Raw genomic sequence first — 48148 nt, 5'->3', positions numbered from 1 at the left:
CCGTACCAGGACTACCAGGCGCCCATCTACGCGATTCCGGGCAACCACGACTGGTACGAGGATCTCGGCGCGTTCATGCGTGTCTTCTGCGACGACGCCCCGCCCCTCGCGCCCGAGCCCGCGCCGCGTCCGCTGAGCAGGGCGTGGCTGCGGTCGCTGCTGTGGCACCGCCCGCGCAAGGACGACGGCCAACACCTCGCCGAGGACCGCAAGTCGAGGTCGGCCGCTGTCCAACAGGCGGTCCAGCCGGGGCCGTACTGGGCGATCGACGCCGGGCCGATCCGGCTCATAGGCCTCGACACGGGACTGCTCGGGACCATCGACGCCGAACAGGGCGCATGGCTGCGCGAGGTGTCGAAGGATCCCCGGCCGAAGATCCTCATCACCGGCCAGCCCCTGTACGTGGACGGTGAGCACCACCCCTGCGCGATCGAGGGCGGCGGCACCGTCGACGAGATCGTCCGCGACCCGGCCCACCGCTATGTAGCCGCGATCGGCGGCGACATCCACAACTACCAGCGCTACCCCGTCCAGGTGGACGGCCGCACCATCCAGTACGTGGTCTCGGGCGGCGGGGGCGCGTTCATGCACGCCACGCACACCATCCCGCGGGTCGACGTCGCCGATGTCACCGAGAAGGAGTTCCGCTGCTATCCCCTGCGCGGCGACTCCCTGGCCTTCTACAGCAGGCTCTACGGGCGCCGGCTGCGCATGCGCCGCTTCTTCACCCTCACCGAGGCCGAGGCCGCGGCCGTCATCGCCGAGCGGCTGGACATCCGGCCGGGTCGCGCACCGGCCTCGGACGCGCGCGTCACCTGGCGCATGCGCCTGGTCGCCGGCCTGCTGGGCACGGGACGCCGACCCGACCGCGCCAAGCGGTTCCGCCTCCCCGTGCGCAAGATCTACACGCAGTTGTTCTCGCCGAGTTCGGAGACATACAGTCCGCCGTTCTTCAAGTCCTTCCTGCGCCTGGACGTCACCCCGGAGACCGTCCGCCTGCGCTGCTACGCCGCGACCGGCAACCGCGCCCAGGAGGCCGACCCGCCGGTGGAGGACGAGGTCCTCATCTCCCTGGCCTGACCTGGGAGTACGGGAACATCGTCGGCCGGGAGCACCGCACAGATCCAGCTCTCCCACATACGCACTATGTGCGGATCCTCACCGACCTCGCGACCCGGCTGGGTCCGGCCCTGGGTCGGCGTCCGCAGGTTTGAGGGGCATTCCGTCGCCCTCGGCGATGACGCGGTCGAGCAGGTGCAGCGGCGCGGGCCGGACCCCGGCGGCCTCGGCCGCCTCCCAGTGGGCGAGGGCGCGGGGCAGGTCGACGAGGCCGTGGATCAGGGGCAGCTCGCTCGGGGTCCGGCCGGGCTCCCCGAGATGGGCGTGGAGCAGTGACTCCAGTCGGCAGGAGGCCAACGTGCCCGGAATCCCGGGCCGCAGCGCGAAGCCCGCGCTCGCCACGGCCGGCAGCGCCTCGCTCAGCTGTGTCCGCGTGAAGTCGAGGGCCAGCAGACCGCCTCCGACGACCAGCACGTCCTGGTCCCGGCTCATCCGGTCCAGTGCGCTCGCGGTGTCGAAGCAGTGCGGGAAGGAGTCGTCGACGACGATCGTGCCGGGGCGCAGCCGGCCGACGTCGAGGAGGGCCGTGGCGCCGCTGACGGCGGTCAGGATCAGGTCCGCCTGGTAGACGGCCGCGGGCAGCACCGGCCCCGACTCGACGACCTGCACCGGCATCGCCGGGCACTCGGACGACAGCTCTGCCGCGAGGCGTTCGAGTCGCGCGATGCTGCCGGGCAGGTCGCACAGCAGCAGCCGGGCCGGTGGGCCGGGTGCCGTCGCCAGCAGCAGGCGCAGGGACGAGATGCCGATCGAGCCGCATCCGACCACGGCGAGGGACGACTCGGCGAGACGGCGGCCGGTCGCCGTGAGGGCGCGGTGGACGGTCCTGGTCACCGCGCCGGTCGTCGCGGCGTGCCCGGTGGTGATCGCCGCGCTCGTCGTGGTCTCCCGCAGGACGTCGAAGCCGTAGCCGGTGAGGGACGGGACCATGCCCGCGAGCGAGACGCAGCGGGCGCCGAGTGAGGCGGCGTGCTCGACGGCTCGGGCGGTGCGGGCCGCCAGATCGCCGGCCGGGGCCAGCTCGTCGGCGAAGAGGGGGAGGGCCACGAAGCCGGAGTTCCCCAGCGGGGTGCCGGTCTCCTCCAGCAGCCGGGCCCGGCCGTCGGGGAAGAGGAGCGCCCGGATCTCCTCGCGGCCGAGGCCGGGGCTGTCGTACAGCAGTCCGGCGAGGGCGGCGAGGTGGTGCGGGGCGGGCAGGTAGCCGACGAGCGCGGCATCCAGACGCGGGCGCCCTCGGCGACCGCTGCGGGAGGCGGCGGGCACGGCGTCGCTCAGCGCGTCCTGGAGCTGGGTCCGTATCTCCTCGGCGAACCCGGCGGCTTCATGCGCCGTGAGTGCCGCGGCCGACGCCCGTACGGTGACGCGCAGGCCCTCGCTCTCCGCCACCGGCCGCACGGCCAGGAACATGTCGGTGCCGAGCGGCGGCGGGGCCAGGGCGGTGTCGGACTCGTCCGCGTGCAGCGTCAGGCCGCCTGCGGCCTCGGGGCCCAGGGAGGTGAAGTCGAGGAAGGTGAAGAAGAACTGGGCGTGGCAGGGCAGTCCCGCCGCCGTGCGCACATCGCTGGGGCCGTCGGCCCTGGCCAGGTCCGTCTCGGCGGCCAGGCGGCGCAGGTCGTCCTCGAACGCGGGCAGCCGGTCCTCGCCGGGCCGGCCGGCACGGGCCGGGCGCAGCGCCACCGCTTCCGCGAACGGTCCGAACACCCGGTGTGCGTCGGCCGTGGACTCCTCGCGTCCGGTGACGGCGAGCCCGAGCACCAGGTCACGCTGCCCCGTGAGATCCGCGAGGGCCCGGTAGTAGGCGGTGAGCAGGGGGGCGTACAGGGTGCGGTGCGTGGTCCGGGCGGCGAGTCGGCGCAGCGCGCGGGTCGTGGCGGCGTCCAGGGTGAACCCCGTGGTGTGGAACGCCGGTCGGCCCTCGCTGGGCTCGGGGGCCGGGCGGCGCAGCAGGGGTGGCGTGTACGGCGCGCGGAGGCGCGCTCGGTACTTCGCCGACTCGGGGCCGGGCGGGCGCGGGCGTACGGCGGACCGGGCCACGTGGTCGCGGAAGGTGCTGTCGAGCGGCGGCAGGCCGTGCGGCAGACCGCGGTCGAGGCGGTCGTAGGCGGTGAGCAGTTCCCTGGCGAGCAGGGCGGCGCTGTAGCCGTCGCCGATGAGGTGGTGCGCGTGGACGAGGAGTACGTGCTCCCCGGGTGCCACGGTGAACAGCCGCAGCCGCAGCAACGGCCAGGCCCAGGGCTCCAGTCGGCGCTGGGCCTCCTCGGCGGTCCGCTGCTCCAGCAGGCCGGGGTGCGGGAGGGTCTCCGTCTGCACGGGAAGGCGCATGGTGTCCGGCAGTTCCTGCTGCACGGGCGGGCGGGCACCTGCCGGGAAGACGGTGCGCAGCATCGGATGACGGGCCACCAGCACGTCGACGGCGCGCTCGAAGACGTCATGGCGCAGGGGCCCGGTCAGCCGGAACCGGGCGAGCCAGCCCGAGTTCGCGGCGGGGTCGATGGTCTCGGCGAGCAGGAATCCCCGTTGGGAGGGTGTGAGGGGGTAGGGGTCCGTGGGCCGGGCGGTGCCGGGGTCCGGGGTCGGATCGGGCGGGGGGCCGGCGGCGGCGGTGGTGTCGAGGACCGTCGCGAGCGCGCTCAGCGTGCGGTGGGTGTAGACGGTGGTGGGCCGTGGGACGGCGGGCAGTTCCGCGCGCAGGCGGGCGAAGAGTTCCAGCACCATGATGGAGTCGCCGCCGAGTTCGAAGAAGTCGTCGTCGCCCGTGACGTCCGGTACGTCCAGCAGGGCCGACCAGATGCGCGCCAGGGTGCGTTCGGTCGGCGTGGCGGGTGGGGCTCCGGACTCGGTCCGCGCCGCCTCGGGGACGTGGCCGTCGAGCCCGCCGGAAGCGTTCGCGCCGCCTGTTTCCTCGACCGCGCGCCCCAGCCGACCGCGGTCGATCTTTCCGGTGCCGGTCAACGGCAGCGCGGGGAGCGTGCGGATGCGTCCGGGCAGCATGTACGGCGGCAGCGCCCGGGACAGGAAGGCGCGCACCTCGCGTGGATCGGGCCGAGCCGAGCCGGACCGGGGTTCGACGTACGCCGACAGACGCCCGTCGACGAGCAGCACGGCGGCACGGGCGATGTCCGGGTGGGTGAGCAGCGCGGCCTCGACCTCGCCGAGTTCGACTCGGTGGCCGCGGACCTTGACCTGGTCGTCGAGGCGGCCGAGGAACTCCAGCACGCCGTCCTCGGTCCGGCGGACCCGGTCACCGCTGCGGTACCAGCGGCGCCCGTCGCGCTCGACGAAGGCCTCCGCCGTGAGCTGCGGGTCGCCCAGGTAGCCGGGGGTCAACCCCATTCCGGCGATGAGGAGTTCACCGGGCTCACCGGGCGCGCACGGCCGTCCGTCCTCGGCGATGACGGCCAGTTCGGTCCCGCCCACCGGGCGGCCGATGGGCAACTGCCGTACGTCGTCGGCCGGCCGGGTGTCGATGATGTGGCAGGTGGCGTTGATCGTGGCCTCGGTGGGCCCGTACAGGTTGGAGATCCTGTGCCGCGGTCCTCCGCATGCGTCGAGCAGGTCGAACCACCGGCGTACGTGGGCGGCCGGCAGTGCCTCGCCGCCCACGTGGACCCAGCGCAGTGCCGACAGGTCCGGAGGCGTCCCGTCCTGCCGTGCCCGGGTCTCGGCGGCGGTCAGCAGCCGCTCCCACAGCGTCGGCACCGAACTCCACACGGTGATCCGGCCGTCGACGACGCGGTCCAGCAGCGCGTCGGGGTCGCGGAGGAGGTCCCGGGTGAGGGTGTGGACGGTGGCGCCGGCCAGCAGCGGTGCGAGCAACTGGCGTACGGAGGCGTCGAAGCAGACGGACGCCGTCTGCACGAGGCGGTCGCCGGGACCGTAACCGAAGGTGGTCACCGACCAGTCGAGGTAGGTGAGCATGGACCGGTGGGTGATGGGGACGGCCTTGGGGCGGCCCGTGGAGCCCGAAGTGAAGATCACGTAGGCGATGGCGTCCGGGTCGGCGCGCGGCGGCTCGTTCCGGGGCGGCTCGTTCGGGGGCGGGGTGGCCGGGGACGGGGTGGCCGGGGGCCGGTCATCGGCGGTGACCGGTGTGATGCCGTCCATCGCGGCCGCGGCTTCGCGTGTCGCGGCGTGGCAGACCACCGCGCCGACCCCTGTGCGGTGCACCTGGTCCCGTAGCCGGGCCACGGGATGGGTCGCGTCCAAGGGCACCCAGCCGGCGCCCGCGCGAAGGATCCCGACCACGCCGACGACGGTGTCCGCGCCCGGTTCGGTGAGCAGGCCGACCAGATCGCCGGGGCGTACCCTATCCGCTCGCAGCCGGGCCGCGAGAGCACCGGAGGCGGCGTCGAGTTCGGCGTAGGTGAGGGTGGTACGGCCGGTGTCCACCGCGACGGCTCGTGGTGTCGCCCGAAACCGGGCACACAGGCGCGCGACAATCCCACCGCCGCTGCCGTGCCTCGCGCGGAGGGGGGACCGTTGCTCGGGGAGGGCGGGCTGTTGCCCGGAGAAGGTGGGCTGCTGCCCGGCAGCGGCGTGCAGTTCCTCGACGTACTCCTGCGCGAGGCGTTCGACCGTGTCCGGCCGGAAGAGGTGTGCGGGGTGGTTCCAGGAGAAGTGCAGGGTCGCGTCCGACTCCCAGCACAGCAGTCCGAGCCTGGTCGCCGCGGAGGCGGTGGCCGCCGCGGTCGGGGTGACGCTGACCGGCCAGTCGCGGCCGTGGTTCACGGGGAAGCGGGCGAAGCTGAACCCGGCCGGGGCGACCGTGCGCGGGGCGGGGCCGGTGGCGGGCAGCAGCGCGGCGATGTCGGGACTGGAGAGCGTCGCGTGGGACTCCGCCTCGTGCCAGATCCGCCGCAGCCGCCGGGCCAGCACGGTCACGGGCTCGTCGCGGTCGACGGCGGCGAACACCGGAAGGGTGTCGGCGAGCGGCCCCACGAGGCGGTCGATGCCGGGCAGGGGCGCCTCGCGGCGGGCACGCGCCACGTTCACGGCGATGGCCCGCTGTCCGCTCCAGCGGGCCAGGCAGCGGCCGTACACGGCGAGGAGCAGGTGGAACAGGGTCACGTCGTGCCGGGCGGCCACCTCCCGCAGCGCCGCCGTGAGGGACGGGTCGACGGCCGTTTGGTGGTGGGCGAGCGGCGGCGCCGGAGGTGCCTCCGGGTCGCCGTCGTAGGGCAGTGCCCGAGCCGTGGCCGCCGCGGTGTGCTCGGCGACGCGGTCACGCCAGTACTGCTGGTCCCGGACGAAGGCCGGTGACCGGCGCTCGGCGCTGACGAGGGCCGCGTAATCGGTGAACTCGGCCTGCAGGGCCGGGGGGCGGAGAGGGTGGCCGAGGGCGAGTGCGGTGTAGAGCGACCAGAGCTCCTCGCACAGGATCTTGAGGCTGAAGCCGTCCGCGGCACTGTGGTGGACGACCAGCAGCAGGTGGGCGAGGTGCGCGTCCCGGCGGTCGCGGACGAGGACGGCGCGTGCCGGGTCCTCGGTGGTGAGGTCGAAGGGGCGGTTGTACAGCCGTTGTTCGAGGTCGTGCAGCGATGGCGGGGCGTCGTCCGGCTCGTGCACCTCGTACCAGCGGGGAGCGCGGTCGGTGGGCTCGGCGGGCGCGGTGTACCGGCGTGGCGGTGTGCCGTTGCCGGTGATCCGCAGGCGCAGCAGGGGGTGGCGTGCGGCGAGGTGGGCCAGTGCCCGGCCGAGGAGGCCGGGGTCGAGGGGGCCGCGGATGGTCTGGCGCAGGTAGCCGTAGGCGGTGACGCCCTCGTACAGCGCCTCGGTGGTGAGGAAGGCGAGTTGGACAGGGGTGAGGGGGGGCTCCTCCTGGCCGCGGTCCGAGGCGGCGGGCGCTTCGGGGGCCGGCGGCCTGGGTGCGCTGAGGTGGGTGCTCAGTTCGCCGACCGTCCGGTACTCGAAGAGCAGCGTGGCGGGCAGGGGGGAGCCGAGTTCCGTCTCCAGGCGGCGTGCGAGGTCGACGGCGGTCAGCGAGTCCAGGCCGAGGCCGAGGAACTGCTCGTCGTCGCCGATGTCCTCGGGGGCCCGGTGCAGGGCCTCGGCCAGCAGGCGGCGTATCAGGCCGGAGATGCGGACCGGGTCGGTCACGGCGCTGCCCTCGCCCGCCGGGGTGCGGGGCGCCGGTGACGGGCTGTCCTGCGCGCCGCCCGGGCGGTCCGGAGCGAGGGAGGGCTTGGCGGGCGCGGGCCTGTGCGCGGACGCGGGCGTCACCAGCACGTGTGCGGCACCGGTGGCGACGGCCGTCCGCAGCGCCGTGACGGCGGCCCGCGCGGTCATGGGACTCAGCCCGCGGGCGCGCAGCCGGGCCTCGGCCGGTGACCCGGCGGCCAGTCCCGCGTCGGCGACGGGTCCGAAGCCGATCGCCAGCCACGGTCGGCCCGCCGCGCGCTCGGCAGCGGCGAAGGCGTCCAGAAAGGCGTTGGCCGCCGCGTAGTCGCCGAGCGCGCCCGCAAGACCGGGCAGCACGGAGGAGACGGAGGAGAAGGCGACGCACACGGCCGGTGTCCGGTCGTACCGCCGCAGCGCCTCGGCGAGCAGCACCGTCCCCCGCACCTTCGCGGCGAGCACCTGCCCGATCTCCTGGTCGGTCTTGGCGCGCAGGGTGCCGGGCCGGACCGTACCGGCCGCGTGGAACACCCCGTCCAGCGCGGGCAGTACGGCGAACAGCGCGTCGACGGCGGCCTCGTCGGACACGTCGGCCGCGTGGTACCGGGCGCGGGCGCCACGGGCACAAAGATCGGCGAGGAGTTCGTCCGGCGAGGTCTTGGAGCGTCCCGTGAGGATCAGTTCGCAGGCGCCGCGGGCCGCCAGATCACGTGCGAGCGCCGAACCGAGCCCCCCGGCTCCCCCGGTGATCAGGTACGTGCCGTCCGGCGGCAGGTCACCGAGCGCCTCCGCACCGCCCGTCACGTCAACCGGGGTACGGCTGAACCTGCGGCCGGAACGCCAGGCGACCGCGCCCGCACCGGCCGGCTCGTGGGCCGAGTACAGCTCCCGTTCCAGGGCGTCGGCCCGGGTGTCGAGCGGGTCGTGGGAGGACAGGTCCACGCCGTGGGCGGCGAGCCCCGGGTGCTCCTCCGGGAGAGCCAGCGCGAAGCCGTGCAGGAGCGCCCGCACCGGGCTCGCCTCTTCCGTCGAGGTGCCGGTGACGTACACGTCCTCGGTCACCACCAGCAGGCGGGAGCTGTCGGCGGAGAGCAGGCCGAGTACGTGGCGCAGCGAGGAGACGGCGGCGCTCAGGGCCGCGTCCAGGGCCTGCCGGCCGCCCTCTCCCGCTCCCAGCCACACCACGGTGTCCGCCTGCGCCGCGCCCGGCCGGTCAGCGTCGTTCTCCCCAAGGACCGTCACTCCACGGCCGGTGAGACGTGCGGCGAGGGCCCGCCCGAGCGGCTGTCCGGCACCGATCAGGCGTACCACCCGAGGGCCCGAGGCAGGCGTGAGCGGCGCGTCCCGCCAGTCGAGGCGCCGCACCACGGGCACGGCGTCGGACCGGAGCGGCCAGTGGCGCTTGCGCCGGAACGGATACGTGGGCACCGGCACCCTCGGTCGCTCGACCGCCCCGGCCGCCCCGGCCGCCCCGGCCGTACGAGCCGTAAGAGCCGCCCGAGCCGTCCTATCCGTCCTATCCGTCCGAGCCACGGCTGCCCGGTCCAGGGCCGCACCGCGCGACCACAGCCGGCCCGCCGTCTCCAGCAGCGCCCGCGCCCCGGAGGAGTCCGCGTCACCGCCGGGGGACGCGGAGGACCCCGTCGTCAACACCGCGACGTCCGTGGCGCCCTGGGCGGCGGCGACCGCCCGGACCGCCCCGCCCAGGGTGTCCCCGGGGCCGAGCTCCACGAAAGTGTCGTAGCCCTCGTCCAGCAGCCTCGCCACAGCCGCACCGAACCGCACCGGCCGCACGGCATGCCGCTGCCAGTACGCGGGCGTGAGGCCGGGCCGCCACCGGCCGGTGACCGTGCTCAGCATCGGTACGGCCGCCGGTTTGACCGTCAGCGCCTTCGCCGCGTCCCGCAAGGGCTCCAGGGCCGGCTCCAGCAGCGGCGAGTGGAACGCGTGGGACACCCGGAGCCTGCGGGTGGCCACGCCACGCCTCGTCAGCTCCGCGAGGGCACGGTCGACGGCCTCCTCGGCGCCCGAGATCACCACCTGCGCGGGCCCGTTGACCGCGGCCACGCACAACGAGCCGCCAGACGCGGAGACAAGCTCGGCGACGGTGTCCTCGTCGCCCCTGACGGCGGCCATGGCTCCGGGAAGGGCACGCTCACCCACCAGGCGCCCGCGTTCCGCGGCGAACCCGACCGCCTCGGCCAGGGTCAGCGAACCGGCGACACACGCCGCCGCGATCTCGCCCACGCTGTGCCCGGCGACCGCGTCGGCGGACACTCCCCACTCCGCCAGCTGCCGGGCCAGGCCCACCCCGAACGCGACGAGCAGCGGCTGGGCCACCTCCGTCCTGGCCAACTCCCCTGCGTCGGTACGGGGATCGAGGCACCACTCGGCGAGCGAGCGCCCGAGTACGGGCCCGGTGAGCGAGGAGGCCTCGTCCAGGACCTCCCGGAACACCGGAGCCGACCGGTACAGGGCACGCCCCTGGCCGGGGATCTGTGCCCCCTGGCCCGGCAGCAGGAACACCGTCCGCGGCCGTGACCGGGCGACCGTGAAGTCCGCCGTCCGGGCGGCGTCGAGGCGGTCCACGAGGTCACCGTCGGCGACGACGGCGAGCCGGTGGGGGCCGTCGTCGCGGCCGGTGTTGACGGCGACGCAGACGTCCGCCTCGTCGAGGTCCCGACGCGCCCTCAGGTAGGTGGCCAGCTCGGCGGCGGCCTCCCGCAGGGCGTCGGCGTCGCGGGCCGACAACGTCAGCAGACGAGGACCGTCGGCGGCGGGATCCGCCGGGGCCGTCCGGGCGGGCGCCTCCTCCAGGACGGCGTGCGCGTTGGTGCCGCCGAAGCCGAAGGCGTTGACGCCCGCGATCAGGGGCCCGGGGGCAGCCCATTCCCGCCGCTCGGCGACGAGCCGGAAGCCGGGAGCGACACGTTCCAGGTAGGGCGCCGCCGGGGTGGTGTGCGGGGAGGGCGGGAGCTGGCGGTGCTGGAGCGCCAGGACCACCTTGACCAGGCCCGGCATGCCGGCGGCGTTGAGCAGGTGTCCGACGTTCGCCTTGACCGAGCCGAGCAGGCGCGGGAACCCGTCCGTGCGGGGCGGGAAGGCGTGCCCGAGTGACTGCGCCTCTACGGGGTCGCCGACCGGAGTGCCGGTTCCGTGCGCCTCGACGTACGACACCGCTTCGGGGTCGATGCCGCACTCGCCGTACGCCTGGCCGATGACCTGGCGCTGGGTGCGCGGGTTGGGGGCGAGCAGGCTCAGCGAACGGCCGTCGTTGTTGACGGCGGTGCCGCGGACGAGGGCGAGGACCGGATCGCCGTCGCGCACCGCGTCGTCCAGGCGGGCGAGGACGAGGGCCGCTCCGCCCTCGCCGGGCACGATGCCGTCGGCGGCTTCACCGAAGGGGCGGCTGCGGCCCGTCGGGGACAGCGCGCCCGCGCGTGCGAGCAGCCGGTGGCCGGTCGGGGTGAGAGCGAGCTGGACGCCGCCGACCACGGCGACATCGCACTCGCCGCTCTGGAGGCTGCGCCGGGCGAGGTGGAGCGCGACGAGCGCCGACGAGCAGGCGGTGTCCACCGCGAGGGCGGGGCCGTCGAGGTCGAGTGCCTGGGAGAGGCGGGCGGCGATCAGGTTGGGCAGGTTGCCGGTGAGGGCGCCGGGGTGGGCGGCCAGGTCGCCGTCCGTGGCCGCGGCCAGGATCTCGCGGTATCCGCTGTCCCCGACGGCGGCGAACACGCCGATCCTGCGGCCGGTCCGCCGCACCCCCGCATAGCCGGCGCGCTCCAGGGCCTCGTGGGCCAGCTCCAGGAAGATCCGGGCCTGCGGGTCGGTCGCGCGGGCCTCCTCGTCGTCCATGCCGAAGAAGGCGGCGTCGAAGAGCGCGGGATCGGGGAGGAAGGACCCGACGAGGCCGGAAGCACCCGGCGCGTGCTGCCAACCCTCCCAGCCCTTCCAGCCCTCCCAGCCCGCCCAGTCCTCCCCGCGGCCCTCCGGCACAGCTGTCACCGTGTCACGCCCGGAGACGAGAAGCTCCCAGAACGCCTCGGGCGTCTCCGCCCCCGGGAACCGGCAGGCCATGCCCAGGACCGCCACAGGCGGCTTCTCCGCGGCCTCACCGGATGACACCGGCACGGGCGGCCCGGCTGCCGTGCTCGACCGGGGACCCGACGCGCCGTCAGCCACCGTGGCGGCACCGGCGAGTTGGCTCATCACCTGCCCGGCCAGCGCGGTCACTGTGTCATGGTCACGCAGCACGCGCGGCTCGACCGTGACGGAGAAGGCGTCCTCGATCCCCGCGAGCACGGCCATCGCCTTCAGCGAGGAGCCCCCGAGAGCGAAGAACCGGTCGTCGGGGCCGATGTCCGCGGGCGCGAGGTCCAGGGTCCGCGCCCAGATCCCGCGGACCAGTTCCTCGACGTCACGCCGCGCACGCGGCACCGGCCACTGGGGACCGTGCTCCTGGGGACCGTGCTCCTTGGGACCGTGCTCCCTTGGGCCGTGCGCCTTGGGACCATGCTCCTTGGGCCCAGCCCGCCCGGCCTCGGTCCGCGCCGCCGCCAGCCGCGCCTCGACCGCCGCGTAACCGCCCACCTCGAACCGGACGCGCATCTCACCGCGCCGCAGCTTGCCGCTCGTCGTGCGGGGAAACGCCCCCGGCGGCAGGGGCAACACCCGTACGTCGTCGTGGCCCAGCGCCTCCCTGACCCGGGCCGCCGCGGCGTCGAGCACCGGAAGAGCCGTGGCCAGGGCGGGCCGCGCCCACTGCACGAAGACCACGACCCGGTCGCCCCCCGTGTCCGGATCGGTGGAGCCGATCGCCGCCACCGTCCCCGCGGGCAGTCCCGGCGTGCCGGCCACGGTCTCTTCCAGGTCGGGTGCGTGGAAGGTGTGGCCGCCGACGAAGACGACGTCCTTGTGCCGGCCGGTGACGCACAGCCGGCCCTCATTGAGGAAGCCGAGGTCGCCGGTGCGCAGTCGGCCCTCGCGGAACGCGGTCGCGCTCGCGTCGGGGCTGCGGTGGTAGCCGCGTGCCGTCTGAGGGCCGCGTACCTCGATGTGACCGACACACCGGTCGCCGAGCGGCTCGCCGGCCTCGTCGGTGATCCGGATCTCGCAGTCCGGGACGGGACGGCCCACGTCCATCAGTTCGACGGCGTCCGGGCCGGGTTCCGCCGGGACGGCCCGGCCACGGCCGAGCGCCTTCCGGTCCAGGCAGAGCGGCGCGGCGATCTCCCCGAGCGGGGGAACGGTCACGGCGAGCGTGGCCTCGGCCAGCCCGTACACGGGGAGCATGGCCCTGGCGTCCAGCCCCGCCGGACCCGCCTTGGCGGTGAACTCCCGCCATACGCGCGGTGCGATCGGCTCGGCGCCCACGAGCATCAGGCGTACGGAGCTCAGGTCCAGTGCGGCCCAGACGCTGTCCGGCACGCGCCGCACGGCCAGCGCCAGCGCGAAGTTCGCCGCCGACAGCAGGGTCGCCCGGTGCCGTGCCACCGCCTCGAGCCAGCGGGCCGGGCGCTTGGCGAAGGTGAGCGGTTCCAGCCGCACCTGCTTCAGGCGCGCCGCCATGGGGACGAGGTGGGTGCCTATCAGGCCCATGTCGTGGAAGTACGGCATCCAGGTCGCCACCACGTCCTCCGAGGTGACCGCCGTGGCGGTACGGATCTGCCGGAGGTTGGCGAGCACGGCCTCGTGGGTGAGTTCCACGCCCTTCGGGGCGCCGGTGCTGCCGGAGGAGAACTGGAGGAAGGCGAGGTCCCGCGGGTTCCGCCGGGGCAGCGAGCGCAAGGGGCGGCTCTCGCGCAGGGCACCCAGCCGCAGGGCGCGTACCGGGCCGGGCAGTTCGGCGAGCAGGGGTGCGGTGGAGTCGTCCACCACGACGGCGGGTCTGCCCAGGAACTCCCACACCGGTCCCACGCGACGCCCCTCCGGTGCGAGCGGCACCGGCACGAGTCCCGCCGCCAGGGCGCCCCAGAACATCGGCTGGAAGTCCTCGCCGAGATCCGCGAGGAGGGGCACGGGAGCACCGGGCTCCAGTCCCGCCGCGTGCAGGCCGCCCGCGACCCGCAGGGCGTCGTCGCGGAGTTCGGCGAAGGTGACGGTGTGTTCGCCGCCGTCTCCCCGGACGTGGACGACGACCTGACCGGGAGTCTCCTCAGCGGCGTTCAGCAGTACGTCGAGGAGCGTGACGGGGGTACGGCGCCCGGGAGTCGGCATGCGCTTCCTTCCTCGTCGCACGGGATCGGCCCCGTGGACGCGCCCTGCCGGAGTCCGGTACCGGGCATCGATGATCATTCACCTGTCCGACGACGAGTATCGCCGAACACTCACCCGGAGATCCGAACATTCATACGGCGAGGGGGCGGGGCGCGCGTATCGTTCGCCCGACGACCCGGCATCGGCTACCAGCGGCCGGGTGCGGTCCCCGTGACCGGCTCCGACGGCTTGCCGTCCACCCCGACCGGTACGTCACCGGCGAGCATCACCCGGTGCATGATCCGGGGGAAGTCGAGGTGGGCGTTGTCGCTGGGGGCGAGGTGGATGGTGGCACGGTTGTCCCAGAAGGCCACGCTGCCGGGCTCCCAGCGGAAGCGGACCGTGTACTCGGGGCGTACCGCCTGCTCCAGCAGCATGTCGAAGATCGCCCGGCTCTCGGCCCGCGAGAGGCCGGCGATCTGCTCGACGTAGTAGCCGTTGACGTAGAGCACCCGCTCCCCGGTCTCCGGATGCACGCGTACCAGCGGATGCAGCGAGGCGACCTGATGGTCCAGCAGATGGCGGACGTAGGCGTCGTCGCCGGGCCGCGGCTGGTAGCCCACGCCGAGGCGGTGCTCGGCCCGGAGCCCGGCCACGAACTCGCGCACCGGGCCGGAGAGTCCGGCGTACGCGGCCACCAGGTTCGACCAGGTGGTGTCGCCGCCGTACGGCGGTACCGTCTCGGCGCGCAGGATCGTCGCCGCGGGCGGGTCGATGCGGGCGCCGTGGTCGCAGTGCCAGCCGCGCAGCAGGGTGTGGCGGCGCCGCCGCAGCCACTCGTCGTGCTCCATGCCGAACTTCCCGCCCAGCTCCAGCCGGTCGGCGGTCGTCTCGATCTCGGGGAAGTCCGCCGGGGAGGCGCTCCCCCGCCTGCGCAGGACGACCGGTTCGCCGAACCGGCGCGCGAACGCCACATGTCCGGCGTGGTCCAGCCGCTGCCCTCGGAAGAACACCACCTTCCAGCGCAGCACCGCCGCCCGGATCGCGGCGACCACGCCGTCGTCGAGCTCCCCGGTCAGGTCGACGCCGGTGATCTCCGCCCCGATGTGCCCGGCGACCGGTTTTACCTCGATCCCCGCAGTCTCCTCCGTCCCGTCTGCCTGCTCCAGCCCGTCTGTCTGCTCCGTCCCGTCTGTCTGCTCCGTCCCGTCGGCCTGCTCCGTCCCGTCCGCAGGGGCCCTGTCCGTCGTCATGCGCGCTCCGTCGGTCGTCCGCTCCGGCTCCGGGTCCGAGCCGCTTCCGGGAAGATCGTGACAGTGTTCGGCGGGCGTGGCGACAGGGCCTCAACGCGCGGGCAGGCCCACGGCCGTGAGCACCCTGTCCGCCAGCTCGCCCACCGAGCTGCCGTCCGTGTCGACGCGGGCCAGGCCGTGCGCGTCCACGGCCTGTGTCATCAGCGTCTGAAAGCGCTCGGCACGGGCCAGGAACTTGTCCACCAGGTACCGCTCCCGGCCCGTCGCTTCCTCGTACCGCGCCGACGACCGCATGCGCTCCCGCAGCACGGCATCGTCGGCCGTGAGCCACACGGCCCGGGTGTGGGGCACGGACGTCAGCCCGGCCACGCGGTCGGGCCACAGCGCGGAGCCCTCCAGGACCAGGCCCGGGCCGGCTCCGGCCGCCCGCTCGGTGATCAGCTCCTGGATGCGCGGCCACAGCCGTGCGTAGTGGTCGAGCACCGACCTGATCAGTTCGTCGACGCCGAGGGTGGCGTAGTGCTCGGCGACGTGCGGCGGCGGTTCCCACTCCGCCGTCCGCCAGGGCCGCCCCGGGTGCCGGGCCAGCTTGTCCGTCGAGCGGCAGTCGAACCCGAGCCGCTCCGCGAGGGCCCGGGCCACGGTCGACTTGCCGGTGTGGGACGTTCCCCCGATGAGCACCACGCGCATGCCCTGCATGCGGTCGACCTTACTCACCCCGACTCACCTTCACCCGCTCACCCGGCTCACTCCACGGCGAACTCCCGGATCACCGTGTTCCGGAACACCGCCGTGCCGTCGATCGTGAACAGGGCGAGCCCGGTGTCGATCAGATAGGGAAAGACCTCCGACGAGTGCACGTACCGGCCGTCGTCCACGAACATCTCCACGGACGTACGGTCGACCAGGATGCGCAGCTTCACCGTGCGGGCGGACGGGTCGAAGGGGCTGTGGCTCTCCTGCCATCTGCCGGAGGCGTCGGGGTTGACGGTGGGTCGGCGGTTGAGGAAGGCGAAGTCGCGGTAGATCCCGGCGTCGACATGGCGGCCGCCGTCGGGAGAACGACGCAACTGCAGGCCGGCGCCCGTGAGTTGGTCCCAGGTGATCTCGCAGGTCACCTCGTAGGACGTGCCCCGGTAGTCGAGCACGCGGGTGCCGGTGACCTCCAGGTCGCCCAGGTTCACCGTGCGGGAGACGTGGTCGTCCAGCGCGGCGACCGGTCGTGAGGCGAGGTAGTACGTCCCGGAGGAGGCGCGCTTCAGGGTGATCTCCCGGACGATCGAGTCGGTGCCGTTGAAGCCGTCGCAGTCGATGGTGGGCGTGATGTGCGCGTAGTCCCAGTTGTTCAGCCAGCCCATCGCGTAGCGGACGGACAGGTCCACCGAGCCGTCGCTTCGGTGCTTCTCGAAGGTGACGGCCCCGTACCAGTCCCAGCCGTTGTCGAGCCACTGGGGGTCGGCGGCGTCGGCGGTGAACGCGCTGCCGTCGAAGGACCCCGTCCAGTACGCGTAGGTGTTGGGCAGCCCCGAGCCCTTCCCGTTGGCACTGACGCCCAGCACCCACTGCACGGTGCCGTCCTCGGCGGTGATGCGGAACAGGTCGGGGCACTCCAGCGTCCCGATCCCCTCCTTGACGAAGCCGCCCGCGTACGTCCACTTCTTGAGATCGGCGGAGTGGTAGAAGCCGACCTTGGTGCCCTCGGCGAGGGCCATCACCCAGCGGTCGCGGTCCTCGTCGCGGATCACCTTGGGGTCGCGGAAGTCGGCCCCCGCACGCGGACTGGGCAGGACGGGATCGGTGCCGTAGGGGGTGAAGGTGCGCCCGCCGTCGGTGGAGTAGTACAGGAACTGTTCCTGGTGGTCGGTGCCGCCGCCGGGCGACATGGTGGCGAGCACGATCACCGCCCCGGCCCCGAAGCCCGCGGTGTCGTGCGTGTCCACCACCGCCGAGCCCGACCAGACGTCGCCGTTGGGAGTCGTGTCCTTGGGTACGGCGATCCCGCGGTCCGTGAAGGACACCAGGTCGGTGCTGGTGGCCAGGCGCCAGGCAGTCCCTTCGACGCCGGTGAAGTAGTCCGCGTTGTACAGGTAGTAGTACCGGTACTCCCCGTCGATCCAGACCGGGCGCTGCGGGTCGTTCTTCCACTGGCCGGGGACCGTGAAGTGGTACGCGGCGCGGTAACTGGCGCAGGTGGCGGCGGCCTTTGTTTTCGAGGCGACCTTTGATTCCGCGGCGGCCTTTGGTTTCGAGGCGGCCCTTGATTCCGCGGCGGCCGGGCTCGCGGTGGGCAGCAGTGCGGTCGACGCGCCCGCCGCCGAACCGGCGAAGAGCGCTCTTCTGGACAATCCACGCATCACACATCGTTCCTCTCGTCGCCTCGCCGTCTCGTCGTCGAGGCTCAGAACGGCGACTCATGTGGCTCAGGACTGTGCGACCTAACTCGTTAAAGGTCAAGTCGTACGCGGCTCTTGACAGGCCCGTCACGCACTTCTCATCATCTGGGCATCAGTTTCGGCTAACACGAGTTAGGCCCACCCCGAATGACCGACTCGCATCTCACCCGCCGCACCCTGCTGCGGTACGGCGCCTACGGCGCGGGAGCCGCCGCGCTGGCCGGTACCGCCGCGAGCTGGGACCGGCTCACCGGAGCCGACATCCCGGGCCGCGACGACGGCTCGCTCGTCGTCGCCACCCTCGGCCCCGCCTACGGCCCGGAGGCCGTGCGCACGCTCACCGAGGGCTTCAAGAAGGTCCACCCCGACATCAAGCTCCGGATCAACGCCGTGCAGGCCGTCGACTGGTCGGACTTCTTCGCGAAGATCCTCACCCAGATCGCGGCGGGCACCGCCCCCGACCTCGTGTACGTCGCGACGGAAGGCGTCCAGCTGTTCGCGCAGCGCCTCGGGGTCCCGCTGGACGACTGGGTGAAGCGGGACGCCGAAGAGCTGCGCGAGTACTTCGCCGACGTCCACCCGTCGCTGGTGGAGTCGATGATGTACGAGGGGAGCCTCTACCAGCTGCCGGTCGAGTTCAACGCGGCCGACATCTACCTCAACACCCAGGTGCTGAAGCGGGCGGGCGCCGGCTTCCCGGCGGCCGACTGGACCCGCGACGACTTCACCGCGCTGCTGCGGGACATGAAGAAGTCCAGCGGCTCCCAGTTCACCCCGTACTTCTGGACGAACCGCCTGTGGGGCGGCGTGGTGCCGTGGCTGTTCGCCAACGACACCAACCTGCTCGCCGAGTCCAAGGCGCCGGGCGGCGCATGGCTGTGGGACTCCTTCTACCCGGCCGGGCAGCGGCAGGGGCGCGGCGGCGGTTTCCGCTGGACGACCCCGCAGGCCACCGACGCGCGCGTGGAGGAGGCGTACGACTATCTCGCCTCCCTCATCCAGGAGGGCCTGTGCACGCGCCCCGAGGGCGGCAACGGCCAGAACCTCATCGGTGTGTTCTCCACCGGCCGGGTCGGGGTCACTCCGGCGGGCGGTTTCTGGGCGGGCGGCCTGCACCTGGCGGGCATGAAGGCGAACGGCTTCGACGTGCAGTACTTCCCGCGCTGGCGCACCCAGCGCATGCAGTACGGCGCGGCCGGCTACGCGCTGCTGCGCACGTCGAAGAAGCAGGAGGAGGCCTGGGAGTTCATCAAGTACGCCGCCCGCAGGGACACCCTGATGCGGCTGTTCGAGACCAACCAGACCACCCCGGCGCGCCGCTCGATGCTGACCGCCGACCGCTACCGGGAGACCGGCCCGAACCACTGGCAGGTCTTCTACGACACCCTCGACAAGTTCCCCGACACCGGCCCGATCCCCGCGCCGCCGCAGGTCGCCGAGGTCGAGCAGGTACTGCTCAAGCACACCGGTACCGCCCTGGCCTCCCGGCGTGCGGTCGCCCCCGCGCTGCGGCGGATGCAGAGCGATCTGGAGAAGGCCATGGAGCGTGACGTATGACGAACACCCAGATCCCGGCCGTACGGCCGAAGCAGCCGACTCCGCCACCGGCTGTCGCGCCCCGGCCCTCCACCCGTGACCGTGGTACCCGGCTGCTGGCGACCCTCTTCCTGGCGCCCACGATCGTCGGCATCGTCGTCTTCACGGTCGTGCCGATCGTCGGCTCGGTGGTGCTGAGCCTCTTCCACTGGAACGTGATCGACGATCCGAGCTTCGCCGGGGCCGCCAACTACCGTGAGGTGTTCGGCGATTCGACCGTGCTGGTCTCCTTCCGCAACACGCTGGTGTTCATGGTGTTCGCGGTCGCGCTGCAACTGCTGATCGCCCTCGTGCTGGCGCTGGCCGTGAACGGGCGCATGCCGGTGTGGCTGCGGTCGGTGTTCCGCTCGGCGTTCTTCTTCCCGCTGGTGCTGTCCGCCGCGTCGATCTCGGTGGTGATGAAGTACCTGTTCAACCAGGACTTCGGGGTGGTGAACTGGCTGCTCGGCTTCGTCGGGATCGCTCCGGTGCCCTGGCTGACGTCGGAGAACGCGGCGATGACGACGGTCGTCCTGGTGTATGTCTGGCAGCAGTTCGGGTTCTCGTTCCTGCTGTTCGTCGGCGGTCTGAACAACATCCCCAAGGAGATCCACGAGGCCGCCTCGCTCGACGGCGCGACCGGGCTGCGCAAGCACCTCGCCATCACCCTGCCGCTGCTGTCGCCCACCCTGCTGGTCGCGTCCGTGGTCGGCATCATCAACGCCCTCCAGGTCTTCGAGCAGCCCTACGTCCTCACCAACGGCGGGCCCGGTGACGCCACCCGGACCGTGGTGATGGTCATCTACGAGAGCGCCTTCGAGCAGCTGCGCTTCGGTGAGGCCTCGGCGGTGGGCGTGCTGCTGTTCGTGCTGATCATGGCGGTCACCGCCCTTCAGTTCCGGCTCAGCCGGCGTTTCGTCCACTACCAGTGAGCCGGGTGAGTCCCTTGAGCCAAGCAACCCTGTCCCTGAGCCGTACGCGGCACTCGCTCGCGCCGTGGGCCCGGATCGCCGGGCTGACCGTGTGCGCGCTGCTGACCCTGGGCCCGGTCATCTGGACCGTCTCCACCTCGCTGCGCACCCCGGCCGAGGCCTTCGACCTGCCCCCGAAGATCATCCCGACGGACCCGTCCGCCGACGCCTACCGCGGGGTCTTCGGCCAGATCGACGTCTGGCTGCTCGCCCTGAACTCCACACTGGTGACCGCGCTGATCGCGGTGGGCCAGATGATCACCGCCGGGCTCGCCGGATACGCCTTCGCCCGCCTCGAATTCCGGTTCAAGAAGCCGCTGTTCGGGCTGGTCCTGGCGACCATGATGGTGCCGTTGCAGGTGACGATCGTGCCGGTGTTCCTGGTGCTGAAGTCGATGGGCCTGACCGACACCCTGCTCGCTCTGATCATCCCGGCCTTCCCGACCGCGTTCGGGACGTTCCTGATGCGCCAGTACTTCCTGGGCATGCCCAAGGACCTGGGCGAGGCGGCGATGCTGGACGGCTGCGGGCCCTGGCGGACCTTCCGGTCCGTGTACGCCCCGCTGGCCGCGCCGGGCCTCGCGATCGTCGGCGTGCTGGCCTTCAACTACCACTGGAACGAGTTCTTCCGCCCGCTGATCCTGGAGACCTCCGGCCAGAACTACACACTCCCCCTGGGCCTGGTCTCCCTCCAGGGCAACCTGGGCACCGGCTCCATCTCGGTGGTGCTCGCCGGTGTCGTCCTCTCCATGATCCCCGCCGTCGCCGTGTTCGTCGTCGGTCAGCGCCCTCTGCGTGAGGGCATCACGTCCGCAGGAGTCAACCGTTGAGCCTCGCCGCTCAGTCCACGGACCCGGGCGCCCCGCGCTTCCGGGTCCGTCCCCCCGCCAACTGGATCAACGACCCGAACGGTCCGTTCCGTTGGCGGGGCCGCCATCACCTCTTCTACCAGCACAACCCCGACGCCCCGGTGCACGCGAACGTTCACTGGGGCCATGTCTCCAGCCACGACCTCGTCCACTGGGAGCACCATCCGATCGCGCTCGCCCCGACGCCCGGCGGCCCGGACGAGGCGGGCTGCTGGTCCGGCTGCGTGGTCGACGACGACGGCGTGCCGACGGCCGTGTACACGGGCGTCGACCGCCACCACACCGGCCTCGGCTCGATCTGCCTGGCGCGGGCGCTGATGCCGGAGGACGAGACGCTAACCGACTGGCGGCCGCTGCCCACCCCGGTGGTGGCGGGCCCGCCCGCCGACCTGGACGTGGTCATGTTCCGTGACCCGTTCGTGTTCAGCAGCGGTGGCCGGCGGTGGGCACTGGTGGGTGCGGGGCACGCCGACGGGACTCCGTCGGTGCTGCTGTACGACTGTGACGACCTGGCCGACTGGCGGTTCGCCGGGGTGCTGCTCGACGGCAACGACCCCGTGGCGATGGACGTGTTCGGCGACAAGGCGGTCGGCTGGGAGTGCCCGCAGCTGTTCTCGACGCCGGACGGCGAGTGGGCGCTGGTGGTGTCGCTGTGGGACGGAGACCCGTGCGCCACCGGCTATCTGACGGGCAGTCTCCAAACTTGCGTCGAAGGCGGCCTGCGCTTCGAGGCCCGCACCGGAGGACAGCTGGACCACGGCCGGGACTTCTACGCACCCGCCGTGCTCCAGGAGCCGGACCGGGCACTGATGTGGGGATGGTCCTGGGAGGCACGCGAACAGAGCGAGGTCGATCGCGCCGGATGGGCAGGTGTCCTGACCGCACCGAGGGTGGTGGACGTCCGTTCCGACGGCACCCTGCGGGTCGTACCGGCTCCGGAGCTCGAACTGCTGCGTGCGGCGGAGCCGTTCGCCACGTCACCGGGCGTTCGTACTGCGCTGCCGGAGGCGTACGACCTGACCGTCACCGCCTCCAGCCGCACCACCGTGAGCCTGCTGCGGTCCGCCTCGGGCGCGGAGCTGACGGTCGTGCTCGACCCGGACGCGGGCACGGTGACCCTCGACCGCGGTGCCTGGCCGCGGGCACGGCCCGACGGGGCGGCGCCGATCGTGGTGCGGGCACCGGCCGACGAGGTGCGGATCCTCGTCGACGGCTCGCTGCTGGAGCTGTTCGTCGGCGACCGGGCCACGGTCACCGAGCGGGTCTACCGGCGACCGGACGACGTACCCGAACTCGCCGTCACAGATCCCGGGGCCACGGTCACCGGCTGGGAGCTCGCCCCACCGACGCACGACTGATCACCGAGCACGCGAGGCGCCGCACCGTCGCGGGCGGCGTCCTGCCCGTGTCGATGGAGTCGAGGAGCAGCCGGGCGGCGGACTCGCCCATCGCCCGGTGCGGCAGCGCGACGGTGGTGAGGGGCGGCGTGAGGAACTCGGCCATGTGTTCCTGGTCGTCGTAGCCGACCACCGACAGCTCGCCGGGGACGGTGATGCCGAGCCGGGTCGCGGCGTGCAGGACGCCCGCCGCGACCCGGTCGTTGTAGCAGAAGATGCCGGTGGGGCGCCGGTCGGCGGGGGCCCCGTCGAGGACGCGCATCGCGCCCTCGTACCCTCCGGTGATCTCGCCTCCGGTGCGTACCACCCAGTCCTTGGGGACCGTGACGCCCTCGGCGCGCAGGGCGTCCCGGAAGCCGCGCAGGCGGTCGACGGAGGCGATGTCGTCCTGCCCGCCCACCATGGCGACCCTGTGGTGCCCCTGGTCCAGCAGCAGCCGGGCCGCCGTACGGCCTCCGGCGCGCTCGGCGGGGATCACGGCGGGCAGGGAGTCGTCCTCGGGCAGGCAGTTGGCGAGGACGGAGTGGGTGCGGTGCAGGCCCTCGGGGACGCGGACGCGGCGCAGCGACATGGCCGCGTAGATGATGCCGTCCACGCGCCGGTCGAGGAGTTCGGCTACGGCCGCGTCCTCCTTGGCGGGGTCGCCGCCGGAGTCGATGGTCAGGACGAGGTGCTCGCTCTCCCAGGCGGTCTCCATGGCGCCGCGCAGCAGCCGGCCGGCGAACGGCGAGGAGGCGATCTCGTCGGTGACCAGGCCGATCACGGCCGTACGGCGGCGGCGCAGACCGCGCGCGACGGGGTCGGGGCGGTAGCCGAGCTCGGCGGCGGCCCGGCGGATGCGTTCCTGGGTGGCGGGCGAGAGGTTGCCCTCGGCGCGGCCGTTGAAGACGAAGGAGACCGCCGTGTGCGACACGCCGGCGCGCCGGGCGACGTCCCGTGACGTGGGACGCGATCCCGTCGTCTGCTTGCCCTCGGTGCCGCCCATGCCGTCCGCTGCCTTCATCCCCACCCGTCCGGTTGATCGATCCTCACCCTATCCGTGACGCTGGGTGTACGGCACAGTCGAGGGAAGGTCCGACGGTGATCAGCATCCCGCTGCACACGCTCAACGACGGTACGACGCTCCCCGCCATCGGCCTGGGTACCTGGCCGCTGGACGACGCGCAGGCGGAGCAGGCGGTGGCGGACGCCCTGGCGCTGGGCTACCGCCTCGTCGACACGGCGACGAACTACCGCAACGAGACGGGGGTCGGCCGGGCCGTCGCCCGCAGCGGCGTCCCGCGCGAGGAGGTCGTGGTGACGACGAAGCTGCCCGGCCGGCACCACGGCTACGAGGAGACCCTCGCCTCCTTCGAGGAGTCCCGGCGCCGCCTCGGCGTCGAGTACGTCGACCTGTATCTGATCCACTGGCCGCTCCCCCGCGTCGGCAGGTACGTCGATTCCTGGCGGGCGATGATCAAGCTGCGCGAGGAAGGTCTCGTCCGGTCGATCGGCGTCTCCAACTTCACGCCCGAGCAGATCGAGCGGCTGGAGAAGGAGACCGGGGTCCTGCCCTCCGTCAACCAGATCGAGCTGCACCCGCTGTTCCCGCAGGAGGAGCTGCGCGCCTTCCACACGGCCAAGGGCATCCTGACCGAGAGCTGGAGCCCGCTGGGCCGCGGCACGGCCTTGCTGGACGATCCCCTGGTCCTCTCGATCGCCGAGGCGCACGGGGTGACGCCCGGCCAGGCCGTCCTGCGCTGGCACATCCAGCTCGGCGCCGTCCCCGTCCCGAAGTCGGCCGACCCCGGGCGACAGCGGGAGAACCTCGACGTCTTCGGCTTCGAACTCAGCCCCGTGCAGATGACGGCGCTCGCGGACCGCGCCCACAGGCGCATCGGCGGGGACCCCGAAGTGCACGAGGAGTTCTGAGCGCGCGTTGCCCCGCCCCGTCGCCGGGGTACTCGGGGCGCTCGGGAAGGAGGAGCTCGTGGGCGAGAAGGACCGGCTGCGGGACTACCACGGCAAGCGTGACTTCGGGCGGACCCGGGAGCCCGAGGGGCGGGCGGCGGGCTCCGGTGACGAGCCGCGGTTCGTGGTGCAGATCCATGACGCAAGCACCCTGCACTTCGACTTCCGGCTTCAGGTGGCCGACGTACTGAAGTCCTGGTCGGTGCCGAAGGGGCCGTCCGACGATCCCAGCGACAAGCGGCTCGCCATGCCCACCGAGGACCATCCGCTGGAGTACGAGGAGTTCGAGGGCGTGATCCCGAAGGGCGAGTACGGCGGCGGCACGGTCATCGTCTGGGATCACGGCACGTACGAGCCGCTGAGCCACGACCGCAAGGGGCGCCCCGTGGACTTCGACGAGTCCATCGAGCGCGGGCATGCCACGTTCCGGCTGAGGGGATCGAAGCTGCACGGCGAGTACGCCCTGACCCGGTTCCGCGGCGGGCAGGACGGCGACCGGGAGGCGTGGCTGCTGGTGAAGGCCGGCAAGGGGCGCTCGGGCGGGCACGGCACCCCGAACCCGTACCGCGCCCGTTCGGCGCTGACCGGCCGTACCCTCGCCCAGGTCGCCGCGGAGGACGACGAGGGCTGAACGGTGGCGGCCGGCCGAGGCCGGCCACGCTCGGCGACCGGCGGCACTTCGCCCGGCCCCAGCAGTCACCGAGTGGCCCCGTGACCAGAGGGGTGCTGCGTCATCCGCGGTATCCGGTGCTGCACCGTCGCGGATTCACCCGTTCGGCCCCCGACTGCCCTTCCCAGCCTCTATGTTCACGGCGACCGTCCGTTCGACCGCCCGCCGCTCTCCCGGCCCTGGAGGCTCCTCGTATGCGCCCAGCACTGCGTACCGCCGTCACCGGCGTGGTGGCCGCCGCCACCGTCCTCGTCTGCGGACCCGCCCAGGCGACTCCCCCGGGGCCGGGAGTCAGCGGCCGGGTCATCAGTCAGAGAACCGTCGGCGACACCGACTACATCCTCCGGGAGATCACCATCCCGCCCGGCCAGGCCACCGGCTGGCACTACCACGACGGCCCCCTGTACGCCTACATGCAGCAGGGCACGCTGAGCCACTACGACTCCAGCTGCGCCTCCGACGGCGTGTACCCGCCGGGCAGTTTCATCGAGGAGCCGGCCGGGCCGGGCAACGTCCACATAGGCCGCAACGAGGGGGACACGCCGATCGTCATCGACGTGCTCTATGTGCTGCCGCACGGCGCGCCGTTGTCGCAGGACGCGCCGAACCCCGGCTGCCCGTTCGAGTGATCAGCCCGGCGGCAGCGGCTGTTCGGCCCAGATCGTCTTGCCGCTGCCGGTCTGCCGGCTGCCCCAGCGCTGGGTGAGCTGGGCGACGAGCAGCAGTCCGCGGCCGCCCTCGTCATAGGCGTGGGCCCGGCGCAGATGCGGGGAGGTGGAACTGCCGTCGGAGACCTCGCAGATGAGGGTGCGGTCGCGGATCAGACGGAGCTGGATGGGCGGTGCGCCGTACCGGATGGCGTTGGTGACGAGTTCGCTGACGACGAGTTCGGTGACGAAGGAGGTCTCGTCCAGTCCCCACGCGGTCAGTTGCTCCGTGGCGGCCTGCCGGGTGGCGGCCACGTGCTCGGGGTCGGGGGTCACGTCCCAGGTGGCGATGCGGTCCGCGCCGAGGGCCCGGGTACGGGCCAGCAGCAGGGCCACGTCGTCGCTGGGGTCCTCCGGCAGGACGGCCTTCAGCACGGTGTCGCACAGGGCGTCGAGGGTCTCGGCGGGCGCGGTCAGCGCGCGGCACAGCTCGGCGGTGGCGTGGTCGATGTCGCGGTCGCGGTCCTGGATGAGGCCGTCGGTGTACAGCGCGACCAGTGAGCCCTCGGGCAGTTCCACCTCCACCGCCTCGAAGGGCAGCCCGCCGACGCCGAGCGGGGGGCCGGCGCTGATCTCGATGATCTGCGTGGTGCCGTCGGGCAGGACGACGGCCGGGGGCGGATGGCCGGCGGCGGCGAGGCCGAGGCGGCGGGTGACGGGGTCGTAGACGGAGTACAGGCAGGTGGCGCCCAGTTCGGCCACCTCGTTGGTGTCGTCCCCGGCGAGGTGGGTGACCAGGTCGTCGAGGTGGGTGAGGAGTTCGTCGGGCGGCAGGTCCACGTCGGCGAGGGTGCGTACGGCCGTGCACAGGCGGCCCATGGTGGCCGATGACGGGATGCCGTGTCCGACGACGTCGCCGACGACGAGGGCGACGCGGCCGCCGGACAGCGGGATCACGTCGAACCAGTCGCCGCCGATGCCGGCCTGCGATCCGGACGGCCGATAGCGGTGCGCGACCTCGACGGCCGCCTGTCCGGGCAGTCCCCGGGGCAGCAGGTTGTGCTGCAGGGCCAGTGCGGTGGTGCGTTCCCGGGCGAAGCGGCGGGCGTTGTCGATGCAGACGGCGGCCCGGCTGCCGAGTTCCTCGGCGAAGACGGCGTCGTCGGCGCCGTAGTCGTCCGGCTGTCCGATGCGCACGGCCACCGCGACGCCGAGCGTGGTGCCCCGGGCCCGCAGCGGCACGGCCATCATCGAGTGGGCGCCCACGCGGTGCCGCCGGCCGGCCGGAGCGCGGGCGTTGCGTTCCGCGACCCAGCGCATGAACGCGGGCTCGCCCGCCTGGCTGAGGATCACCCGGCCTTCCATGATCGCCCGTGCGGGCGGCGAGAACGCGGGGTAGAAGTCCACCTCGCCCAGGCGTACGGCCGCTTCCGGGGTGCCCTCGCTGCCGGAGCCGTGGGCGACGCGGCGCAGCGCGATTTCCGCACCGGGCAGGACCGGCGCCTCCTCCGCCCCGAGGACCCAGTCGAACAGGTCCACGCTGGCGAAGTCGGCGAACCGGGGCACCACGACCCCGATCAGCTCCTCGGTGGTGCGCACCACGTCCAGGGTGGTGCCGATGGTGGCCGCCGCCTCGTTGAGCAGGGCCAGCCGCTGCCTGGCCCAGTACTGTTCGGTGCTGTCGAACGCGGCGAGGGCCGTGCCGATCAGCCGGCCGGAGGAGTCGCGCACCGGCCACATGTCGGTGGTCCAGGCATGCTCCCGGTTCAGCGCCGGGGCACCCGTGTAGCTCTCGTAGCGCAGCGGCCTGCCCGTCTCGGCGACCTGGCGCAGGTGCCACAGAAAGCCCCGGCTGTGCTCGGCGTCCTCCACGGTCTCCGGGAAGGGCCGGCCGAGCAGTACCTCCTCGGGGACGCCCATCACCTGGCAGGCGGCGCCGTTCAGGCGCAGGTAGCGCTGCTCGGTGTCGAAGACGGACATCGACATCGAGGCCTGCTGGAAGGCCTGCTCGGCGAGTGTCGGCTCCGGGTCGCCGGGCTGCCGTGCGGTGACGACGTAGCCCGCGGGCGCGCCGTCCTCGCCCAGCACGGGGCTGGCCGTCAGATCGGCCGGGACCGCGGAGCCGTCACGGTGGCGGAGGACGACGGTGCCGTTCGGCGCGGCCCCGTCGGCGAGCGGCGGGTCCTCGGCGAGCAGCTCGCGCGCCGGCCGCCCCACGGCCTCCTCGGCCGTGCGGCCCGTCAGCCGCTGGGCGCCCTCGCTCCACCCCGTGACGACACCCTGGGCGTCGAGGACGATCGCGGCGGAGACGTGCTCCATGTGCTCCAGGATGGGTCCTGAGGGACACCGCATCAACCGCGCTGCCCGAGCGGATGCCCGGGCGTCACTTCCGCAGCGCGGCCAGGGCCCGGTCGGCGTGGGTGTTCATGCGCAGTTCGCTGCGGACGACCTCCAGGACCGTGCGGTCCTGCCCTATGACGAAGGTGACCCGTTTGGTGGGCGCCAGCGAGAAGCCCCGGGTCACGCCGAACCGCTCGCGGACCGTGCCGTCGGCGTCGGACAGCAGCGGCATGCCGAGCGTGTGCCGGTCGGCGAACTCCTGCTGGCGTTCGACCGCGTCGCCGCTGATGCCCACGGGCCGCGCGCCGACGGCGGCGAACTCGGCGGCGAGGTCGCGGAAGTGGCAGGCCTCCGCGGTGCAGCCGGGGGTGAGGGCGGCGGGGTAGAAGAAGAGCACCACCGGGCCCTCGGCGAGCAGCTCGGTGAGGTTGCGGGTGGTGCCGGTCTCGTCCGGCAGCGCGAAGTCCTCGACCTTGTCGCCGACCTCCACTCGGGTGCTCATGACCGGCCCTCCGCGTTCTTCGCGACGCCGCGGGCCCACAGCACGAGGGGGATCTGCAGCGGCAGCCGGCCGATGGCGGCGGCCTTCTGCGGGGTGGGGCGGTGCCGCCAGTCGACGGCCATCTTCACGTTCGCCGGGAACACGCCGACGAAGAAGGCGGCCGTGGCCAGCGCGGCGGCCTTGCGGGTGCGCGGCAGCGCCAGCCCGGCCGCCAGCGCGAGTTCGGCGACGCCACTGGCGTACGTCCATGCCCGGGGCGTCCCCGGCAGGGTGCGCGGCACGGTCTCGTCGAAGCGGCGTGGGGCGGCGAAGTGGGCTGCGCCCGCTGTGGCCAGCAGGCCGGCGAGCAGCAGGGGGGAGCGTTGGGACCGGGGCACGGATCCTCCTTGGATGACCTGCCGCCGGATGCTACCGGAGAGTAGGTCACGGCGGGTCGCCCGCCCTGTCCGTCACCGGTCTCGCGGGGCGCGGCGGTTGTGGGTTCCGGGCGTGTACCCGAAGGAGCGCCGGAAGACGTCGATGAAGGCGCTGGCGGAGGACCAGCCGCAGCGGTGGGCGACGGTGGTGACGGGTGTGTCCTCGGCGAGGAGCCGCAGCGCGTGGTAGAGGCGCGACTGGGTGCGCCACTGCGGGAAGGTCATGCCGAACTCGCTGCGGAAGAGCCGGCTGAGGGTGCGCTCGCCGGCTCCGGTCGCGGCGCCGAGGGCGGCGAGGGTGCGCGGGTCGGCGGGGTCGGCGTGGACCAGGGCGCAGACCGCGGCGAGCCGCGGGTCGGTGGGGGTGGGCAGGCGCAGGGGCTGCTGGGGTGAGGCGCGCAGCTGGTCGCGCAGGACGGCGAGCAGACGGCGGCGCTCAGGGCTGTCGTCGTCGGGCTCGCGGGTGTGGGCGAGGATCAGCTCGCGCAGCAGCGGGCCGACAGCGAGGACGGTGGGGGCGTCCAGGCCGAGCGGGTTGTCGTCGGCGGGCAGGCCGACCAGGTGGAGGTCCAGGTGGCCGTGGGCGCGGTGTGCGTGGACGGTGCCCGCGGGGACCCAGATGGCGCGGTTGCCGGGCGCGAACCAGGTACCGGCGTCGGTGGTGACGGCGAGGACGCCGGAGCCCGCGTAGACGATCTGGTGGTCGTCGTGCCGGTGCGCGTCGATGCGTTCCCCGGCGGCCAGGACCTGGGCGCGGGTCGGCGCGGTCCGGGTGTGGCGGATGTTCGGCACAGACAGGCAGATTATCGAAAGCGAGCCATGCCTGGCCCCCGCGACGATCCCAGGGTGTCCACGAAACGCAACAGAGCCATCACGCTGATGTCCCTGGGCCACGCCTGTGTCGACGTCTACCAGGGCGCCGTCGCGGCCCTCGTCCCGTACTTCGTCGCCGAGCGCGCCTACAGCCATGCCGCCGCCTCGGGCGTCGTGCTCGCCGCCTCTTTGCTGTCGTCGGTGGTGCAGCCGTTGTTCGGGGCGCTCACCGACCGGTGGGCGATGCCGTGGCTGCTGCCGCTGAGCGCGCTGACGGGCGGCGCCGGGGTCGCGTTGAGCGGGGTCATGGATTCCTACGCGCTGACGCTGGCGGTGGTGGCCGTGTCGGGGATCGGCGTTGCCGCCTACCACCCGGAGGCCGCCCGCGCGGCCCGCGACGCGGCGCACGGCAGCCATACGGCGATGGGCTGGTTCTCCCTCGGCGGCAACGTCGGCTTCGCCCTCGCCCCGCTGCTGGTGGCGGCGGTGGTCGCAACCGGCGGTCTCGGCGCCTCTCCCCTGCTGGTCGTCCCGGCCGTCGTGGGGGCGGCCCTGTGCGCGGCGGCGGTGCGTTCGGCCGGAGGGCGTGGCGCGGTGGCCGGCCAGGGGGTGGGCGCCGGCCCGGACGACTGGGCGTCCTTCCTGCGGCTGTCCGGCGCCATCGTGTGCCGGTCGGTCGTGTTCGTCGGGCTGAGCGCGTTCGTCTCGCTGTACATCAGGCAGCGGACCGGCGGCGACGACGTGGCGGGGACGGCCGCACTGTGTGTCCTCTATGCCGGCGGCGCGGTGGGCACGGTGGCCGGGGGCCGGCTCGCCGACCGGTACGGGCGCCTCGCCGTCGTACGCCACGCTTACGTGCTGACCGTGCTCGCGGTGGCCGGTGTGGTCCTGGTACCCGGGCCGGCGCTCTATCTGTTCGTCGCCCTGGCGTCGGCCGGCCTGTACGTCCCCTTCTCGCTGCACATCACCCTCGGCCAGGACTACCTGCCCGGGCGGACGGGGACGGCGAGCGGTGTGACGCTGGGGCTGACGGTGAGCGTCGGCGGTCTCGCCGCCCCGGTCATCGGGGCCCTGGCCGACGCCACCTCGCTGCGGACGGCGCTCGTCCCGCTCATCGTCCTGCCGGCGCTGGGCCGGCTGCTGCTGTGCGGGCTGCGCGAGCCCGCGCAGCCCGGACAGGGCGCCCCGACGCCCGGCTCGTCCGGTGGGCGCCCTCGCGCGAAGTCGGTGTGATCCGCGCGAGGGGACCCGTCAGGCGGTTGCGGCCGGTGCCGCCGCCCGCGGTTCGCTCTCCTCGTCGACGGCGTGGGCGAGGAAGTCGTCGACCATGCGGTGGAAGAGGGTGGCCAGCTGAGACAGTTCCTCGGGGGTCCAGTCGGCCAGGGCGAGCTGCATGCCACGGGCGCCGGCGTCACGGACGCGGGCGATGGCCTCCCGGCCGGTGTCGGTGAGTTCGATGCGCTGGGCGCGGCGGTCCCGGGGGTCGGGGACGCGGGTGACATAGCCGGTCTTCTGCAGCTGCTGGACCGTGCGCGTGACGTGCGAGGCCTCCACCCCCAGCCGGTTGGCCAGCTCCCCGGGCCGCAGCGGCTCCGAGTCGGCGACCTGGCGCAGCAGCGCCACGGCGGCCCGGTCCAGCGGCACACCGGCCAGCGCCATGAGCCGGTCGTGCTGCCGGGCGCGCGTGCTCAGGTAGGTGACGCGGGTGAGCGCGCGCTCGATCTCGACCACTTCCGGGGACGCGGGAGTGTCGGGGAGTTCGCGGAGCGTGGGTGGTGTGGGCATGCGGCCACTTTACCATCTCGTTGCGTAAGTCAATTAATTTGCGCCTCCCTGATTCCCCTCGCCTCCTGCCAGCTCGCGCTGGACGCGATCGCCTGCCGCCACCGCCGGACCGCCTTGGGCGGCATGCCCACCGCGAGGACACCGGTCACGCGGTCGCCGCTGCCGTAGGCGGCGACGAACCGTCGTTCCGCCGGATCGCCGTCCACCACGGCGACCTCGTCGTGGCCGCGCGGGTGGCCGGGTACGCCTGGATCTTCATGTCGTACTGGTCGGACCAGAAGTAGGGCACCGGCGCGAACGGCCTGCGCGCGCCCCGGTGGAGCAGATTGCGGGCCGCGGCCATGCCCTGCTCGGCGGCGTTGGTGCGGTGCTCGATCCGCATCGGCACCCCGAACAGGGGGTTGTACCAGCGGGCGACGTCTCCGGCGGCGTACACGTTCCGCGCGGCCTGGCAGTACGCGTCGCACACCACGCCGTCGCCGACGCCGAGCCCGCTGCCGTCGAGCCAGTCGGTGTTGGGCAGCGAGCCGACCGCGACCAACACCTCGTCGCCCGCGACGAGTTGGCCGTCGGCAAGCCGCACACCGTCACCGGTCACCTCGGTCACGATGGCCCCGCAGCGCAGGTCCACGCCCCGTTCCAGGCGGGCGCGCGTCAGCAGCTCGCCGACCTCGGTGCCGACGGCGTGGGCCAGCGGCACCGGGGCGGGTTCGAGGAGCGTCACCGCGCAGCCCAGCCGCCACGCGACGGCGGCCACCTCCGCCCCGAGGAACCCGGCGCCGACCACGACCAGCCGCCGGCTCTCCTCGGCTGTGGGGGGATCGGCCTCGATGAGCACAGGCAAACAGAGAGGGCTGACGACTCCCGGTCAGTTTCCTGACAGGAGACTGACGTGCTCCAGATCACACCGCTTCACTCGGCTGCCGGACGTCAGGAGCCGATGTCGGGCCGGCCCAGCCAGTAGCCGAAGCCGCGGCGGGTGTGGATCAGCGCCGGGGCGTCCCGGTCCACCTTGCGGCGCAGGCGGGAGACGAGTTGCTCGATCGCGTTGTCGCCGCGGTGCTCGCCCCAGATGTGGCGGCCGATCTGCTCCTTGGACAGCACCCGGTGCGCGTTGACCAGGAGATGGCGCAGCAGCCGGTACTCCGCGGGCGTGAGATCGAGCGCCCGCGTCCCGCGCCGCGCCCGGCACACGGTGTCGTCCAGCACGAGGTCGCCGAGGTGCAGGGGATTGCCCCGGGGCGGGCCGGGACGGGCGCCGCGCAGCAGCACCTGGATCCGGGCGAGGACTTCGGCCACCCGGAACGGCTTGGTGACGTAGTCCCGCTCCCCCGGGCCGAGTTCGGGCACGAGCCGGTCCAGGGAGGTGCATTCGGTGAGGAGGAGGACGGGCGGGCGATACGGGAGCCCTGGGCGGCGCTCGCGGTCGAAATTCCCCGTGTCCGGCACGTCGGCGTCGAAGACGACCAGGTCGAAGCGCCGCTTCGCGATCCCCGCCAGCGCCTCGGCGCCGGTCGCGCTGAGGCTGATCCGGTAGCCGGCCGGCTCCAGGGTGGTCGAGAGCAGTTCGGCGAGGTCGGGCTCGTGGGCGACGATCAGTACGTGCTGGCCGGCGCCGCGCGCGAGGGCGGGCCTCGTCCCGGCGGTGCCGTCCGTGGGTGAGGCGGTCTGCCGAGGGCTCATAACCCGCCCCGTCCGGTGCCGCGGCGGCCCTGCCCGTCAGTCGCTGTCACGGTCGTACTCCTTGTGCGGGGCGTCAGCGGCCCGGTGTGACGGGCGCGAGCCACATGCCGACGACGGCGTCGGCGAGGCCCGTGGCGGCGTCGTCCCAGGTGGCCCGTGGGGTGGGGGTGTGCTCGGCGAGGGCGCGCTCACGCTCGGCGGCCACGTGGACGATCAGATGGCGGACCATCTCGGCGCGTTCGGCGCGGACTTCGGCCGGGAGGTCGGGCAGGCACCGGTTCAGGCCCTCGACGATCCTCTGGAGCGACGGTGAGGTGAGGGCCTCCTCGACCATGAGCTGGTGCAGCGCGGGATCGGAGACGACCTGCGCGCAGAACCGGGCGTACCAGGTGGGGCTGCCCAGCGCCGCGAGGTGTTCGAGCACCGGGCGGACCAGGCAGTCCACCCAGCCGCGTACGTCGTCGGGGTCCCGCAGGCCGGCGAGCAGTCGGGCGCGGTTCTCCTCGATACGTGTGGCGTGCTTGCGGACGATGGCGCGGACCAGGTCGGTCTTGGTGCCGAAGTGGTAGCCGACCGCGGTGTTGTTGCCCTGCCCCGCGGCCTCGCTGACCTGGCGGTTGGACACCGCGTGCACCCCGTGCTCGGCGAAGAGCCGCTCGGCCGCGGTCAGCAGCAGCGCTCGGGTCGTATTGACCTGTTCCTCCCGCAGGGTCCTGCCCGCCATGATCACCACCGCACCGGGACTTCACCTGAGCACCACGCCGGCCAGTCCCTCGGGCCGCCGTGACTTCGCATGCCTACAATCTAAGTCACCTGATTGAAAGTGTAGGGCGCGGGGTGGAGCGGGTGACGGTGCGGCAGGCCGGGCATGAGGTGGGGCTGCCGTGCCGGCGGTGAGGGCGGGGCCCGCTCCGCCTGGGGGAGGACCTCGGCCGCAGGACGTACTGCGTTGCGAGTACCGGCGATTGTCGGCAGACGCACGACGACGCGCCCCGGCTGTTCCCTGGAAGCTGAACCCAACCGCTCCGGAACCGGAAGAACACCGCCATGACCATCCGTGTACTGCTCGCCGACGACCAGGCCCTCCTGCGGGCCACCTTCCGGATCCTGATCGACTCCTGCGCGGACATGGAGGTGGTCGCCGAGGCCGCCGACGGCGCCGAGGCCGTCGACCTCGCCCGTACCCACCGCCCCGACCTGGTCCTCATGGACATCCGCATGCCCGGCACCGACGGGCTGGCCGCCACGTCGGCGATCTGTGCGGATCCGGAGCTCGCGGCGGTGCGCGTGCTGATCCTCACCACGTTCGAGATCGACGAGTACGTCGCGCAGGCGCTGCGGGCCGGGGCGAGCGGCTTCCTCGGCAAGGACGTCACCGCGGACGTGCTGCTGGACGGCATCCGGACCGTGGCCGCCGGTGAGTCCCTGCTCTCCCCCACCGCGACCCGCACGCTGATCACGCGGTTCCTGGCCTCGCCCGCCGAGAGCGCGCAGTCGGCGGCGCCCGAGGGCCTCGCCGCCCTCACCGCCCGGGAGCGGGAGGTCATGGCCTGGGTGGCCGAGGGCCACTCCAACGAGGAGATCGCCGAGAAGCTCTTCGTCAGCCCGCTGACCGTGCGCACCCACGTCCACCGGGCGATGACGAAGCTCGGCGCCCGCGACCGTGCCCAACTGGTCGTGATGGCCTATCAGTCGGGTCTGGTACGGGCCGTGCCGCCGGCCGGGGACGCCTGAGGCTGCGCCCGCCGTTCAGGGGAAAACGGCACTGGGAGCGCGTGGCCGGGGGCGGGGCCGTCGACAACTGACCCGTGAGCCTGCCGCTGATCCCTCCCATGCTCGCCACGCCCGGCACCCTGCCGCCCGCCGCGCAGGACGCGCGCTGGGCCTACGAGACCAAGCAGGACGGCCAGCGCGCGGTGATCTATCTGGAAGGGGACGGCAGCCTGCTGCTGCGCGCCCGTTCCGGCGAGGACATCACGGCCGCCTATCCCGAACTGGGGCCGCTGGGCGGCGCGCTCGGCACCACGCCCGCCGTCCTGGACGGGGAGATCCTCGCACTGGACGAAGAGGGCCGCGCCGACTTCCAGTTGCTGCAGTCCCGCATGGGCCTGGCGCACGCGCCCGCACGGGCCGCGCGGATGGCGGCGAGGACACCGGTCCACCTGGTGCTGTTCGACGTGATGCACCTGGCGGGCCGCTCCCTCGTCACGCTGCCCTACACCCGGCGCCGCGGCCGGCTGGAGGAGCTGGGCCTCGGCGGGCCGTACTGGTCGACGCCGGCCGCGCTGGTCGGGCATGGCGCCGAGGCCCTGCGGGCGACCCGCGAGCACGGTCTGGAGGGGCTGATCTGCAAGCGGCTGGACTCGGTGTACGAGCCCGGGGTGCGGTCCCGCGCCTGGATCAAGATCCGCAACATGCGCAGTGAGGACGTCATCGTCGGGGGCTGGCTGCCCGGCAAGGGACGGCTCACCGGCCTGCCGGGCGCGCTGCTCGTGGGGCAGTACGCGGGCGGGCGACTGCGGTACGTGGGCGGCGTGGGCACCGGCTGGAGCGAGGCCGAGCGGACCCGGCTGGCCGAGCTGCTGCGGGCCAGTGCGTCGGACGTGTGCCCCTTCACTCCCGCGCCCCGGGTGGCGGGCGCCCACTGGGTGCTGCCGCGGCTGGTCGGCGAGGTGCGCTACAGCGTCCGCACCAGGTCCGGGATGCTGCGCCAGCCGTCCTGGCTACGGCTCAGGCCCGACCTCACCCCGGAGGACGCGGCGGCCGACCTGCCGGACGAGAGTGTGTGACGGGGGTTCAGCCCGAAGGCGCCGGTCAAAGGCGCCGTTCACACGGGGGTCCCCGAGCCGGCGCCGCTCGACGAAGTCGGTCTCCAAGTGTTGCGCGGATCGTTACCGCCGGTACGCCCGTGGCTCTTGGCGCGGAAGTGAATTCCCGGGATCCTGAACTGCCTTATGCCTACCAGCCGTTGGGCTGCGCCCGGATCACGAGGAGGACGCAGTGGCGTCACAGACGTTCCGCACGCACCGCAGGAGATGGCTCACCGGCCTGGCCGGCGCCGCCGCTCTCGTCATCGCCTTCCCCAGCACCGCCTTCGCGGCCCCGCCCGCGGCGCTGCCCGCGAACGCCGACGCGGCCGAGAAGACGTACCAGCCGGCCTACGACTACGACACCGACGGCTGCTACCCCACTCCCGCCATCGGCCCCGACGGCACCGTCAACGGCGGTCTCAGCCCGACGGGTTCGCTCAGCGGGGACTGCCGTGACGCGTCGGACCTCGACAACACCAACGGCTACTCGCGCTACAAGTGCAACAACGGCTGGTGCGCCTACATGTACGGCCTGTACTTCGAGAAGGACCAGGCCGTGTCGGGCAGCAGCATCGGCGGGCACCGGCACGACTGGGAGCACGTCGTGGTGTGGGTGCAGAACAACGCGGTGCGGTACGTCTCGACGTCCAACCACGGCTCGTTCACGATCAGCGCCGCGTCCTCGGTGCGCTTCTACGGCACCCACGCGAAGATCGTGTACCACAAGGACGGCATCAGCACGCACTGCTTCCGGCTGGCCAACTCGAACGACGAGCCGCCGGAGAACCACAAGGGCACCTGGCAGTACCCGCCGCTGGTCGGCTGGAACGGCTACCCGTCGGGCGTGCGCGACAAGCTGGTCGCGTACAACTTCGGCAGCGCCAACTTCGGCCTGAAGGACGCCAGCTTCGCCAACCATCTCGCGTCGGCGAAGCCGTCCGGCATCGCGTTCGACCCGTACGCCTGATCGGGCGGTCCAGGTCGGGCTCGGGACGTAGGTCCGTGGCCCCGCCACGCTTCCCTCCCGAGCCCGATCCGCGGCCGTGAGCCGGTGTCTAGCGTGACCGGCATGAACACGACCGACACAAGCGGGCAGTTGGAAGAAGCCCTGGAACGTCTCCACGCGTCCGGCCCGGAACGAGGGGGCTGGCTGTCCAACCACGCCCCCATGGTCGTGGAGGCGCTCGCCGCGCACGGCCACGCGGGGGCGGTCCACCGGTGGGTGGACCTCTACCGGAGCAAGCTGGAGGACTTCCCCGACCGCGTCGCCCCGGTCACGGACGACAACTGGGCTGCGGCACTGGGGGATCCGCGCCGGATCGCGGACTGGACCGACCACTTCTCCCGCTCGCTCGCCGAGCGGCCCTGGCGGAGCGTCCTCGCCGAATGGTGGCCGCGCCTGCTGCCCGGCATGTACGGCGGCGCCACCCACACGGTCATCCGGGCAGGCCACGCCGTACGCGCCCTCGAAGCACAGGAGAACGCCCCGCGGCTCACCGAACTCGCGCACGCACTGGGCTACTGGGCGGCGCGGCACCAGCCCGTGGCCGGCGTCGGCACCCTGCCGGGTGCGCCGACCGCCGGCGAGTCCCTGGACGCCGTACCCGCGATCGAGGCCGGGCACGTGGGATTCCGGAACCGCCTGTCCGCCGTACGCACACTGCCCGCGTGGGCGGACGACGTGACCGACCCGGACACGGCCCGAGAGCGCCTCACCGAACTCGTCCGTGCCACGACCCACCGCTACGCCACCCACGGCCACGGCGAGCCGACCATGCTCGTGCACGCGGCCACCGCCCCCAACGCCGTGCTGCGGACGCTGGATTCACTGCCGCGCGAGCTGTGGGCGCCTAGCCTGCACGCGGCGTGGACGGCGTCCGCGGCGGTCACCGCGATGTACACCCCCGCCGAGCCGGTCGCCTGCGCGCCGCCCGCCCGCCTCACCCCGGAGGAGGTCCTGGAGCGGGCCCTCGCCCACGGCGACGAGCACGTCATCAAACTCGCCGACACGGCCCTGGACGTCGGCGACGAACCCGCCCTCGCGGCCGCGCTGCGGGCGGTCGAGCTCAGCCCGCCTCTGGTCTGACATCCCCGTCGACGACGGCATCGCCCAAGGCCGTACGCCCGTACAGCACGTAGTGGCCCTGCCGCCGGGACACCAGCAGGCCCGCCTCGCGCAGCACCGAGAGGTGGGCCGACACGGTCGACGGGGCCAGGCCGTGCCGGCGGGCCAGAGTCGTGGTCGAGGAGGGGGCGGTCAGGTCGGCGAGGAGGGCGGCGCGGGGATCGCCGCCGGTGCGCTGCTCGGGGGCGCACTCCTGCCCGTGGTGGGGGTGCGCGGCACGTTCCTGGTCGGGGGGCTGCTCACGGCGGGGGCACTGGCGGTGCTGTCCTGGCCGGTGCGCGCGGGCGTCGGGGAGCGTGCGGGAATGGGGCGGTACCGTGCGGACGCGGGGGTGTGACGGACTATCGTGTCCGCATGTCCGTCCCTGAACTGATCCGTATCGTCTCCCGCGACTCGCCGATGGCACTCGCCCAAGTGGAGCGCGTCCGTGCCGAGTTGGCGGCCCTGCACCCCGGTGTGCGCACCGAGGTCGTGCCCGTGAAGACGACCGGTGACAAGTGGATGGGCGACCTGTCCCAGGTGGAGGGCAAGGGGGCGTTCACCAAGGAGGTGGACGCCGCTCTGCTGGCGGGTGAGGCCGATCTCGCCGTGCACTGCGTCAAGGACATCCCCGCCGACCGGCCGCTGCCCGCGGGGACGACGTTCGCCGCGTTCCTCAAGCGCGACGACATCCGTGACGCCCTGGTGCATCCCGGCGGGCTCACGCTGGACGAGCTGCCGGCCGGGACCCGGATCGGCACCTCGTCGGTGCGCCGTGTCGCCCAACTCGCCGCCACCCACCCGCACCTTCAGTGCGTGCCGTTCCGCGGCAACGCCAACCGGCGGCTGGAGAAGCTGGCCGCCGGCGAGGCCGACGCGCTGCTGCTCGCGGTGTCCGGACTGGAGCGCATCGGGCGCGGTGACGTGATCAGCGAGGTCCTGTCCACCGAGACGATGATGCCGCCGATCGGCGCGGGCATCCTCGCGCTGCAGTGCCGGGAGGGCGACACCGAGCTCATCGACGCCGTCAGCGGGCTCGGCGACCCGGACACCCATCGCGAGGCCACCGCCGAGCGCATGTTCCTGCACGTCCTGCAGGGACACTGCAACAGCCCGATCGCCGGGTACGCGCGCGTGGACCGCGGTGGCGAACTCTCCCTGAGGGCGTGTGTGTTCACCCCGGACGGCAAGACGCGGCTGAACGCCCACGAGTGGGCCGGCCGGCTGGACCCGGCCACGCTCGGTACGTCGGTCGCCGTGGCGCTGCTGCGGCAGGGGGCCCGCGAGATCATCGACGGCATCCCGCACTGAGGCGGCCGGGTCGCTCGCGCGTCAGGCGGTGCCCTCTTCGGCCTGCTGCCGCAGGAAGTTGCTCACCTGGTGCGCGAGGCCGTCCCGCGGGGCCGCGGCGTGCCCGCCGGCGGAGCCCTCCTGCAGGCCGAGGCCTCCGGTCCACAGCCGGCGGCCGGTCCACTCCTCCTCGACCCGCAGCTGGATCTGGAGGTCGACCTGGCCCAGGCTCGCCTCCGGTCCGGCGGCGTAGAGCAGGGCCGTGGCCCTGCGCAGCGGGTAGACGTCGAAGCCCTCGATGAACTGCGAGTTGCGCCAGTCGATGAACGCCGCCTCGCCGTCGGGGCCGATCCGCACATCGAACTGGCCGTCCTCGAGGTGGATGCCGAGGTGCCGGTCGCCACGGTTCTCGACGGTGACGCGGACCCTGAAGTAGGTCAGCCCCTCGGCGGCGTCGTCGCGTCCGCGCGGCGGCTCGGCGGCTTCCAGACGGTGGACGCGGACACGCAGACCGGCATGCTCGTCGTACTCGTGCCAGTCCCCGACCACGTTCGGCTCGTACACAGTCCACCTCTCGACCTCAGAGAGCTGCTTCCTATCTGTGTGCTCCGTGCACTGTCAAATGAGCAGAATGCGCTGTGGCCAGCCGATTCGCCCCCTTGATCACCGATCAAGCTGTGGGCAGCAAGAATCCGCTTACTGGCCTGGCGGCCGTGTTCACACACGTGCCGCACATCACTTTCCGCGCCAAGATCAGCGAGCCAGCCGGCCCAGCAGCGAGGAGGCCGCGGTGATGCCGAGCGCGGCGGCCACGAGCAGGACGGCGAAATCGAGCGCGAGGTGGGCGGGGGTGCCGAGGAGGAGACCGCGCAGGGCGTCGACCTGGTAGCTGAGCGGGTTGGCCTTGCTGACGACCTGGAGCCAGCCGGGCATCACGGACAGCGGGTAGAGGGCGTTGGAGCCGAAGAACAGGGGCATCGTGATGGCCTGCCCGAAGCCCATCAGCCGGTCGCGGCTGAGGACGATGCCGGCGATGGTGATCGACAGACAGGAGAAGAACGCCGAGCCGAGGACGACGACCGCGGCGACGCCGAGCAGCTTCAGCGGGTTCCAGGTCAGCGCCACGCCCAGTACGGCGGCGATGACGATCACGACGACCGCCTGGACGAGCGACTTCACCCCGGCCGCGAACGCCTTGCCGGTGATCAGGGCCGCGCGCGGGGTCGGGGTGACCAGCAGTTTGTTGAGGATGCCGGCATCGCGCTCCCAGATGATCTGGATGCCGTAGAAGATGGCGACGAACATCGCGGACTGGGCGATGATGCCGGGGGCCAGATAGTCGATGTAGGGGACGCCGTCGCTGGGGATCGCCCGGAGCCGGGTGAAGGTCTGGCCGAAGATCAGCAGCCAGAGGGCGGGCTGGACGGCGCGGGTGTAGAGCTCGGTCCGGTCGTGGCGCAGCTTCTGCAGTTCCACGGCGCACATGGCGACGACACGGGTGGGCAGCAGCCGCCAGCCGGCGCGGGGTGCGGGCGGCCGCAGCAGCAGGCCGATGCCCTCGGGGCGGTCCCCGTCAGCCGACGCGGCGTGCTGTGCGGCGGGTGCTTCGGACATCACGGAAGTCTCCTGACTGCTCGTCGAGTCCGCTGCCGGCGATGTCCCGGAAGACGTCCTCCAGCGTGGGCAGCGGGTCGGTGTCGGGCGCCCCCGCGGCACGCCGGCGCGCGCCGAGCCCCTCCCTGAGCTCGGCCGGGGTGCCGAGGGCCCGGATGCGGCCGTGGTGCATGAGGCCGACCCGGTCGCAGTACTGGTCGGCCTCGTCCATGTAGTGGGTGGTGACCAGGACGGTCATGCCGGTGGCGGCGCGCACGGCGTTGATGTGCTCCCATACGCCGGTGCGGGCGATCGGGTCGAGGCCGATGGTCGGTTCGTCGAGGATCAGCAGCCGGGGTGCGCTGACCAGGGCCTGGGCGAGTTCCAGCCGGCGGACCATGCCGCCGGAGTAGGTGCCGGCGAGCCGGTCGGCGGCGTCGGCGAGGCCGACCGCGGCCAGGGCCTGCCCGACCCGTTCGGCGCGTTCGCGGCGGGGCACGTCGAAGACGCGGGCGAAGAGGGCGACGTTCTCGCGGCCGGTGAGGCCGGCGTCGGCGGACAGCTGCTGCGGGACGTAGCCGAGCAGACGCCTTACGGCCATCCGGTCGCGCGCGGCGTCGTGGCCGAAGACGCGGACCATTCCGGCGGGCACCGGCAGGAGGGTGGTCATGCAGCGGATCGCCGTGGTCTTTCCGGCGCCGTTGGGGCCGAGCAGCCCGAAGACCTCGCTCTCCCGGACCGTCAGGTCGAGTCCGTCCACCGCGCGGGTCTCACCGAAGGCATGGGCGAGCCCGGTGCAGGCCACGGCCTCGGCGCCGTCTCGGGTCACGGTCGCTCCACCTCCTCGTGCAGTGTGTCCGCCAGCCTGCGCAGGGCAGGGACCGCCGCGAGCAGCGTCTCCCGGTCCGCCTCGTCGAGGCGCGACACCTGGCGTCGTACGAGCTCGGCGCGCCGTCTGCGCCACTCGTTCAGCCGAGTCCCGGCCGCGGGGGTGGGCAGCAGCCGGGCGGCGCGCCGGTCGGCGGGGTTCGTCCGGCGGACCAGATAGCCCTGTCGGCCCAGCTGGTTGACCAGGGTCGAGACCGAGTTGCCCGCCAGGTGCAGCTCCTTGGCCGCGTCCGAGACGCCGATGCCGGGCCGCTCCACGACCAGGCGCAGCAGCTCCACCTCGGCTCCGCGCAGCCGCGGCCCGGGCGTCTGACGCCGCAGCCTGCGCCGGATCAGCCGCTGGATGGCGACGAGCGCGTCGGCCAGCTCTTCCGGGAAGGTCTCCTGGTCCATGCCGTCGAGATTAGCTCTGTAACAGAGGTAATGGAGCCGAAGGAGGGTCAAGGTCACCCCTCCTCCTGGCCGGACACACCGTCACCCCGCCGTAACACGTAGTCGCATTCACGAAATGTGTTTCGGATACCAGAGTGCCGGGAATGCCCTGTTATGTGCTTCGGACAGGAGGCACGTCCGTGGGAGCCGGCCCGCCGGGCCCCTGGGTGTCTCCTGAGGGTCCGAATCCGCGCCTCCCTCGGTGTCTGTCCAGCCAGCACCTGCTGAGGAGGTGCGCACCTATGAGTGCCGCCACCAGAACGAAGCAGCACCCGCACGACGACGCCCCCGACACCGCCGAGGCGTTCGACCGGCTCGTGGAACTGCCCGACGGGCCGGAACGCAAGGCGCTCAGGGACGACCTGGTTCAGGCCTGGTTGCCCATGGCCGAGCGGATCGCGGTCCGGTTCAAGGGCCGCGGCGAATCCCTGGAGGACCTGTACCAGGTGGCGGCCCTGGGACTGGTGAAGGCCGTGGACCACTACGACCCGGCTCGCGGCCACGCCTTCGAGGCGTACGCGGTGCCCACCATCACCGGCGAAATCAAGCGGCACTTCCGCGACCACATGTGGACGCTGCATGTGCCGCGCCGGGTCCAGGACCTGCGCAACCGGGTGCGGAGCTCCGCGAAGGAGCTGTCGCAGCAGACCCCCGGGCGGGCGCCCACCGTTGCCGAGATCGCCGAACACGCGCATCTGAGCGAGGGAGAGGTGCGCGCCGGCATGGAGGCCCTGGAGTGCTTCTCCGCGCTGTCGCTGGAGGCCGAGATGCCCGGCACCGACGGCTATGCGCTGGGGGACGCGATCGGCGGTCCGGATCCGGCGTACGACGTGGTCGTCGACCGGGTGGCCGTCAAGCCGTGCCTGCAGCGGCTTCCGGAGCGTGAGCGGACCATCCTCTATCTCCGCTTCTTCGGCGGCATGACCCAGAGCCGTATCGCACAGCAGCTCGGCATCTCCCAGATGCATGTCTCCCGGCTGCTGAGCGGATGCTTCGCCCAACTGCGCGAGGAGCTGCTCGCCGAGGCCCGGTGAACCCCGCAGGGGCGGGTCACTCCTGGGCCGAACCCGGAATCTGCGTCGGACCGTGACGCTCCAGGGCGTCTTCGAGTTCGACGCGGATTTCGGGCGGCATCTCGCCGTCCCGGCCCCAGCGGAGAATCAGTTCGGCGACCCGGCGGAGCTTGATGTTCGTGTGCTGGGAGACCTCCTTCAGCACCGCCCATCCCTGCTCCGGCGCCAGGCGGCCGAGTGCGACGATCATGCCGATCGCCTGGTCCACGACCGCGTGCGAGACGACGGCCTCTTTGAGCTGGTCGACCTGCTCTTCCAGCTCAAGGATCCGGTCGGCCTCGTCGGCCGGCTCGTTCGGTACCGGTGCCACGCCTCCATCCTCGTCTCTTTGCCGCTCGCGTGCCAGTGAAGCGGAAGGCCGGCCGTTGTCCGTCGTTTCGGCGCCACGCCGGGGGTACTCGACAGGCCCGGGAGCGGATCCGGTTGGACACTGGGAAAGGACCGGTGGCCGCCGGTGCGGGCGAGACCAGGACGCGACTGCCATGAACGACGACATGAGAACCCCCCGAGGCACGGCCGAGGTCGTGTCCACACACTCCGTGTTCGGCGCACCCTGCTGGGTGAGCCTGACCAGCCGCGACCTGGAGGCCACCCAGGACTTCTACTCGGCGGTGCTGGGCTGGCGCTGGCGGCCGGCCAAGCTGGGCGACCGCTTCCGGATCGCGCTGGCGCAGAGCGTGCCGGTCGCGGGGATCGGCGCGGTCGCCTCGATGTGGCAGATGGCCGTGGCCTGGACGCCCTACTTCGCCGTGCCCAGCGCGGACGAGGCGGTGGCCCGGGTGCAGGAGCGCGGCGGCACGGCCGCGGTCGGGCCGCTCTCCCTGCCGCCCGGACGGGCGGCGCTGCTCGCCGACCGGGACGGCGCGACGTTCGGCGTCTGGGAGGGTGAACTCATCTCGAACTGGGAGACCTGGCGGCGCGCCGCGCCGACCTTCATCCGCCTGCACACCCGAGACGCCTTCGACGCCGCCATGTTCTACGGCGAGGTCCTGGACTGGGCGTCGGAGCGGCCCGGCTGCTGCGAGGTCCGCTACGAGGGCGGCGAGGTCGTGCTGCGCAGCGGCGGAGCCATCGTGGCCCGCATCGAGTCCGGCGCGCTGGAGGCCGCCCCCGACCCGACGATCCGGCCGCACTGGCAGGTCCACTTCGCGGTCGCCGACGTGTCGGGCTGCGCGCGGGCGGCGGAACTGCACGGCGGCAGTGTCCTGTCGAAGGGGAGCGACGAGGCGGTCCTGCGGGATCCGGACGGCGCGCAGTTCACCGTGACCTCGCGCCACGAGCGGTAAGCCGCAGAGACGAGCGGTAGCCGGCCGGGGCGCGCGGTTCCCCGCGCCCCTTCAGGGCGTTGTACGGGAGGGCCGCGTCAGGAGCATCAGGCTGCGACGCTCGACCAGGACGCGGGTGCCCGGCTTGTGCTCCGACTCGTCCGAGGGGCCCTGCGGCTCGCCGGTGTCGACCAGGGTCGTCCAGCGTTCGCCGTAGGTGACGTCCGGCAGCTGGAACTCCACCGGCTCCCAGTAGCCGTTGAGCAGCAGCAGGAAGGAGTCGTCCACCACGGGCTGCCCGCACCAGTCGGGTTCGGCGATGGCGTCGCCGTTGAGGAAGACGGCAACGGAGTGCGCGTCGGAGCGCTGCCAGGCCTCGTCCGTCATCTCGCGCCCGTCGGGCAGCAGCCACACCAGGTCGGGCAGCGGCTGCTCCGGACGGGTCGCGGTCTCGCCCTGGAAGAAACGGCGGCGCCGCAGGACGGGGTGAGCAGCGCGCAGCCCGATGACGTACCGGGTGAAGTCGGCGAGCGCGCGCTGCTCGTCAGTGAGCCGCCAGTCGATCCAGGAGACCTCGTTGTCCTGGCAGTAGGCGTTGTTGTTGCCGCCCTGGGTGCGGCCGAGTTCGTCGCCGTGGCAGAGCATGGGGATGCCCTGGGAGAGCATCAGCGTGGCGATGAGGTTGCGCTGCTGGCGGGCGCGCAGCGCCAGGACGGCCGGGTCGCGGGTCTCGCCCTCGGCCCCGCAGTTCCAGGACCGGTTGTGGCTCTCGCCGTCCCGGTTGCCCTCGCCGTTGGCCTCGTTGTGCTTGTCGTTGTACGAGACGAGGTCGCGCAGGGTGAACCCGTCGTGGGCGGTGACGAAGTTGACGCTGGCGCGCGGCCGGCGCCGGCTGTGCGCGTACAGGTCGGAGGAGCCGGTGAGCCGGGAGGCGAACTCGCCGAGCGAGCCCGGCTCGCCGCGCCAGAAGTCCCGTACGGCGTCCCGGTACTTGCCGTTCCACTCCGACCACAGCGGCGGGAAGTTGCCCACCTGGTAGCCGCCCTCGCCGACGTCCCACGGCTCGGCGATCAGCTTGACCCTGCTGATCACCGGGTCCTGCTGGATCAGGTCGAAGAACGCCGAGAGCCGGTCCACCTCGTGGAACTGCCGGGCCAGGGTGGCCGCGAGGTCGAAGCGGAAGCCGTCGACGTGCATCTCGGTGACCCAGTAGCGCAGCGAGTCCATGATCAGCTGCAGCACGTACGGGTGGCGCATCAGCAGGCTGTTGCCGGTGCCGGTGGTGTCGTAGTAGTGCGCCCAGTCGCCGTCGACCAGGCGGTAGTACGAGGCGTTGTCGATGCCGCGGAAGGAGAGGGTCGGGCCGCGCTCGTTGCCCTCGGCGGTGTGGTTGTAGACCACGTCCAGGATCACTTCGAGGCCGGCCGCGTGCAGCGCCTTCACCATCGACTTGAACTCGTTCACCTGCTGACCGCGGGTGCCGTGGGCGGCGTAGCCGTTGTGGGGCGCGAAGAAGCCGATCGTGTTGTAGCCCCAGTAGTTGGACAGGCCCCGGCCCTGCAGCACGCCGTCCTGGACGTACTGGTGCACCGGCATCAGCTCGACGGCGGTCACCCCGAGGGACGTCAGGTGCTCGACGACCGCGGGGTGCGCGAGTCCGGCGTAGGTGCCGCGCAGTTCCGGCGGGACGTCGGGGTGGGTGCGGGTCATGCCCCGTACGTGCGCCTCGTAGATGACGGTGTCGGCGTACGGCCGCCGCAGCGGACGGTCGTCGCCCCAGTCGAAGTACGGGTCGGTCACCACGCCGAGCATGGTGTGCCCGGCGCTGTCGGCCGGGGACGGGGCGCCCGGGGTGCGCTCGAAGAGGGAGGCGTGGTTGTCCACCTGGCCGTCCACCGCCCGGCTGTACGGGTCCAGCAGCAGCTTCGCCGGATTGCACCGGTGGCCGAGGTCCGGGTCCCAGGGGCCGTGGACCCGGTAGCCGTAGCGCTGTCCGGGGCCGACGCCGGGCAGGTAGCCGTGCCACACGAAGCCGTCCACCTCGGTCAGCGGAACGGCCGTGTGCCGGCCCTTGTCGTCGACGAGGACCAGCTCGACGCGTTCGGCGACCTCGCTGAACAGGGCGAAGTTGGTGCCCTGTCCGTCGAAGGCGGCTCCCAGCGGGTAGGGGTGCCCGCTCCACGCGGACACCCCAGTGCGGCTCCGTCGCGGGGTCACCGGGCCTCCTCCAGGACGCCGTCCCGGATGCCGGCCGCGTCGGCGATGGCCGTGACGGGCACCTCGCGGGGCACAGGGCGCGCCGCGCGCAGGCTGGGCGCGGGCGCCGCCGGCACGAGCGGGGCGCGTTCGCCGGCCCGGGCGCGCTGCGAGAACCAGATGACCTTGCTGCCGGTCTCGGTGGCGCAGCAGCCCCAGCCGTCGCTCATCGCGGCGAGGTGCTGCAGGCAGTCGCGCAGTTCGTGATCGGGGCGCAGGGCGCGGTCGTGGTCGCCGATGGCGGTGATGAGGTGCTGGCCGTTCCACCACATCTCGATCGATGTGTTCTTGTCCGTCGCGTGCTCGTCGATGGCCCGCAGCAGCATCTCCGTACCGCGGCAGACGGGGTCCACAAGCGTCTCCAGGTCCCAGTACCGGAGGTGAGCGGCCAGAATGCGGCTGACCTGTCCCACCCGTTCGGGGCTGACTTCCACGTCGAGGTGGTAGTAGCAGGGCACTGCGGTCTTCACCGTCGTTACCTCCTCACCGCGAAAGCTCCCGCTCTCCTCGCCCCTGCGGGACGGGCCCCGAACACGGAGCGTGAGCATCGATCGCTTCTGAGTCACTCCAGGGTGTGTGCGGTAGTCCATTCGTGCAACACGAGACGACATCTGAGGTAGTTGAAGCTCCAACAGGACGCTGCGTCGTCGACCATGCACCATGTGTGAAGACCTCGATGCCCGTAACGGAACCCGTGCGTATGCGCGCACGGGTTCCGCCCGACGGTCGGGAGACGTGCCATCGAGCCCGGAAGGTGAACGGCCCCATGCTGCTACCGGCCAAAGCCGAAGTCGCCCGGCAACTGCGGCGATACCGGGCCTGGGAACGCGCCATGCTCGCGGCCCCGGCCGACCTCGCGGTGCGCTCCACCTTCGAGGACGCCGGCTACACGCTGTGCGTGCTGATGGGCAAGCGCTGTGCGCGCGAGGCGGCGGACGCCGCGGAGCGCTATCTGCGCAGCACCCTGGCCGCCTATCTCGGGGAGCAGGACGAACGGCCCCGCGCTACCGGCGTCACCGCGCGGCGGGGCCCGCCCAGAACACGGCGGTGGCGTTTCCTTGCGGGGAGGTAGACACCTTCCGGCGCAGCTTCGACCCCCGGCCGGGCTTCGTGCCCGGCCTCGAGCACGGCGGAGGTGAACCATGGGCAGGACCAAGACCAGGGCCGGGACCAAGGCCGCAGCCATCGGCCGCATCCCGGTACGGGATGTGCGGCCGGCCGTGGAATGCGGCAGGTATCCGGCGAAGGCGGTCGCGGGAGAGACCTTCGAGGTCACCGCCACCGTGTTCCGCGAGGGCCATGACGCCGTCGCCGCCAATGTCGTCCTGACGGATCCGGACGGCCGGCCCGGCCCGTGGACGCCGATGCATGAACTGGCCCCCGGCCTCGACCGCTGGGGCGCCAAGGTGACGCCGTCCGCGGTCGGGCGCTGGACGTTCCATGTGGAGGCCTGGAGCGACCCGGTGACCACCTGGCGCCGCACCGCCTCCATCAAGGTGCCGGCCGGCATCGACGTCGGACTGGTCCTGGAGCAGGGCGGCGAGCTGTACGAGCGTGCGGCGGCCGGGGTGCCCGACAAGGCGGGGCGGGCGACCGTGCTGGCCGCCGCGGAGGCGTTGCGGGACGACTCGCTGCCGCCCGAGTCACGGCTGGCGGCGGCGTTCGCGGCGAACGTGGACGCGGTGCTGGGGCGGTATCCGCTGCGGGATCTGGTCACCGCGTCGGATCCGCTGCCGCTGCTGGTG

At 72.8% G+C, this 48148-nt stretch carries 39 protein-coding genes and 1 pseudogene; 19 read left to right on the top strand and 21 right to left on the bottom strand.

The window, feature by feature from the left end; genetic code table 11:
- The coding region (locus tag AQI70_RS33735) for a metallophosphoesterase family protein (RefSeq protein ID WP_244181946.1) at nt 1-1080 on the top strand (1080 nt) is incomplete at its 5' end.
- 78 nt (nt 1081-1158) lie between these two features.
- Here the strand turns inward: AQI70_RS33735 and AQI70_RS33730 are convergent.
- The 4 genes from AQI70_RS33730 to AQI70_RS33715 all read right to left on the bottom strand — a co-directional run bounded on the left by AQI70_RS33730 (nt 1159) and on the right by AQI70_RS33715 (nt 17035).
- Nucleotides 1159-13449, bottom strand: coding sequence for a hybrid non-ribosomal peptide synthetase/type I polyketide synthase (locus AQI70_RS33730; RefSeq protein ID WP_063801647.1), 12291 nt, complete (start codon nt 13447-13449; stop codon nt 1159-1161).
- A 185-nt stretch (nt 13450-13634) separates the two neighbouring features.
- Nucleotides 13635-14681 carry a TauD/TfdA dioxygenase family protein gene (locus AQI70_RS33725; protein ID WP_244181945.1) on the bottom strand — a complete coding sequence of 349 codons (1047 nt, stop codon included), beginning with the start codon at nt 14679-14681 and terminating at the stop codon, nt 13635-13637.
- 90 nt (nt 14682-14771) lie between these two features.
- Entirely contained in the window at nt 14772-15380 is a 609-nt protein-coding gene (locus AQI70_RS33720; RefSeq protein WP_208607502.1) for an AAA family ATPase, read from the bottom strand.
- Nucleotides 15381-15427: 47 nt separating this feature from the next.
- Complete coding sequence (locus AQI70_RS33715) at nt 15428-17035, bottom strand: glycoside hydrolase family 32 protein (protein ID WP_062156253.1); 1608 nt, start codon at nt 17033-17035, stop codon at nt 15428-15430.
- Between the two features lie 186 nt (nt 17036-17221).
- Between AQI70_RS33715 and AQI70_RS33710 the strand changes: the two genes are divergently transcribed.
- Genes AQI70_RS33710 through AQI70_RS33695 form a run of 4 tightly spaced genes read left to right on the top strand, consistent with a single transcriptional unit; the run spans nt 17222 to nt 21847 of the window.
- Nucleotides 17222-18631, top strand: a complete 1410-nt coding sequence (locus tag AQI70_RS33710; RefSeq protein ID WP_062156252.1) for an extracellular solute-binding protein — start codon at nt 17222-17224, stop codon at nt 18629-18631.
- Nucleotides 18628-19581: a carbohydrate ABC transporter permease gene (locus AQI70_RS33705; protein ID WP_004004048.1), complete on the top strand. Its 954-nt coding sequence runs from the start codon at nt 18628-18630 to the stop codon at nt 19579-19581. The genes AQI70_RS33710 and AQI70_RS33705 overlap by 4 nt, the downstream gene beginning before the upstream one ends.
- A gap of 14 nt (nt 19582-19595) precedes the next feature.
- On the top strand, nt 19596-20450 hold the full coding sequence (locus AQI70_RS33700) for a carbohydrate ABC transporter permease (protein ID WP_062156251.1): 855 nt from the start codon (nt 19596-19598) through the stop codon (nt 20448-20450).
- Entirely contained in the window at nt 20447-21847 is a 1401-nt protein-coding gene (locus AQI70_RS33695; RefSeq protein WP_062156250.1) for a glycoside hydrolase family 32 protein, read from the top strand. Before AQI70_RS33700 ends, AQI70_RS33695 begins: the two co-directional genes overlap by 4 nt.
- Here the strand turns inward: AQI70_RS33695 and AQI70_RS33690 are convergent.
- Complete coding sequence (locus AQI70_RS33690; protein WP_062156346.1) at nt 21810-22871, bottom strand: LacI family DNA-binding transcriptional regulator; 1062 nt, start codon at nt 22869-22871, stop codon at nt 21810-21812. The genes AQI70_RS33695 and AQI70_RS33690 overlap by 38 nt on opposite strands.
- Before the next feature lie 95 nt (nt 22872-22966).
- Between AQI70_RS33690 and AQI70_RS33685 the strand changes: the two genes are divergently transcribed.
- The 3 genes from AQI70_RS33685 to AQI70_RS33675 all read left to right on the top strand — a co-directional run bounded on the left by AQI70_RS33685 (nt 22967) and on the right by AQI70_RS33675 (nt 25135).
- Nucleotides 22967-23797, top strand: a complete 831-nt coding sequence (locus tag AQI70_RS33685; RefSeq protein ID WP_062156249.1) for an aldo/keto reductase — start codon at nt 22967-22969, stop codon at nt 23795-23797.
- A 58-nt stretch (nt 23798-23855) separates the two neighbouring features.
- Nucleotides 23856-24467, top strand: coding sequence for a DNA polymerase ligase N-terminal domain-containing protein (locus tag AQI70_RS33680; protein WP_062156345.1), 612 nt, complete (start codon nt 23856-23858; stop codon nt 24465-24467).
- A 233-nt stretch (nt 24468-24700) separates the two neighbouring features.
- A complete protein-coding gene (locus AQI70_RS33675; protein ID WP_062156248.1) occupies nt 24701-25135 on the top strand; it encodes a cupin domain-containing protein in 435 nt (144 codons plus the stop codon).
- Here the strand turns inward: AQI70_RS33675 and AQI70_RS33670 are convergent, their stop codons facing one another.
- From AQI70_RS33670 to AQI70_RS33655, 4 genes are all read right to left on the bottom strand, one after another.
- Nucleotides 25136-27472: a SpoIIE family protein phosphatase gene (locus tag AQI70_RS33670; protein WP_062156247.1), complete on the bottom strand. Its 2337-nt coding sequence runs from the start codon at nt 27470-27472 to the stop codon at nt 25136-25138.
- 64 nt (nt 27473-27536) lie between these two features.
- The gene (locus AQI70_RS33665) at nt 27537-27995 is read right to left on the bottom strand and encodes a peroxiredoxin (RefSeq protein ID WP_062156246.1); all 459 of its coding nucleotides are present in this window, start codon (nt 27993-27995) and stop codon (nt 27537-27539) included.
- Nucleotides 27992-28372 (bottom strand): DoxX family protein, encoded by a 381-nt coding sequence (locus AQI70_RS33660; RefSeq protein ID WP_062156245.1) that lies wholly within the window; start codon nt 28370-28372, stop codon nt 27992-27994. Before AQI70_RS33660 ends, AQI70_RS33665 begins: the two co-directional genes overlap by 4 nt.
- 72 nt (nt 28373-28444) lie before the next feature.
- The gene (locus AQI70_RS33655; protein ID WP_062156244.1) at nt 28445-29203 is read right to left on the bottom strand and encodes an AraC family transcriptional regulator; all 759 of its coding nucleotides are present in this window, start codon (nt 29201-29203) and stop codon (nt 28445-28447) included.
- A 27-nt stretch (nt 29204-29230) separates the two neighbouring features.
- Between AQI70_RS33655 and AQI70_RS33650 the strand changes: the two genes are divergently transcribed.
- A complete protein-coding gene (locus AQI70_RS33650) occupies nt 29231-30457 on the top strand; it encodes an MFS transporter (protein WP_062156243.1) in 1227 nt (408 codons plus the stop codon).
- 18 nt (nt 30458-30475) lie between these two features.
- Here AQI70_RS33650 and AQI70_RS33645 read toward each other — a convergent pair whose 3' ends face one another.
- From AQI70_RS33645 to AQI70_RS33630, 4 genes and pseudogenes are all read right to left on the bottom strand, one after another.
- Nucleotides 30476-31009: a MarR family winged helix-turn-helix transcriptional regulator gene (locus AQI70_RS33645; protein WP_062156242.1), complete on the bottom strand. Its 534-nt coding sequence runs from the start codon at nt 31007-31009 to the stop codon at nt 30476-30478.
- A 29-nt stretch (nt 31010-31038) separates the two neighbouring features.
- A pseudogene (locus AQI70_RS33640) lies at nt 31039-31808 on the bottom strand (NAD(P)/FAD-dependent oxidoreductase); the annotation flags it as partial.
- Nucleotides 31809-31939: 131 nt separating this feature from the next.
- Nucleotides 31940-32692, bottom strand: a complete 753-nt coding sequence (locus tag AQI70_RS33635; protein ID WP_062156241.1) for a response regulator transcription factor — start codon at nt 32690-32692, stop codon at nt 31940-31942.
- A gap of 73 nt (nt 32693-32765) precedes the next feature.
- Complete coding sequence (locus AQI70_RS33630) at nt 32766-33416, bottom strand: TetR/AcrR family transcriptional regulator (protein WP_062156344.1); 651 nt, start codon at nt 33414-33416, stop codon at nt 32766-32768.
- A 323-nt stretch (nt 33417-33739) separates the two neighbouring features.
- Between AQI70_RS33630 and AQI70_RS33625 the strand changes: the two genes are divergently transcribed.
- From AQI70_RS33625 to AQI70_RS33610, 4 genes are all read left to right on the top strand, one after another.
- Complete coding sequence (locus AQI70_RS33625; protein ID WP_062156240.1) at nt 33740-34426, top strand: response regulator transcription factor; 687 nt, start codon at nt 33740-33742, stop codon at nt 34424-34426.
- A 74-nt stretch (nt 34427-34500) separates the two neighbouring features.
- Nucleotides 34501-35481: a non-homologous end-joining DNA ligase gene (gene ligD / locus AQI70_RS33620; protein ID WP_062156239.1), complete on the top strand. Its 981-nt coding sequence runs from the start codon at nt 34501-34503 to the stop codon at nt 35479-35481.
- A 211-nt stretch (nt 35482-35692) separates the two neighbouring features.
- Nucleotides 35693-36469 carry an NPP1 family protein gene (locus AQI70_RS33615; protein ID WP_062156238.1) on the top strand — a complete coding sequence of 259 codons (777 nt, stop codon included), beginning with the start codon at nt 35693-35695 and terminating at the stop codon, nt 36467-36469.
- A 102-nt stretch (nt 36470-36571) separates the two neighbouring features.
- Nucleotides 36572-37588 (top strand): questin oxidase family protein, encoded by a 1017-nt coding sequence (locus tag AQI70_RS33610; protein ID WP_062156343.1) that lies wholly within the window; start codon nt 36572-36574, stop codon nt 37586-37588.
- Here the strand turns inward: AQI70_RS33610 and AQI70_RS38850 are convergent.
- Nucleotides 37569-37736 carry an ArsR/SmtB family transcription factor gene (locus tag AQI70_RS38850; RefSeq protein WP_425264652.1) on the bottom strand — a complete coding sequence of 56 codons (168 nt, stop codon included), beginning with the start codon at nt 37734-37736 and terminating at the stop codon, nt 37569-37571. The two genes, AQI70_RS33610 and AQI70_RS38850, sit on opposite strands and share 20 nt — an antisense overlap.
- Here AQI70_RS38850 and AQI70_RS40470 point away from each other — a divergent pair.
- Nucleotides 37722-37964, top strand: coding sequence for a hypothetical protein (locus tag AQI70_RS40470; protein WP_062156237.1), 243 nt, complete (start codon nt 37722-37724; stop codon nt 37962-37964). The two genes, AQI70_RS38850 and AQI70_RS40470, sit on opposite strands and share 15 nt — an antisense overlap.
- Before the next feature lie 17 nt (nt 37965-37981).
- Nucleotides 37982-38917, top strand: a complete 936-nt coding sequence (gene hemC, locus AQI70_RS33600; RefSeq protein ID WP_062156342.1) for a hydroxymethylbilane synthase — start codon at nt 37982-37984, stop codon at nt 38915-38917.
- A 21-nt stretch (nt 38918-38938) separates the two neighbouring features.
- Here hemC and AQI70_RS33595 read toward each other — a convergent pair whose 3' ends face one another.
- The 4 genes from AQI70_RS33595 to AQI70_RS33580 form a co-directional block, all read right to left on the bottom strand.
- Nucleotides 38939-39460, bottom strand: coding sequence for a hypothetical protein (locus AQI70_RS33595; protein ID WP_062156236.1), 522 nt, complete (start codon nt 39458-39460; stop codon nt 38939-38941).
- 189 nt (nt 39461-39649) lie between these two features.
- On the bottom strand, nt 39650-40510 hold the full coding sequence (locus AQI70_RS33590; RefSeq protein WP_062156235.1) for an ABC transporter permease: 861 nt from the start codon (nt 40508-40510) through the stop codon (nt 39650-39652).
- Nucleotides 40470-41318 (bottom strand): ABC transporter ATP-binding protein, encoded by an 849-nt coding sequence (locus AQI70_RS33585; protein WP_062156234.1) that lies wholly within the window; start codon nt 41316-41318, stop codon nt 40470-40472. Before AQI70_RS33585 ends, AQI70_RS33590 begins: the two co-directional genes overlap by 41 nt.
- A complete protein-coding gene (locus tag AQI70_RS33580; RefSeq protein WP_062156233.1) occupies nt 41315-41770 on the bottom strand; it encodes a MarR family winged helix-turn-helix transcriptional regulator in 456 nt (151 codons plus the stop codon). The genes AQI70_RS33585 and AQI70_RS33580 overlap by 4 nt, the downstream gene beginning before the upstream one ends.
- A gap of 281 nt (nt 41771-42051) precedes the next feature.
- Here AQI70_RS33580 and AQI70_RS33575 point away from each other — a divergent pair, with 281 nt between their 5' ends.
- Complete coding sequence (locus AQI70_RS33575; protein ID WP_062156232.1) at nt 42052-42843, top strand: RNA polymerase sigma factor SigF; 792 nt, start codon at nt 42052-42054, stop codon at nt 42841-42843.
- A 16-nt stretch (nt 42844-42859) separates the two neighbouring features.
- Here AQI70_RS33575 and AQI70_RS33570 read toward each other — a convergent pair whose 3' ends face one another.
- Entirely contained in the window at nt 42860-43192 is a 333-nt protein-coding gene (locus AQI70_RS33570; RefSeq protein WP_004004026.1) for an ANTAR domain-containing protein, read from the bottom strand.
- A 172-nt stretch (nt 43193-43364) separates the two neighbouring features.
- Here AQI70_RS33570 and AQI70_RS33565 point away from each other — a divergent pair, with 172 nt between their 5' ends.
- Nucleotides 43365-44168 (top strand): VOC family protein, encoded by an 804-nt coding sequence (locus tag AQI70_RS33565; protein WP_062156231.1) that lies wholly within the window; start codon nt 43365-43367, stop codon nt 44166-44168.
- A gap of 51 nt (nt 44169-44219) precedes the next feature.
- Here AQI70_RS33565 and glgX read toward each other — a convergent pair whose 3' ends face one another.
- Together glgX and AQI70_RS33555 are read right to left on the bottom strand one after the other, a co-directional pair.
- Nucleotides 44220-46337 (bottom strand): glycogen debranching protein GlgX, encoded by a 2118-nt coding sequence (gene glgX / locus AQI70_RS33560; protein WP_062156230.1) that lies wholly within the window; start codon nt 46335-46337, stop codon nt 44220-44222.
- 23 nt (nt 46338-46360) lie between these two features.
- Nucleotides 46361-46873: a hypothetical protein gene (locus AQI70_RS33555; protein WP_062156229.1), complete on the bottom strand. Its 513-nt coding sequence runs from the start codon at nt 46871-46873 to the stop codon at nt 46361-46363.
- A gap of 296 nt (nt 46874-47169) precedes the next feature.
- Between AQI70_RS33555 and AQI70_RS33550 the strand changes: the two genes are divergently transcribed.
- A complete protein-coding gene (locus AQI70_RS33550; protein WP_062156228.1) occupies nt 47170-47475 on the top strand; it encodes a DUF5133 domain-containing protein in 306 nt (101 codons plus the stop codon).
- Between the two features lie 70 nt (nt 47476-47545).
- Nucleotides 47546-48148, top strand: a 603-nt coding sequence (locus AQI70_RS33545) for a maltotransferase domain-containing protein (protein WP_159042731.1), incomplete at its 3' end; no start/stop codon positions are given.

The organism is Streptomyces curacoi, from assembly GCF_001513975.1.
Classification (GTDB): Bacteria; Actinomycetota; Actinomycetes; order Streptomycetales; family Streptomycetaceae; genus Streptomyces; species Streptomyces curacoi.
Note: the sequence above shows the minus strand (reverse complement) of the source record. Positions and strands in the feature narration are given on the sequence as shown.

Coding starts and splice junctions, on each gene's coding strand:
- AQI70_RS33670 (WP_062156247.1), bottom strand. CDS start 27,472: ATGGAGCACGTCTCCGCCGCGATCGTCCTCGACGCCCAGGGTGTCGTC.
- AQI70_RS33580 (WP_062156233.1), bottom strand. CDS start 41,770: ATGGACCAGGAGACCTTCCCGGAAGAGCTGGCCGACGCGCTCGTCGCC.
- hemC (WP_062156342.1), top strand. CDS start 37,982: ATGTCCGTCCCTGAACTGATCCGTATCGTCTCCCGCGACTCGCCGATG.
- AQI70_RS33590 (WP_062156235.1), bottom strand. CDS start 40,510: ATGTCCGAAGCACCCGCCGCACAGCACGCCGCGTCGGCTGACGGGGAC.
- AQI70_RS33690 (WP_062156346.1), bottom strand. CDS start 22,871: ATGGGCGGCACCGAGGGCAAGCAGACGACGGGATCGCGTCCCACGTCA.
- AQI70_RS33565 (WP_062156231.1), top strand. CDS start 43,365: ATGAACGACGACATGAGAACCCCCCGAGGCACGGCCGAGGTCGTGTCC.
- AQI70_RS33725 (WP_244181945.1), bottom strand. CDS start 14,681: ATGACGACGGACAGGGCCCCTGCGGACGGGACGGAGCAGGCCGACGGG.
- AQI70_RS33705 (WP_004004048.1), top strand. CDS start 18,628: ATGACGAACACCCAGATCCCGGCCGTACGGCCGAAGCAGCCGACTCCG.
- AQI70_RS33715 (WP_062156253.1), bottom strand. CDS start 17,035: ATGCGTGGATTGTCCAGAAGAGCGCTCTTCGCCGGTTCGGCGGCGGGC.
- AQI70_RS33550 (WP_062156228.1), top strand. CDS start 47,170: ATGCTGCTACCGGCCAAAGCCGAAGTCGCCCGGCAACTGCGGCGATAC.
- AQI70_RS33675 (WP_062156248.1), top strand. CDS start 24,701: ATGCGCCCAGCACTGCGTACCGCCGTCACCGGCGTGGTGGCCGCCGCC.
- AQI70_RS33635 (WP_062156241.1), bottom strand. CDS start 32,692: ATGAGCCCTCGGCAGACCGCCTCACCCACGGACGGCACCGCCGGGACG.
- AQI70_RS33610 (WP_062156343.1), top strand. CDS start 36,572: ATGAACACGACCGACACAAGCGGGCAGTTGGAAGAAGCCCTGGAACGT.
- AQI70_RS33645 (WP_062156242.1), bottom strand. CDS start 31,009: ATGCCCACACCACCCACGCTCCGCGAACTCCCCGACACTCCCGCGTCC.
- AQI70_RS33720 (WP_208607502.1), bottom strand. CDS start 15,380: ATGCAGGGCATGCGCGTGGTGCTCATCGGGGGAACGTCCCACACCGGC.
- AQI70_RS33650 (WP_062156243.1), top strand. CDS start 29,231: ATGCCTGGCCCCCGCGACGATCCCAGGGTGTCCACGAAACGCAACAGA.
- AQI70_RS33710 (WP_062156252.1), top strand. CDS start 17,222: ATGACCGACTCGCATCTCACCCGCCGCACCCTGCTGCGGTACGGCGCC.
- AQI70_RS33630 (WP_062156344.1), bottom strand. CDS start 33,416: ATGGCGGGCAGGACCCTGCGGGAGGAACAGGTCAATACGACCCGAGCG.
- AQI70_RS33575 (WP_062156232.1), top strand. CDS start 42,052: ATGAGTGCCGCCACCAGAACGAAGCAGCACCCGCACGACGACGCCCCC.
- AQI70_RS33665 (WP_062156246.1), bottom strand. CDS start 27,995: ATGAGCACCCGAGTGGAGGTCGGCGACAAGGTCGAGGACTTCGCGCTG.
- AQI70_RS33625 (WP_062156240.1), top strand. CDS start 33,740: ATGACCATCCGTGTACTGCTCGCCGACGACCAGGCCCTCCTGCGGGCC.
- AQI70_RS33730 (WP_063801647.1), bottom strand. CDS start 13,449: ATGCCGACTCCCGGGCGCCGTACCCCCGTCACGCTCCTCGACGTACTG.